Below are 41,211 nucleotides of genomic sequence, written 5' to 3'. Positions count from 1 at the left end.
ACGTCCGGTGTTTATCCTGACGGATCTGTCGGAATCGATGCGTTTTGGCACAAAACTACTGCTGAAATCGGTGCAGGCTGCCCATTTAGCAGCCTTGTTAGCATGGCATGTGCGTGAAACCGGCGACAAACTCGGTGGGCTGGTCTTTAGTGAACAGCAATTGCTGGAGCTTAAACCCGCAGCCCGCAGTCAAGCGGTGTTACGTTATTTAAATGCGCTGATTAAAATTCAACACAACCAGGGCATGCAGGCAGAGTCCAACATTAACCACGCTTTAGGTTTAATGCGTCGGTTAGCCCGCCCTGGTGCGCTTATTTTTGTGATCTCAGATTTCAGCGCACTTGACGCACAAGGCTTGCGCCACCTGCAAGCGATGCGCCAGCATAATGAAATACGTTGCGTGCAGATCACAGACCCGCTGGATTTACACTTGCCGCGGTCTGCCTCCGGTTTGGCTGCGGTGACCGACGGTGTGGCGTTAAAGACGCTGGATTTGGGGTCTGCCGTATTAAAAGACAGTTATCAAAAGCAACAACTCCAATGGCAGCAGGCCTTGCAACAGAACTTAAAAAAACTCAACTGCCGCTATTTAGAACTCAGTGCAGCTTTGCCTTTAATTGAACAATTAAACAGGAGTTGGCCTGATGGCGAACACTGACCCCCAACTGGCTTTAGCGGATATTCAAGAGCCGGTTTTGAATACCTTCTGGCCACCGGCACCAGGCTGGTGGTTGCTTACGGTAGTGCTGATTTTAGTACTCGCCTATGGTTTTCGTTTTTTCTGGATAGGCTGGCAAAAAGCTTTGCCTTTACGTCAGGCTAAAGCGGAATTGCGCCTGATCAAAGCGCCAGGGCAAAGCGCTGAACTGAATGAGCTGCTAAAACGGCTGCTGCGTTGCTACAGCCCGCGACATCAGGCGTTATCTGCGCCAGTCAAACAATGGCAGGACTTTTTGCAGCAGCAATTACCGCAGCAGCCATTACCCGACTTACAAAGTCTGTTATATAAACCAGACCCCGCTGAAGCCGATTTCAGCCTCTATCTGCAGTTTGTCACAACATGGCTGAACAAAGTCTCCGTTAAACAGTTGGAGCAGCTCTGATGTTTGAATTCAGCTACCCCTGGTTGTTTGTTTTGCTGCCTCTGCCCTTGCTGCTGCGTCGCAACACTCAGCAGCAAGGCAGCCCACTTAAACACAAAGCGTTAATTCTGGCCGGAGGTCAGAGTCCAGGTTTCGTCAGCAAAGCGCCCCGCTCTGCTAAAACCTTGCTGGCGTTGTTGTGCTGGTGTTTTTTAGTGCTGTCAGCCACTCAACCTAAATGGCTGGGGGAAACAGTGACTTTGCCACAACAAGGCCGTGATTTAATGCTGGCGCTGGATCTGTCTGGCTCGATGGCGATCAGTGATATGCAACATCAGGGGCAAAGCATAGACAGGCTGCAGGCGGTAAAACTGGTTGTCACTGACTTTATTCAGCAACGCAAAGGCGATCGGATCGGGCTTATCTTATTTGGTGACGCCGCCTATCAGCAAACGCCGCTCACTTATGATCTGACCACCATTCAAACCATGCTGGATGAGGCGGTACGGGGCCTGGTTGGTGAGCGTACGGCGATAGGCGAAGCGATAGGCCTGGCGGTGAAACGTTTAAATACCTATGAAACATCCAACAAGGTACTGATTTTATTAAGCGATGGCGCCAATACCGCAGGTGTGATCCAGCCTATGGAAGCCTTGCAACTGGCCAAAGCGGCCGGAGTAAAAATTTACACTGTCGGCGTAGGTGCAGAGCAAATGGTGCAACAAAGCATTTTTGGTCGTCAGTTGATCAACCCATCTGCGGACTTGGACGAAACCCTGCTGACCCGCATTGCCGAAGAGACAGGCGGGAAATATTTTCGCGCCCGTGATTTGGCTGAGCTGGCACAAATTTACAAGTTGCTGGATCAGTTAGAGCCGATAGAACGTGATCAAATCAGTTATCGCCCTCAACAAAGCTTATTGCATTGGCCTCTGTTAGCCGCATTGTTCTGTTCTGCAGTGCTGGTTCTGTCTCAGCTCAGATGGTCAGGGAGGTTAAAAAATGTGGGCTGATTTTCACTGGTTAAGGCCAGACTACTTCTGGTTACTGCTGCCGACTCTGCTGGTTTGGCTGTTGTTTACCAAATTCCGCCGCCCTCAAAGTGCATGGCAACACTGGATCGCACCTCATTTACAAAACGAGCTGTTAACTCTGCCTGCGAAACAGCAACAAAAACCTGTATATTGGCTGTTGTTGCTGGTCTGGCTGCTCAGTGTGATAGCGCTGGCGGGACCGAGTTGGCAACGTTTGCCAACTCCGGTATTTCAGTTAAAAAAGGCCACTGTGATTCTGATGGATATGTCGATGTCGATGCGTGCGACCGATTTATCGCCGGATCGTTTCACCCAGGCTCGTTTTAAAGCATTGGATTACATCAATGGTCTTCACGAGGGTGAGCTGGCCCTAGTCAGTTTTGCCGGTGATGCCTTTGTCATTTCACCTTTAACTCAGGATCACAATAATGTCCGGCTGCTGCTGCCCGAACTTAGCCCCGATATTATGCCAGTGCAGGGTTCTAACCTGGAGGCCGCTTTACTGCTGGCCGATCAGTTGTTAAAGCAAGGGGGGTATCTGCAAGGTGATGTGGTGCTGTTTACCGACGGCTTTGCTGCCACTGATTATCCCCGCTTACGTGAGTTGATGGACACCTTTCCCCACCGCTTGTCAATACTGGCCTTTGGCAGCTCACAAGGTGCGCCTGTGCGTTTGAGTAATGGTGAGCTATTAAAAGATCATCAGGGGGCCATAGTGCTGCCCCGGGTCCCTCTGACACAACTGCAACAATTGGCAGAACTACGCTCCGGGGTGTTTGCTGTCGCCAGTTCAGAGGACAGCGATATCGAAGCCCTGCTGGCATTAACACCTCTGGATAAAAAAGCCGACAGTGACGAGCAGCAAACTCTTTTTGGTGATCAATGGCAGGACAATGCAGTTTATCTGGTCTGGTTATTGCTCCCTCTTGCCTTGTGGCTGCATAAACGTGGTGCGCTGACTCTGTGTGCACTGGTGCTTTTTATGCCAAAAGCTGAAGCCTTTGAATGGAGCGAGCTGTGGCAAACTCAACAACAAAAAGCCCAACAGGCCTATCAGCAAGGCGATTACTCCGGTGCATGGCAAAATTTCGCAGACCCTTTATGGAAAGGCAATGCAGCGTATCGGGCAAAGGATTATGCTGCTGCGGAGCAATCCTACCGCCAGTTGGATACTGCAGATGCCCTGTATAACCTTGGCAATAGCCTGGCGCAACAGCAAAAGTATCAGCAGGCGATCGAGGCCTACCAGCAGGCGCTGGCAAAAAGTCCTCAATTTGATAAAGCGCAACAAAACCTGGAGACAGTGAAAAAAGCGCTGGAACAGCAAAAGCAGCAGCAACAACAAGGTGATGGCAAACCGCAGGATCAGCCACAAAATGAGCAATCCGGCGAGCAGTCTGGTGAGGAAGCTGAAGGCTCTGGCTCACAACAACAACCCACACAATCCGGGCAACAGTCCTCTGCAGAGGACTCCAGCGAACAGAGTGAGGAGGATGCGGCTTCACAAAAGGATCAGCAGCCAGGCCAGACTCAACAGCAAAAACAGCAGCAAGAGTCCGTTGAGCCAACATCAGCAGAAGATGAGACAAAAGACACTGCAGAGGCTCAGCAGCAAAAAGCCATTTCCCAAGCCTGGCCGAATGCCAACGCCGAGCAAAGCCAGCAATTGGAAAATTTATTACGCAAAGTACAAGATGATCCTTCGTTGTTATTACGCCGCAAAATGGCGATTGAATATCAGAAACGTCGTTATGATCAACCACCAGCCGGAGTTGTCGAAGAATGGTAAAGCAGTGGTTATGCCTGTTATTAGTCGCAGCCAGTCCAGTATGGGCTTTGACTGAACTAAAAGTATCGCTGGATAAAAACCCGCTTTTGTTGGGTGAAACCGCTGTACTGGAATTGGTCGCCGATGATCAGGTGGCGACTCAGCCCGATTTCTCTGTATTGGAAAATGATTTTATTGTGCAGGGCCCTTCGCTGGGGCAACAAATGCAAATTATCAACGGTAAGGCCAGCCGCACCACCAGTTGGCGTCTGCTGCTCAGAGCCAAACAAAGTGGCACTTTTATTATTCCGTCCTTTGAGATTGAAGGCGTCAGTTCCTCGTCAATCGAAGTGGAAGTGGTTGAAGGCACGACACAACCACAGAGCGCAGAGGATAGTCAGCTATTTTTACAAAGCAGCCTGGACAGTACACAACTTTATGTGCAGCAACTGGCTTATCTTGAAGTGAAAATCTTCTTTCAGGGCGATTTACAACGCGGCTCGCTCAGCGAGCCTAAAGTCGAAGGCCTGAGCATAGAGCAACTGGGCAAAGATAAAGAAGGCTCTGAGTTAGTTAACGGTGAACGCTACCGCACTTTTACCCGTCGATACCGGCTAATCCCTGAGCGCAGCGGTACCTTTGTGCTGCCGGGGTCTACACTCAGCGGCGAGATGCTCGACAGAGACTCTGGCCGCTATGATTATTTTGCCCAAACCAAAGCGGTCAGTGCCCGCGCTAATGATTTAACGATAGAAGTTGCCGCTAAGCCGGATAATTTCCCAGGTGACTGGCTGATTGCAGATTTAGTCAGCCTGAACGAAGAGTGGAGTCCGGCTACAGATCAATTAACTCAAGGCGAACCTGTCACCCGCACTATTACCATCACAGCCTTGGATGTGGCTGAACACCAGTTGCCGGATTTAATCCTTGATGTACCTGATGGCGTAAAGCTGTATAAAGAGCAACCTCAGGCCAAACAAGCTGAGCGCAACGGCACCCTGGTGTCACAGAAAGTCTTCAGTATGGCGGTGGTTGCCAATAAAGCGGGTGAACTGATCCTGCCAGAAGTGAAATTGCCCTGGTGGAATAAAAAAACTAAATCTATCCAGTATGCAACCTTGCCGGAAAAACGTGTAAGCGTAAAAGTCAATCCCGAACTGGCGCAGCAGGCTACAACACCAGTAGTGGTGCCAGCAACACAGGTCTCAGGCACAGCCGCAGCGGACACGGATCCATGGCAATGGAACCACACCAGCTCAGTACTCAGTCTGCTTTGGCTAAGTTCGGTTGCCTTACTGCTTTGGTTCAGGCCAACAAAAACAGCGCCACCCAAGGTGACAATTCAACCTTCTGGTGTTGCCAAAGCCAATCCAAAAAAATTACAGAATGCCTGCCATAGCAATGATGCCCCGGCAGCACGACAATGGCTGATGCAGTGGGCAGAACAACAGTTTGGCCGCAGCCCTGCCTCACTTTCGGAGTTAGCCAACTGGTGTAACGATCAAGCCTTTACAGAGCAATTACAACTGCTTAATCAACAGTTGTATCAGAAAGAGCAGCAAAACTGGCAAGGCAAAACCTTGTGGAGTTGTTGGTCGAAGTTATCAATGGAGAAAGCTGCTGCCCCATCTGCGTTACCTGAGCTTTATCCAAATCAGTAAATTGCGGTGATTGGCAGCAGCGCCCTGGTGGTCTGCCTTAAAATACTGGCTGTTGTGGCATGCTATTGGTAGCATGCAGCAGTTTTATAACTATAAAAAAGTACCATTTTTGGAGAATCACAGTGGCCACGGGAACCATTTTAGCGTTATCTATTTATTTTCTTTCTATGCTGGCTATAGGTTTATATGCCTATCGTCAGTCCAGCAGTAATTTATCTGAGTATATGCTTGGCGGTCGCAAATTAGGCCCGGCAGTGACAGCTTTATCTGCTGGTGCTTCGGACATGAGCGGCTGGCTGCTGATGGGAGTGCCGGGAGCTATGTATGTCGCAGGGATCTCGCAAATTTGGATTGGCGTGGGTTTAGTCATTGGTGCTTACCTTAATTATCTGTTGCTTGCTCCACGTTTTCGGGTCTACACCGAGTTAGCCAAAGACTCCATTACTCTGCCTGATTATCTGGAGAATCGTTTCGCCGATCCAACGCGACTGTTACGTCTGGTCTCCGCATTAGTGATCGTTATCTTTTTCACCTTATACACCTCATCTGGCATGGTCGCTGGCGGTAAATTATTTGACGAAGTCTTTGGTCTGAACTACGAATTGGGTCTGTTTTTGACCGCTGGTGTGGTGATTGCATATACCCTGTTGGGCGGCTTTTTAGCAGTCAGTATGACGGATTTTGTTCAAGGCATGATTATGTTTATTGCGCTGGTGATGGTGCCTGTGGTCGCTTTCGGCGCTTTAGACCAGCCGACTCAGATGTTCACCACCATAGAACAACTAAACCCTAAACATTTGGATTTATTCACAGGAACCAGCGTGCTGGGCATTATTTCATTACTGGCCTGGGGTCTGGGTTACTTTGGTCAGCCTCATATTATCGTCCGTTTTATGGCGATACGCTCAGTTGAGGACTTTAAAGCCGCCCGTCGTATTGGTATGTCCTGGATGATCATCTCAATTGTAGGTGCCATGGCCATAGGTTTTGTCGGTATTGCCTATGTGCAGCAAACCCAAATGCCACTGAAAGACCCGGAGACCATCTTTATTTTGCTGTCTCAGGTGTTGTTCCATCCCTTTGTTGGGGGATTATTGCTGGCCGCCATACTGGCGGCCATTATGAGCACTGTCTCGTCTCAATTACTGGTTACCTCCAGCGCTCTGACGCAGGACTTCTATAAAACCTTCCTGCACAAAGCCGCCACCGATCAACAACAAGTGTTGATTGGCCGCGTGTCTGTATTGGCAGTAGCTCTTATTGCCATTGTGCTCGCTCTTGATAGCAATAGCTCTATCCTTGGCCTGGTTGCCAATGCCTGGGCTGGTTTTGGTGCGGCTTTTGGCCCTGTGGTGCTGCTGAGCTTGTACTGGAAACGTATGAATCACTGGGGCGCGCTGGCCGGTATTACCGCTGGTGCTTTGACTGTATTGTTTTGGGCGTACAGCCCCTATCAGATCGATGGCAAACAGTTGAATGACTTCCTCTATGCCATGATCCCCGGTGTATTTGTCTCTGCGCTTCTGACCTGGCTGGTCAGTCTGGCTACCTCAACTCCGACAGAGGAAGTAAGCCATTTGTTTCAGCAAGTATCAGATAAGTTACAACAAAACTAACACCTCTGGTTCCGGGTGACCTGATCTGCAGGTCGCCCAAAGACCAGAGCGGTGAGACTTTGAAAAAATCTGTAAGACCGTAGTCATTTCCCGCAGATCTTTGCTACATTGAAGCATGACTTCTGTTTAGCTGTTCAGGGACTTATGTACTTTTATACTGCACGCCAACCTATTCTGGATAAAGATAAAAACCTGTTTGCCTATGAGCTTTTGTTCAGGGATGGTGTGGAAAACGTATTCCCTGAAGTCGATAGCAACGAAGCGACCTCCCGCATGATTGAAGGCAGTCAGCTCAACCTTGGCCTCGACGAATTTTTAGGCGACAAACCCGGTTTTATCAACTTTACACTCGACTCCTTATTGAAGAAATACCCTTCCATGTTGCCGTGCGAGCAAGTAGTAATTGAAATACTGGAGACGGTGCAACCCGGAAAACGCTTATTGGCCGAATGTGAATCGCTCAAAGCCCAGGGTTATATTCTGGCGCTGGATGACTATATTCATCAGCCGGTCTGGCGGCACTTTTATCCGCTGATCGATATTATTAAAATTGATTTTCGCGCCACCAGTCTCGATACCATACTGCAAATCAAAGCGGCCATCCGGGATTATCCTCATATCAAATTGCTGGCGGAAAAAGTCGAAAGTAACGAAGAGTTTCTGCAGGCGGTGGAGTTAGGTTTTGATTATTTTCAGGGCTATTTTTTCTCACGTCCTGAGATGATGCAAAGTCGGGCCCTGTCACCCGCCCAAATGACGCTAGCCGAGTTGTTGTATGAAACAGCCAAACCAGAGATGGATCTCAATACCATTACTTCAGTGTTTGAACGTGACGTCCACCTGTCCTATAAATTGCTGCGTTATACCAACTCGGCGGTTTTTAAACGACGCACCGACATCGCCACGATTAAGCAAGCCATAGTGGTGTTAGGCCAGGCGGAGCTGAAACGTTTTCTGTCTGTGCTTTTTACCGCTCAAATCAGCAGTGATAAACCGGCAGAGCTGATGCGCCTGGCGATGACCAGAGCACGTTTTGCTGAGGATATCGCTAAACTGGCTGGTTTCTCTGAGGTATCTAAAGCCTTTTTGACTGGCATGATGTCGTTGATGGATGCAATTTTGGATGAACCTATGAGTTCAGTCATGAGTAAGCTACCTTTGTCCAAAGACATTAAAGATGCCCTGATTGAAGGTATAGGACCTATAGCTCAGTTCCTGCAACTGATTAAGTTTTATGAACAGGCCGCCTGGGATGACGCCAATGCACTGATCCAAGCGCTGAAACTTGACAGCAAGTCTGTGCCAGATGCTTATCATACGGCAGTACAGTGGGCAAACGAACAAATGAAAGCGCTCGGCGACAATTGACGAGCGCATGATTTTGCTTAAAAACTGACGTGTTCAGCCACTTTAGCGGCCAGTTTATCGCCGATCCCTTTGACTTCGGTTAACTGCTTTTGATCTTTGATTGGCCCATTGGCGCTGATGTAATCTTTAATCGCCTGAGCTTTCTTTTCACCTATGCCAGGCACGGCAACCAGCTGTTCTATCGACGCCTGGTTAATATTGAGCTTGGCTTTGTCTGCTACTTTCGCTGTGGCAGGAACAGACAAAGGGGCTTTCGCTAATTCTTGTGCGACGGTCAGATTAACTGCACAGGCCAGACTGGCCATGACTGCTGCAACGAGTGCGATTTTCATCACAGTTCTCTCCTTTTAACAGTTTCTCACCTTCTCACTGTGTTACTGAAGGTTGGTGTCAGTAACTACAATCCGGTAAGGGAAGCTGAAGAAACCACGTTGAGTTGCAACCTCGTTAATAAAGATAGTAAAAAACAATATTTTTGCATCTTTATTTTTACAAAAATAAAACAAAAAGCCTCCTATAACCACTGCCAGCGACCAGTTCGCCCGCGCAGCTCAGCACACCAGCCGCCCCCCCGGCGACCAGGGCAACAGGTATTCAGCAACAATTCAGCCCCTGGTCCCTATGCTTTGCACGATTTGTCCACTGTTAAGGATTGCCGCGACAGACAGAGTGTTTTAGCATAACCCCACTTTGTCTTTGCCCATTTTAAAAGGAAGCCCCATGCGTTTATTAGTTGTTGAAGACGAGAGCTTATTAGCGGAGCAAATCCGTGAACATTTGGTACAGCAGCAATTTAGTGTAGACGTGGCTCATGATGGCGCTGACGGTTGGTTTAAACTCAGTGAATACCCTTACGATTTGGCCATTATTGATATAGGTCTGCCTAAAATGGATGGTCTGAGCCTTATTCGTAAAGCGCGTCAAAATGATATAAAAACCCCTGTTATTGTCCTGACAGCTCGTGGCAGTTGGCAGGAGAAAGTACAGGGATTGGATGCTGGGGCAGACGACTACCTGACGAAACCTTTTCATACAGAGGAGTTATTGGCTCGTATCAATGCCCTGATACGCCGGGCTGCAGGCCAGCCTGATCCAATGCTGCATGCAGGCCCGGTCCGACTAAACAGCAGGACGCAACAGGTCTGGCTGGGCGACGATGAAGTCAGCCTGACGGCTTATGAATACAAGGTGCTGGAGTACTTTATGCATAATCCAAATAAAGTGATCTCGAAAACCGAACTGACCGAACACATTTATGATCAGGATTTCGATCTGGACAGCAACGTCATTGAAGTCTTTGTGTTACGTCTGCGGAAAAAGCTCGATCCGGACGGAGAGTTAAAACCTATCGAAACCTTGCGTGGCCGCGGTTACCGTTTCACTATGGCAGTCAGCTAGATGCAGTTGTCGCTCAAGGTTCGTCAGGGGATTATTAGCCTGTTTTTATTGTTCTTTCTGCTACCCAGTTCGTTTTTTGCAATAGAACAGGCTTTTTATACTCAACTGTTGACCAGCACTGAGCAAAAACTCGAAGTGCATATGTACTCCATCCTGGCGGAAGTGCAACCCGCCGAGGGTAAGGTGGAGTTGAGTAATAATTTGCTGCCGCCGGACTTTTATCGCCCTGATTCAGGCCTGGCTGCCTTTATTACCAGCGAAAACGAACTGTTGTGGCAATCTGATTCGTCGATCAATCAACAATTTGACCCGCCTACCCATCAAATTTTGCCAGCCTCGCACGAGTTTGTGCTGATGGAGCAGTATCAGCAAAAATATTGGGTATTGTCTTTTTCTGTACTATTTGATCTGGGTGACAACACCCTGCCCTTAACCATTCACGTAGTACAGAATGATCACTTACTGCAGGAACCGTTAAAAGCCTTCCGAAAAACCTTGAGCCAGTGGTTTATTGGCATAGCGCTGGTGTTGGTTGGGTTAACCTTGCTGGCCTATTACTGGATCACTAAACCTTTGACCTCGTTGGATAAAGAAATCCACCAACTTGAAAGTGGCCAACAAGAACAGTTGCTGCGTGACTATCCTGCAGAACTCCATAAAATTAAAGAAGACTTAAACCTGTTGCTGGCGAATCAAAACCGACAAAAACAACGATACCGTCATCATTTAAGTGATTTAGCACACGCCTTAAAAACGCCGATCGCCGTGCTGCGCACGTCCAAGTTATCTGAACAACCTGAATTGCGCGAGCAACTGGACCGTATAACCGGCATGATTGAACATCAGCTCAAACGAGCCTCCAGTTCAGGCCAGGATTTGTGGCATAAACAAATTAAGGTCAAACCGCTGATTGAGAAACTAGAACAGGCCTTGAGCAAAATTTATCGGGATAAAGGCTGCCTGATTGACATTCATTGCACGGATCAGGTGGTCTTTCGCGGCGACGAGACTGATTTAATGGAAATTCTTGGTAATCTGCTGGATAACGCCTGTAAAGCCTGCAATCACAGAGTGAAGGTCAGTGCTTTTGGTAAACCATTACAACTTGATATTGAGGACGATGGTCCGGGTATTCCGGCAGATAAAAGAGACGAATTGTTTCAACGTGGCACCCGACTGGATACCTATAAAGAAGGGCATGGTGTAGGCCTGTCTATCGTTTCTGAACTGGTCAGCTCATACTCAGGTGAACTACAGGTCTCGCAAAGTCCACTCGGAGGCGCCCGTTTTGTCATACGTTTCCCGGAGTCAGGACTAAAATGATCAAACCTTTGGCACTGGTCGCCCTGTTCAGCCTTTTCCCGCTGAGCGCTCAGCCAAGCTGCGACCGACAACAGCAGAATAAAATCGACTACATGCAATGCCTGGATCAACAACTGCAGCAAGCCAGAAGAGAGTTAACCAGTTGGGAAAACAATCATCTGTTCAGACTGGAAGAACAGGCCAGCCGAACCGGTCGCCAGGACGGTTTGAAACTCTTTAACAAAGCCCGTCAGAGTTTTGAGCTTTACACTGAACAGGACTGTCGTTGGCAGTTTATTGGTCAGTTGCCAGATAACCACATCGCAAGTGCGTCCTACAAAAAATGTCAGTTGTATCACCTGCAACAACGTATCGAATTATTAAAACAGGTGAATCCAAGTTCTGACTAAACCACTTAAAGCCGCAGAGCCGTATTAATGGACTTATACTGACTCTGTTCAGTCACTTATCGATACGGAGAGGCACAATGAAGATCCTGATAACGGGCGCAACCGGGCTGATCGGCCGCGCCCTGATAGCACAGTGGCAAGACCAGCATCAATTGCATATTCTCAGTCGCAACGCTGCCAAAGCCAGACAGATTCTGGCGATAGACGCCAGCTATTATCAATCAGTGGATGACATCGACGTCAATCAGCTTGATGCAGTGGTCAATCTGGCCGGAGAACCTATAGCCGATAAACGCTGGACAGAATCACAAAAACAAAAAATCTGCCAAAGTCGCTGGCAACTGACCGAGGCTCTGGCCCAGAAAATTCAGCACTGCACCACCCCGCCGAAAGTACTGATCAACGGCTCTGCCATAGGCTTCTATGGCCGCCAGGGTAGTCAGGTCGTGACAGAGGAACACAGCTCTTTTTACCCTGAATTCAGTCATGATATTTGTGCCCGCTGGGAGAATCTGGCGCAGCGAGCAGCCAGTGCACACACCAGAGTCTGTTTGCTGCGAACGGGCATAGTGCTCAGCAGCAAAGGCGGTGCACTGAGCAAAATGCTACCGTTGTTTAAATTAGGTTTGGGTGGCCCGATCGGGGATGGTCAACACATGATGTCCTGGATCCACCTGGACGATATGGTGCGCCTGATCGACTTCTTGCTGCACAGAGATGACTTGAGTGGCCCCTTTAATGCCACAGCTCCGCGTCCCGTCAGCAATAAGCAATTCAGTCAATTATTAGCGGAACGTTTTGGTAAAAAAGCCCCATTGACCGTGCCAGCCTTTATGCTGCGCTTAGCGTTTGGCGAAATGTCTGACCTTCTGCTGTTTGGTCAGAATGTCCAGCCTAAACGACTGTTGGATAGTGGCTTTCAGTTCCACTATCCACAACTGAAAGAGGCCCTTAACGCCCTTCAATTCTGAAGGGCGCGACGCAACAAGGTGCTGCCAGACATCTTTAACAACACCCTGACCTGCCATGCACCTAACGCAGTAACCAGCGTGACTCCCAATACAGGCCCTAACCACCACAGACTCCAGTGAGGATTGTATGGCAAGTCAAAAAATTGCTGTTGTACCACAGCCAGCAGCACTTCAGCCAGTACAGTGGCAAAAAGCCCTGCCAGAGCGCCCAACGCAGCAAACTCATACAAAAGTGCAGATTTCAAGAACACAGATTTAGCACCTAAAGTGCGTAAAATCGCCAACTCCTGTTCGCGTTGTTCCAAGGTGGCCTGCACTTGCGCGACTAACACCAGTACTGCAGATGCAAAGACTAAAACCAGGATAAAGGTTAGAGCCACGGATACCTGACCGATGATGTCGTTGACCTGTTTTAAGATGGTATCGACTGAAATCAGACTGACAGTCGGGAATTGCCGCACTATCTGGTTCAGCAATTCTTGTTCTGCCATATCCAGATAAAACGCTGTGATATAAGTAGCGGGAAAACCCTGCATCAGATCCGGTGACAGCACCATGTAAAAGTTAGGCTGCAAACTGTTCCAGTCCACTTTACGAATGCTGCTTATTTTGGCATCGAATACCTGACCACCGACAGAAAACTGCAAGGTATCACCGAGCTTTAACTGTAAGCGCTCTGCCATCTGCGACTCAACCGACACTTCAGCTTTGGATTGCGCGGTAAACCATGTCCCACTTTCCACCTTATTGTTATCCGGCAGTTGTGTTAGCCAAGTCAGGTTCAGCTCCCGACCAACGCCCTGACGTTGTTCAGGCCTCTCCTTTGTCGCTTCATCGGCAAAGTTCTCGCCATTGACCGCCAGCACCCGGCCGTTGATCATAGGGTAAAAGTCTGTCAGGGTCAGCTTGTGCTGTGCAGCCAACTGCTGTAACGAGGTTTTATCCTGCTCTGTTAAATTCACCAGAAACTGATTCGGGGCACCTTCAGGCACTTGTTGTTGCCATTGGTCCAGTAACTCAGAGCGCAAAAAGTACAGCAGCAAGGTTAAAAACAATGCCAGACTAAAGGTGATCAGTTGGAACGCATTCGGCCATAACCTGCGACGTAAATTTGCCAGAGCCAGTCGTAACGCACTGCTTTGGCCTGCTGCCATAGGTTTAGCTACTCTGACAAGCACAGCAGCAAATCCCATCAACAAGGCTGCAAACACCAGACAGAGCGCAAATAACCAGCTACTGATCCAGATATCACCACTGAAAAGCCACATCAATAACCAGATCGCGACAGAGCCACTGATTAAATGCAGCGGATCAAAGTTCAATTGATCAGGTTTCTCGCGTAATACATTCAACGCAGGTACAGCGGCTAAACGCCATAAAGGCCGGGCCGAAAATAACACAGCACAGATAGCGGCGGTTAAGACACCCAAACCTAAAGGGCGGAGACTGAATTCAGCCAGATACTCCGGCATCCAGAATGCAACGCCCCACTGACTGAGTTGAACCAGCAACTGCCCCGCCAGCAAACCAAAACCGACACTCAACAACACAACAAACAGCAAATGGCTGCCATACACCTTACGGCTCATGGTGGTTGTAGCGCCTAATGCTTTCATCACCGCCACAGAGCGGGCATGTCGTTGGCTGTAACGATTCGCGGCAACAGCAGCAGCACAGGCCGCCAACACTATGCCCAACAGACCTGACAACAATAAAAAGCGCTCGGATCTATCCAAAGCTCCGCCTATGGCCGACTCCCGATCCATTTTCTGCCATCTGTCCTGTGGTCCCAGTAACTCTTTTGTCTGAGTCTCTAATTGATCAAGGCCTTGTTGACTGCCAGCAAACATTAAACGATAGCTGATCCGGCTACCTGGCTGGATAATCCCGGTGGCGGCCACATCGTCCAGATGCATCAACACCCGCGGCGAGCTACCAAACACCGAAAGTGGCGCGTCAGGTTCAGCCACTATCACTCCCGCTGCCGTAAACACTTTCTCGCCCAGCTCCAGACTGTCCCCGACCTGAATGTTCAGTAAACTATAAAGACGACTCTCCAGATAAAGCTGGTTAGGTTGCAAGGATGCAGCCGCTGTCGCATCGGTCACAGAGGAACTTAATTTCAGCTCGCCTCTGAGTGGGTAAGTGGCTGATACTGCTTTGACAGACACCAGTTGCATCAGATCTTTAGCAAATAACATGGAGTTAAATTGCACCTGGCGGGATGATTTCAGTTCGAGTGCAGTGGCTTGTTGTTGCACTTGCTCGTTAAAACCCACACTGGAGCGCAGGATCTTATCCGCGGCTACGAAATTAGCGCTGCGCTGATACAAGGCTGAACGCACAGATTCAGTGATACCGGATAAACTGACCACAGTCAGCACAGCTAAAAATAACGAAAAGGCGATGACCCATAATTCTCCGCGGCTTAATTCACGCCAGAATAGCCGCCAGGCGATTTTACCCCACATGACGCTTATCCTCTGTAACCTGAGATAAATCTGCTGTCAGTTGGCCCGCATGCATCAAAAATCTGAACTGGCAACGTTGTGCTAATTCATGATTGTGGGTGACCAGCACTAAGGTCGTCCCCTGCTGCTGATTCAGTTCAAACAATAGATCTTCAATCTTCTCACCTGTCGCACTGTCGAGGTTGGCGGAGGGTTCATCGGCAAATAACACTGCCGGCTTTGTAATAAAAGCTCTGGCAATGGCGACCCTTTGTTGTTCGCCACCACTCATCTGGTTGGGAAAGAAGTCAGCTCTGTGGCTTAAGCCAACCTGAGCCAGTAATTCCAGCCCCCGGGCGCGGGCATCGGGCATACCAGCCAACTCTGCAGGTAAGGTAACGTTTTCTAATGCCGTCAGGCTAGGTAACAACAAAAACGACTGGAACACAAAACCAACTGAGCTGGCTCTTAATTGAGCTCGTTCGTCTTCGGATAATTGATGTAGCGGCTGTCCAGCCAGATACACTTCACCTGAACTTGCCTGATCCAAACCTGCCAAAATACCTAATAAAGTAGACTTACCTGAGCCCGAAGCTCCAACTATGGCAACTGTCGCGCCTTGATTGATCCTAAGGTCGATATTTTGCAGTATGGTAAGCTCAGATCCGGTAAGCTGAACTCTCTTTACAACATCTTTTGCAACAATATGAGGTACTGGTGTTTTCATGATTAGATTCATCTACGTTATGCTTTTGGTCTTGTGTCTCACTGCAGCTACAGTGCAAGCCAAAACGCTATTAATTCTGGGCGATAGTCTGAGCGCCGGTTATGGGTTAAGCCAACAGCAAAGCTGGGTACATCTGCTCCAGCAAAAGCTGAAGGAACAAAACAGTGGCTGGACACTGGTCAACGCCAGCATCAGCGGCGAAACCTCAGGTGGAGGTTTAGCCCGTTTACCTGCATTGCTGGAGCAACACAAGCCTGACTATGTGCTGATTGAACTGGGTGCCAATGATGGCCTGCGTGGTTTCCCTGTGACCCAGCTTGAAACCAATCTCACAGCCATGGTGACGCAAATCAAACAGCACCAAAGCAAGGCTGTGCTAATGCAGATACGTATTCCACCCAACTATGGTCCACGTTACACCAAATTATTCACTGATTTGTATCCTAAAATTGCCGAACAGCAACAGATCCTGCTATGGCCCTTCTTCATGGAGACCATAGCGTTAAAACAACAGTGGATGCAAGCAGATGGACTACACCCGAACCTGGAAGCTCAACCTGTTATCGCAGATTTAATGCTACCTTTGGTATCGAGTCTAGAATAAAGATGTAACCAAGTTTAAGAAATGTCAGCAAGCGGCTTTTAAGCCGCTTTTTTTGCAGCATTGAACTGTAAAGATGCACCAGTGCGGTAATAGCAAGTCAGCAGAAAACAACAAATACACAAAAGATTAAAACCAGTAGGTAAGAACGAATGCGAATAAGCAGAGATTGGTGGAGCTAAGCGGGATCGAACCGCTGACCTCTTGCATGCCATGCAAGCGCTCTCCCAGCTGAGCTATAGCCCCACTTGCAGATATAAGGCTGAAGTGGCGTCCCTTAGGGGATTCGAACCCCTGTTACCGCCGTGAAAGGGCGGTGTCCTAGGCCTCTAGACGAAAGGGACACTGGAAAGGTCTTCATATGATGCTGGCGTCCCTTAGGGGATTCGAACCCCTGTTACCGCCGTGAAAGGGCGGTGTCCTAGGCCTCTAGACGAAAGGGACAGGCGCATAAACATCACAAATTGCACTGACAGATTGGCGTCCCTTAGGGGATTCGAACCCCTGTTACCGCCGTGAAAGGGCGGTGTCCTAGGCCTCTAGACGAAAGGGACACTACGGTCAGTTTGTCAAATTTTGTTGGCGTCCCTTAGGGGATTCGAACCCCTGTTACCGCCGTGAAAGGGCGGTGTCCTAGGCCTCTAGACGAAAGGGACACTGGAACAAAATTTTTGGTGGAGCTAAGCGGGATCGAACCGCTGACCTCTTGCATGCCATGCAAGCGCTCTCCCAGCTGAGCTATAGCCCCACACCAATTGCAGAGGCTGCTAAGCAATCCCCTACAAGACGAGGCGAATTCTAGGGGCCGGGGCTACAGGTGTCAACAGTTTTTTAGAAAGCCTTTACTGTTCGCGTATTTTTTAAACTAAGTGACGATTCAAGCAGCAAATTACCTGAATGATCTGCCCTGCTCTGCCCAGAAATCGATGAAATTCAAGACGCTGCCACACCACTGCACTAAGGTAAAAACGCTACAAAAAACTGCGCTAGCTGATTTACAGCAACGAAGCCAATGCCCAAAACTCGGCAACGGACTGAGTGTCTGTCATTTGCTGATTCATTGTGGCGGTAAAATACAATACCAACGAGACAGGCTTTTCGGCTGGTTCAGTCCGTTCGACCGAGTCAGCTAATAGTGCATAAGCAATAGATAGATTTGAATAAATAAAAAGATCCAAAGAAAAAACCCTGCCGAAGCAGGGTTTTTTTAAGATTAAAGAGTCACGTTGTTTTTACTAGCGCGTTCTTTAATATAGCTTTCCCAGCTTGCCGCCTGACGGGCATACTTAGGATCAGCTTTGGCTTTCTGAACAGCCTGATAAGCATCCTTGAACTTGTTCTGGTAGAAATAGGCTTCCACTAATGCCAGGTAGACTGGGCCTTTAGCTTGCACACCAGCTTCAAGAGCTTTATTCAGCGCAACAACCGCAGCAGAATATTTTTCAGCGAGGATCAGTGAGGAACCCTGACGACGATACGCATCGCCATCATTATCCAACTGAGCTGATTCGCCGTAATACTGCGCAGCTTTATCCATCTCACGCGCTGCCTGGAACGAACTGGCCATACTGTTTAGCATAGTTTTATCTTTTTTGATTAAACCAGACTTAATATGTTTTTCCAGTGTCGTACCGGCTTTGTATGGAATGTTGGCGTTTGAATACAACTGAGCCAGCAGCTTGTACTCATTCGCTGAATCCAACATACCTTGCATAGCTGCTACTTCTAAAGTAACCAGAGCTTTGTCGTACTGCTCTTCGATACTGTAGAACTGCGCCAGATAAGTCCACCAACGTTTTTCCGAAGGGAAAATCTTTACTGTCGTCTCTAACACTTCGATGGCTTTCTTGTTATTTTTCATTTCAAAATAAGCTGAAAACTTCAAGGTGTAAGGACCAGCGTTTGGCTTGGCTTTATCTTGCAGGGCAATAGCCATATCTGCAGGCTCAATCACCTTCTGATATTGCTTCATTTCCATGTAAGCACTGGCAATACGCAGATAAACGTTCGCTTCTTTTTCACCAGTAAAATCTAACCACTGGTTGTACGTTTTGATCGCTTCATTGTATTGCTTGTCGCTTAACAGCAAGTCAGCAAGCAGACGTAAAGCTGCAGCCTGATCAGTAAAGCTCAGTACATCAGGCTTGATGGCCTGACGTAAATAGTTGATCGCTTTCTTCTCGTCTTTCGCGGCCCACATGTTGCCTAAAAAACGATTTAAGTAAGCCATATCAAACTCATTGCTTGACTCAACGTCAGACAATACGGCGATAGCTTCGTTTAACTTTTCTGCACCATAAAGCTCGTAGGCTTTGCCGATGGCTTTACCAACTTTTTCACCGACGGCACTTGATTTGCGGTTTTTACGCTCTTCAATTTTCTTCGGATCCGGAGCTGCTACAGCATACGAACTCAGAGTTGCAGCACCAAAACTAGCTAATACGATTAACGCAGAAGTAAGTGTAGTCATTTTCTTCATGATGTTAACCTCCAGCCTGGTCTAGAGAGAAGTCCAGTTGAACCATAATGCCTGGCTGCTGAACTGCTTTACCATCGACCACTTTTGGCGAATATTTCCAACGTTTCAGTGCACGAATTGCTTCACGGTCAAATACACGCTTAGGTTCTGCTTCCACAACTGTCACGTCACCGACGCTGCCATCTTCCAGAATAGTGAAACGCATTTTTACCCAACCCTGTAAGCCATCACGAGCGGCCTGTACCGGGTATTTTGGTTCAATACGTACTATTGGAGTAGCATCGCCATCACGCATCATCGCTGAAGACGGGTCACCTAATCCTGTACTGGCACCACCTACGTCAACTGACGGCAGGTTGAATCCTATAGAACCACCAGTATCGGTAGACTCAGGTTCTGCAACCGGAGCCTTTGGCGGCTCTGGCGGTGGTGGTGGTGGTGGTGGCGGCACCCGAACACGGGTCTGAGCTTTTGACTCAGGCGGTGTCGAGTTAATTTCAATAACGATTTGTTCCTTTTTAGCATTGGTGAACGTATCATCCCCACCTATAAGGAATGCCATCAACACATACAGGAAAAACGTTATTACCGCACCAACAACCAGTGATAGTAATAACCTTACCATATTACTTGTTCTCCGCAGCGATCGAAATCTTATCGATACCAGCCAGCTTGATTTGGTCCATTACCTGAACCACGATACCATGCTTAGCTTCTTTATCTGCTTGGATGATCACTGTATCTGTTGGCGATTCGGCTAACAGTTTCTCAACTGTTGCACCAACACGCTCTACGTCTACAGCACGTTTATCCATCCAAATTTCACCGTTTGCACGGATCGCAATAAAGATAGTGGCTGATGGCTTAGATTGAGCTTTCGCCGCTTTAGGACGGTTTACGTCAATACCAGCTTCTTTAACGAACGACGTCGTTACGATAAAGAAGATCAGCATGATAAATACAACGTCCAACATTGGCGTTAAATCGATTGCTGCCTCTTCGGCTTCACGTCTAATTCTACGTGCCATAAAATACTCTCTATCAATGATGAGGCATGCTGTCAGCTAATTCATGAACCGCTGACTTCACCTTACCTTCCAATTTGGACGTTACAAATACACCTGATAAACAGGCAACCATACCAGCCATAGTTGGGATTGTTGCCATTGAAATACCAGCTGCCATCAGTCTTGGGTTACCAGTACCTTGTACCGCCATAATCTCGAACACGGCGATCATACCGGTCACAGTACCTAACAAACCAACCATCGGACAAATTGCAACCAAGGTTTTGATTACATTGATCCGCTCATTCAGTTTGGTAGATGCATCAGACACCCACGCATCACGAATTTTATGCGCATACCAAGAGGTTGTATCAACCCGGGCGTTCCAGTCTGCAATAATTTTGTTACGCAGAACTGGATATTCCCGACTGATAAACCAGAAGCGCTCTATGATCAATACCCACATGATGAAGAGCACTAGGGCGACGATATACAGAACATCACCGCCGGTTGCGATAAAATCCCTGACAGATTCCCAAAGCTCTATCAGGCTATGCATTACGCTTTCTCCTTCTCCGCATGAGCAGCGATGATACCAGCGCTTTGCTCATCCAGGACATGCAGGATTGAGTTAGACTTCGTTTGTAACATAGAGTGGATAAACAGTAATGGCAGAGCACATAACAAACCTTGAACAGTTGTTACTAACGCCATTGAAATCTGGCCAGCCATGATTTTCGGGTCACCAGTACCGTGTAAAGTAATAACCTGGAACGCACCGATCATACCAACAACTGTACCTAACAGACCTAATAAAGGACCTACTGCAGCGATCAGCTTCAGAATACCGATACCTTTTTCGATGGCTGGAGTTTCGCGCATAATGGCTTCGTCCAGTTTCAGCTCTAAGTTTTCAACGTCAACATTTTTGTTGTCGTGGTACACTTTCAGGATACGACCCAGAGCATTCTTATCCGAAGGATTAGACAGGTTTTTCAGCTGAGCGTTCACACCTGAGGCAGCAGCCGTCAGAGCTAAGAAGCGCAGTAAACCGATCAGTAAACCTATACCTAACAGAACTGTGATTACGTAACCAACAGTACCACCTTGGTGGAATTGCTCTTCCAGAGTAGCTTCCTGAGTTTTCAGACGCAGTAAGTTACCACCAGTCGGGTCGATGTATACTGGCATCAGAGTACCTGGAGCAGCATCTTTGAACGCTATCGCATCGGCAACAATGTAAGACTCAGGTTGTTTTACCAGAGGCTGCATTTCCTGAGTATCTGCGTTGAACACCAGGTAACCGATGTCTGAAATCAGGTTAAATGCACCGATACGAGTGACAGAAGCAGTTGCACCGTTACCATCTAAGCCAACAACGTTGCCTTCGAACTTAGCTACTTTGGCTGACTCTGTCATTTCAGTTTGCAGAGCGATCCACAGTTCTTCCAGTTCTTTGATTTCTGGGATTTCTTTAGCTTCTGACAGTTTTTTCAGCAGTTCTTCACGGCCTTTGTACTGAGCACTGATGTTTGAGGTAGCGATAGAACCGATAGTTTCAGTTGCAGCACCACGAACGATACCAAACATTTCACCCAAAGTACCCTGGGCAGCAATTAATTCAGCTTCTTTTGCAGCCAGTTTGCCTTCGTTATCAGCAAATTGTTGAGTTAATGACTTGCCACGAGCTTCTTCAGCCGCAAATTCAGCTTTCGCTCTGTTTAACAGGGCTTGTTTGTCAGCGCGGTCAGATAAGAACTCTTGCTCACGTTGCTGGTTGATTTTGCCTTCAGCGGTGCGTGATTTCTTAACTTGCTCTAATAATTGATCCAGCTTGGCTGTATCTGCTGCTGCAGTTAAGCACACGCCTGCAGACATAGTTACCACAGCTGCAATTACTAAACCTTTAAAAACTTTCTTCATTTATGCTTACTCCGCTGCTAACACTGGAAGTTTTAACAATTCTGGGGCAGCTTGTTTACCCGCAACACGAATCGCTAACTTGGTAGATTCCAGGTACTCTTGACCCAGAGCTTCCCACTGACCTGTAGTTCTGTTGAACATCCAGGCTTGTTTTTCATCCAGAGATTGAGCCAGTAACGCAACGCGGCCTACGTAAACGTAGTTCACGGTAATTTCGCTACCATCAACAGCCAGTTTGTCCGTGTAAGTCACCAGAGCTGTACCTAAGTCTTTTTCAACCTGGTAGGCTTCGATCACTAAACGGTACATTTCAGAGGTGTTTACCGCTGAGTTACCTAACACTGAACGCAGACGCTCGATACGAGCTAAACGGTTGTTCAGGTCAATTGGCATGTCGGCTTTGATGAAGGCTTCTAAGGTATCTACCATACGATACATCAGAGGAACAATACCTTGCTTCGTACCTTCGATAGTACCGATTTGCTTGTCAAGAGAAGACAGAGACGCGTTTTGATCGGCAACTAATTTAGCAACGTGGTCGTTGTAAACTTTTAAGTTTTCAGTTTGTTCAACTAATTGACGGTACTCGGCCAGTAATTCCTGGCTTTGGTCAAAAATGTTGTTAATTTTTTCCTGAGATTGGACTGAAGCGCGGATATTTTGCTGACCCGCTTTCTGCAGTTCTACCAGTGGATCTGCTGCTACTGAGGTGCTGGCCAATGCGAATGCTCCAAACAGAGCAGAAGCAACCAGACTCTTACGAATGTTATTGTTAGACATAGTTCCCAACCAATAATTGCTGATTAACGTAACCTGTTTTTGAAAGGTTATTTTTTGTAACAAAAGATAACCCGGTTAAAGGGTAAACCGCCCGCATCATTGCAGCAAACTCGCGTATTGTCAATATAACAACGACAGTCAGCGATGACAGTTTTGTTGCAATTTAACGATGAGTTATACCCTTTTTATCTTAAGCAAAACCGGGAGCTTTCCCGCATTAATAATCCATTAATTTTTTTGCTTATTTAATGTTCGGTGTTAATTTTCCCGACTCATACAACTTGACCATTTGCTCAAGCGAAATGGCCTTTATTTTTGATGCATTACCTGCTGTACCAAACGCCAGATAACGATCTTTACAAATTTCAGTCATAGCTTTGACTGACTCCTGCAAATACTTACGCGGATCAAATTCTGCAGGGTTTTTCGCCATATAACGACGAATAGCGCCTGTGGAAGCTAAACGCAGATCCGTGTCTATATTGATCTTGCGCACGCCATACTTGATCCCTTCCTGAATTTGCTCAACGGGCACGCCATAAGTTTCAGGGATAGCACCACCGTATTCGTTAATTACAGCTAACCACTCCTGAGGAACAGAGGACGAACCATGCATCACCAGGTGAGTGTCCGGGATGCGGGCGTGAATATCTTTGATCCGATCAATGGCCAGAATGTCCCCTGTTGGTGGACGACTGAACTTGTAAGCACCGTGGGACGTACCGCAGGCAATAGCCAGCGCATCGACGCCTGTTGCTTTCACAAACTGGGCAGCCTCTTCCGGGTCAGTTAACATTTGGTCATGGCTCAGAATACAATCAGCACCTATGCCATCTTCCTCGCCTGCAGCCCCGGTTTCCAGTGAGCCTAAACAACCTAATTCGCCTTCCACCGAAACACCACAGGCATGCGCCATTTCTACAACACGGCGCGTTACATTCACATTGTATTCATAATCTGTCGGCGTTTTGCCATCAGTTCCTAACGAGCCATCCATCATCACTGAAGAAAAACCCAGCTGAATGGCTTGCTGACACACTGCAGCAGAGGTGCCGTGGTCCTGATGCATCACCACAGGAATATGCGGAAACTCTTCAATGGCGGCCAGGATCAGATGACGCAGAAACGGTGCTCCGGCATATTTACGTGCACCAGCGGACGCCTGCACTATCACCGGACTGTCTGTTGCATCAGCGGCCAGCATAATGGCACGCATTTGTTCTAAGTTATTGACGTTAAACGCTGGTACTGCATAACCAAACTCAGCAGCGTGGTCCAGCATTTGGCGCATTGAAATCAGAGCCATGAGATCCTCTCTCTTTGTGTAGGGTAAGGGTTGTGTTTAAAACCGCGGACTCTGCTGTCACCTGAGGTGATCTTTAGTTATACAGCGCCTGCGGTCGTTTTCTTTTCAGATTTTTGTAGTTATTTGTAATAAGCAGCGTCAGGCTGTCGCCTTCGCACGTTGTTCCAAAATTTCCACTGCGGGTAAAGTTTTGCCTTCCAGAAATTCGAGGAATGCACCGCCTCCGGTAGAAATATAGGAAATTTTGTCAGCTAAATCATATTTATCAATAGCGGCCAAGGTATCGCCACCTCCGGCGATCGAAAATGCCTTGCTGTCGGCTATGGCTAAGGCCAAGGCTTTGGTTCCTTGTTCAAAGGAGGCAAACTCAAATACACCGACAGGACCGTTCCAGACGATGGTGCCGGCATTTTTCAGAATATCGACCAGAGCGGCACTGCTGTCAGGACCTATATCAAACACCATATCATCGTCACTGATGTCCGACACAGATTTGGTTGTTGCCGGTGTGTCTTCAGCAAAGGCTTTACCTGTGACTACATCTGTAGGTACCGGAATAGAACCACCATTGGCTTTGGCTTGAGCCATCAAACGCTTGGCTTCAGGGATCAGGTCAGTTTCCACCAGAGATTTTCCTACCGGATAACCTTGTGCAGCAATAAATGTATTGGCAATACCACCACCGACAATCAACTGATCGACAATACCGGATAAAGATTCAAGCACAGTCAGCTTAGTCGACACTTTAGAGCCACCTACGATGGCCACTAATGGGCGTTTGGGGTTTTTCAGCGCTGCGGCTAATGCGTCTAACTCAGCAGCCAACAAAGGACCAGCGCAGGCGATTGGGGCAAATTTTGCCACACCGTGCGTGGTTGCCTGAGCGCGGTGGGCTGTGCCAAAAGCGTCCATCACAAACACATCACATAACGCAGCCAACTTTTTTGACAACGCTTCGTCGTTTTTACCTTCGCCTTTGTTAAAGCGCACGTTTTCAAACACCACGACTTCACCGGCATTGACGTCAACGCCATCCAGATAGTCTTTGACCAAACGCACAGGCACAGACAAAGCGTCGTTTAAATAATCTACCACAGGTGCCATCGAAAACTCTTCGGCGTACACACCTTCATCAGGGCGGCCTAAATGGGAACACACCATCACCTTGCCACCTTTTTTAAGCGCCAGTTCGATGGTAGGAATAGCGGCTTTTAACCGGGCATCTGAGGTCACTTTGCCGTTTTTTACCGGTACGTTTAAATCTTCACGGATCAGCACCCGCTTCCCTGTTAAATCGACATCCGCCATTTTAATAACTGACATACCAGACTCCTGTGATTTGATTAACTTTTACTATTTAATTTTAATGAGTTCAGACAAAACGCATCATAGCGCGAGCCGTATCAAGCATTCGGTTAGCAAAGCCCCATTCGTTGTCACACCAGACTAAACATTTCACCAAACGTTTATGGCTAACCCGGGTTTGTGAACCGTCGACAATACAGGAGTGCGCATCATGATTAAAATCGACAGACACTAACGGCTCTTCGGTGTAATCCAGAATACCGGCCAACTCCCCTGCTCTGGCACGCTCTAGTACCTGATTAACCTGAGTGAGATCCACGTCCTGATGCAAGGTGACACTCAAATCCATCGCCGTGACGTTCACCGTCGGCACCCGCACTGCTATCGCTTCAAAACGTCCGGCTAAATGCGGCATGATGCGTTCAATACCGCGGGCTAACTTGGTATCAACCGGAATAATAGACTGGCTGGCCGCCCGGGTACGACGTAAATCATCGTGATAGGCGTCGATCACCTGCTGATCATTCATAGAGGCATGTATAGTGGTGATGGTGCCACTTTCGACGCCAAAATGCTGGTCCAGCACCTGGATCACCGGCACTATACAGTTGGTGGTGCAAGAACCAGCAGAGACTACGGTCATTTGCTCTGTTAATAAATGTTGGTTAATGCCATAAATGACGGTGGCATCAATATCTGCATCGGCGGGGTGAGAAAACAACACCTTTTTGGCTCCGGCATCTAAATGCAACTGCGCATCTGAGCGGCTATGAAACACCCCTGTGCATTCGAGAACCACGTCAACCTGCAACTCATCCCAGGGCAACTGAGCCGGATCGGCCTGACAAAACAATGCTATGGCATCGCCATTGACCAGCAGCCCCTGCTCATTCAGTTCAACCGGAAAAGCAAAACGGCCATGCGAGGTATCGTATTTTAATAAGTGCGCTATCCCTTTGGCGTCTGCCAGTTCATTAATAGCGACCACCTGAACCTGCTCCGTTAAACCACACTCATATACAGCACGCAGGATATTCCGACCTATACGGCCAAAGCCGTTAATTGCCACTTTAATGGTCATTGCTACTCAATCTTCACGCATTTACTGATTAAAAAGAGGGGCCCCAAGGCCCCTTTTCACTTTACGCTAATAACTCATTGGCCGCTGCAACCACGGCAGCAGTGGTAATACCAAAGTGTTCAAACAGTTGCTCAGCCGGAGCTGATTCGCCAAAACTGTCCATCCCAATGATTTTACCGCTCAGGCCGACGTACTTATACCAGGTATCTTTAATACCGGCTTCCACGGCGACCCGTTTGGTCACGGCAGCAGGCAATACAGATTCACGGTAGTCCGCACTTTGCGCTTCGAATACATCAGTGGAAGGCACAGATACAACACGAACCTTCCGGCCCGCCGCTGTTAACTGATGGTACGCCTGTACCGCCAGCTCCACTTCAGAACCAGTCGCAATCAGAATCAGTTCTGGCGTGCTGGCAGAATCCAGCAACACATAACCGCCTTTACGGATATCAGCCAATTGCTGCGCTGTGCGAGGCTGTTGCACCAGATTCTGGCGGGTGAAGATTAAAGTACTTGGGCCTTCGGTGCGTTCAATCGCTGCCTGCCACGCCACCGCAGATTCGACTGCATCGCAGGGACGCCAGTTCATCAGATTCGGCGTTACACGCAATGACGCTAACTGCTCAACCGGCTGGTGAGTCGGGCCGTCTTCGCCTAAACCAATAGAATCGTGGGTGTAAACAAAAATCACCCGTTGTTTCATCAGGGCAGCCATACGCACTGCGTTACGGGCATATTCCATAAACATCAGGAAGGTTGCACCGTAGGGGATAAAACCACCGTGCAAAGCTATACCATTCATGATGGCAGACATACCAAACTCACGCACACCATAATACAGGTAGTTGCCGCTGGCATCTTCTGCTGTGACCCCTTTAGATCCAGACCAAATGGTCAGGTTTGAACCCGCCAAATCGGCTGAGCCACCCAATAACTCAGGCAATAAAGGACCAAAAGCATTTAAGCTGTTTTGAGAGGCTTTGCGGGTAGCAATAGACTGCGGGTTATCCTGCAGATGCTGAATATAAGCTGCAGATTTCTCTGCCCAGTCGGCCGGTAAATCGCCCGCCATACGGCGGTTAAATTCAGCCGCCAGTTCAGGATAAGCTTGGGCATAAGCGGCAAATTTTTCGTTCCAGCTTTGCTGCGCTGCAGCACCTTTGGCTTTGCCATCCCACTGTTGATAAATGTCTTGTGGGATGACAAAAGGAGCATGCTCCCAGCCTAAATATTCACGGGCTGCGGCAATTTCAGCATCGCCTAAAGGTGCGCCGTGGCAGTCGTGTGAACCGGATTTATTCGGTGAGCCGTAACCAATAATGGTTTTGCAGCAGATTAAAGTCGGCTTGTCACTGACAGCACGTGCTTGCTCAATAGCCGCAGCAATAGCCGCAGAATCATGGCCATCCACGCCTGCAATCACATGCCAGCCGTAGGCTTCAAACCGTGCAGGCGTATTGTCAGTGAACCAGCCTTCGACATGACCATCGATAGAAATACCATTGTCATCCCAGAATGCGATCAGCTTGCCTAAACCTAAAGTGCCGGCCAAAGAACAAGCTTCGTGGGATACCCCTTCCATCAAACAGCCATCGCCTAAAAAGGTATAAGTGTAATGGTCAACCACAGCATGGCCTGGCTTATTGAACTGAGCCGCCAGAGCTTTCTCGGCTATGGCCATACCGACCGCATTAGTAATACCCTGACCTAAAGGACCCGTAGTGGTTTCCACACCGGGCGCATAACCATATTCAGGGTGACCAGGCGTGCGGGAATGTAATTGACGAAATTGTTTTAAATCTTCAATACCTAAATCGTAGCCGGAGAGATGCAACAGAGAATACAACAGCATAGAACCATGGCCGTTGGACAACACAAAGCGGTCACGGTTGGCCCAGCTTGGGTCTTGTGGGTTATGAACCAAATAATCACGCCACAATACTTCAGCAATGTCTGCCATGCCCATAGGGGCGCCCGGGTGACCTGATTTCGCTTTTTGCACTGCATCCATACTCAATGCACGAATGGCATTAGCGAGTTGTTTACGAGATGGCATCTTCTCTCCTGCTTGATTAACTTTATATGACTTTGATCCAAGGGGTGGGGTTACCCGTATTCTCGCGCTGCTCTTTTTGTCTTGACCCAATTGGCGGCTAAGCGGGTAAGCGCTGTTTTTACATGGATACGGCAAAGCTGGGCTTATTTTCACAGAGCATCGACCAAATCGCAAATTTTAATCCATGCCAAAGCAAAGTTTTCCGGGCTTTGGCCGATACATCGACAAGCTTTAGCATTAAAGACGTCCGGGCGGCAGAAAGTTCTGGCAATGGCCAGTGGCTTTCACTAAAATAGCCGCCCCAAATTACAGCGCCCAGGCGCGATAACAACCAACATGTGGAATACGTAAATGGCACAACACATTTTTACCTCTGAATCTGTTTCTGAAGGGCATCCGGATAAAATCGCTGATCAGATTTCTGACGCGGTACTGGATGCGATTTTAGAACAAGATCCAAAAGCCCGTGTTGCCTGCGAAACCTTCGTAAAAACAGGCATGGTGTTAGTAGGTGGCGAAATCACCACTTCAGCCTGGGTCGATATCGAAGAGTTAACCCGCAGCACTATTCGTGATATAGGTTATGTCCATTCAGACATGGGCTTTGATGCCAACTCCTGTGCTGTGTTAAGCGCCATTGGTAAACAGTCGCCAGATATTAATCAGGGTGTGGACAAAAAAGATCCAAGTGAACAAGGCGCAGGCGATCAGGGCTTAATGTTTGGTTATGCCAGCAATGAGACTGATGTGTTAATGCCAGCCCCTATTACTTATTCTCACCGCTTAGTACAACAGCAGGCTAAAGTGCGTAAAGACGGCACCTTAAGCTGGTTACGTCCTGATGCGAAATCGCAGCTCAGTTTTGTCTACGAAAATGGCAAACCAGTGGGCATTGATGCCGTGGTGTTATCCACTCAGCACTGTGACACCATCTCTACTGCTGATTTGCGTGAAGCCGTCATGGAGCACATCATCAAGCCTGTGTTACCAACCGAGTGGTTGAGTAATAAGACCAAGTTTTTCATCAACCCAACAGGCCGTTTTGTGATCGGTGGTCCTATGGGTGACTGCGGTTTAACAGGCCGTAAAATTATCGTCGACAGCTACGGCGGTATGGCACGTCACGGCGGTGGTGCTTTCTCTGGTAAAGATCCATCCAAAGTAGACCGCTCTGCTGCTTATGCTGCCCGTTATGTGGCTAAGAATATTGTCGCTGCTGGTTTAGCTGAACGTTGTGAAATTCAGGTGTCTTACGCTATAGGTGTGGCTGAACCTACGTCAATCAGTGTAGAAACCTTTGGCACCAGCACATTAAGCGAAGATCAACTGATAGCCTTAATCCGCCGTCACTTTGACTTACGCCCTTATGGCCTGATCCAGATGTTGCAGTTAGAGCGTCCTATTTACCGCGCTACAGCGGCCTACGGTCACTTTGGTCGCAATGAATTCCCGTGGGAGCAAACCGACAAAGCCGAGATTCTGCGCTCTGAGGCAAAAATCTAAGTTTTTGTTTTTATACACAGAAAAATAACAAAAGGAGAGCCAGGCTCTCCTTTTGTTATTTACCATCTCAACAAAGCACGCTAAGGTAAAACCAGAAAAAAACAGTCACAGCAGATGACTAAAACATCAACACGGAGTATCCATGACATCCAGTGCCGTAAAAACTTCCTGGCTCAATCGCAGCCTTAATGCTATAGAACGTATCGGTAATAAACTGCCCGACCCTGCAATTTTATTTGCTTTGTTAATGTTTTTTGTCTGGGGCCTGTCCTGGGCTTTGTCTGGTGTGACCTTCACTGATATAGACCCGCGCACAGGCCAGCCTTTTCAGGTAAAAAACCTGTTAGAAGGTGCGGCTTTTGCAGATTTCATGGCAAAAATGGTCAGCACTTTTGTCAATTTCCCACCTTTGGGGGTGGTACTGGTCGCTATGTTGGGTTTAGGAGTTGCTGAATACACTGGTTTTATTAACGCAGGACTTCGCAGCATTTTAGCCGTCACCTCAAAAAAACTCCTGACCCCGGTTTTAATTGCAGTAGGTATCTTAAGCCATGTAGCCGTGGATGCTGGTTACGTGCTGGTGATCCCATTAGGCGCTGTGATTTTTTATGCCGCTGGTCGTCACCCTTTAGCTGGTATTGCCGCCGCTTTTGCTGGTGTATCAGGCGGTTTTGCGGCCACTTTATTTGTGCCGTCCAGTTTAGACCCTCTGCTGGCAGGTTTAACCCAGGCTTCAGCCCGCTTATCGGCCGACCCCGCTGCCGCCAGTTTGGTGATTAATCCGTTAAATAACTACTACTTCACTACAGCCTCAGTGCTGCTGATTGTGATCGTAGGTTGGGTACTGACAGATAAATTTGTTGAACCGCGCCTGCAACAAACCAAAGTCGATGGTGATCCGGACCAGTTGCCCTCTATGGATCCATTGACAGATGATGAACGCAAAGGTTTGCGGTATGCCTTGCTCTCCATGCTGGCAGCTATTGCGGCATTGGTTGTGGTCGTGTGGCCGGAGAACTCTGCATGGCGAGCCAGCACAGGCGAGCTGACTGCGGCGTCTGCACCTCTGATGCAGTCTATTGTTGGGCTTATTTTCGTATTTTTCCTGCTGCCCGGCATTGTCTACGGTTATGTTTCAGGCAAAGTAAAAACTCATAAAGATGTAGTGCAAGGCATGACCAAAGCCATGAGCGGTATGGGCTACTATATCGTTATGGCATTTTTCTGCGCTCAGTTTATTTTCGCCTTTGGTCAGTCGAACTTAGGCGCTTTGCTGGCAATTAAAGGGGCAAACTATTTACAGGAAATGGCCTTTCCTATGGCCGTTAACCTGATAGGGTTGGTGTTGCTGACCGCCACAGTGAACCTACTGATAGGTTCAGCCTCTGCAAAATGGGCGCTGATTGGTGCTGTGTTAGTGCCGATGCTGATGCAATTAGGGGTGTCACCTGATTTAACTCAAGCTGCTTATCGGGTTGGCGATTCGTCCACTAATATCATCACACCTCTGATGCCTTATTTCCCGCTTATTGTGGTGTTTTGCCAGAAGTATGTGAAATCCACAGGCATAGGTACGCTGGTCGCGCTGATGTTACCCTATTCCATCGCCTTGTTAGTCTGCTGGACCAGCTTCCTGATTTTATACTGGATGCTGGGGCTACCTTTAGGCATAGGCTCCAGTTACGTCTACCCTGCCCCTTAACCCTGTGTTTTTAGTGGCTTGTGATGCAGTTGTTGCATCACAAGCCATACACAGCCCAGCGTTTGCCTGCTACCATATGCAGCCTGTCAGTTGCTTAAGAAGCGATTTTTATGCGTATTCCCAGAATTTACCAGCCAGGTAGCATCCCGCTGCAACAAGAATTTGCCCTGGCTGAGGACGGTGCCAATCACATAGGTCGTGTGTTACGTATGCACAACGGTGACGAGCTCTGTTTATTTAACGGCGATGGTCAGAACTATCAGGCCGTTATTACTGCGGTTGAAAAAAAACAACTGCGGGTAAAAGCCATCAGCGTGGCCGATAATCCGGTAGAGTCACCGCTCAGACTGCATTTAGGCCAGGGCATTTCCCGTGGTGATCGGATGGATTTTGTCATTCAAAAAGCAGTGGAACTGGGCGTCACTGAAATTACCCCGCTGTTTACCGAACGTTGTGGTGTCAAACTGGATGCGGAACGCCTGGCCAAACGCACAGAGCAGTGGCAAAAAATTGCAATAGCCGCTTGTGAGCAGTCAGGACGCAGTGTAGTGCCGGTGATCCATACCGCGTTACCCCTGACCAAATGGTTGGCACAGGAGACAAAAGATTTAAAGCTGACCTTGGATCCCTGGACCTCCGACTCCATTAAGACCATCACAGGCAGTCAGGCAATTCGCCTTGTCATAGGTCCTGAGGGCGGTTTTACCGACCATGAAGTCGCCCAAACCAAAGACGCCGGCTTTCTGGCGGTTCGGTTAGGACCCAGAGTACTACGCACAGAAACAGCAGCCTTAACCGCGATCAGCGCATTACAGTTACAATTTGGTGATCTGGCCTGAGCCGATCACACAGGAGTGAAGATGATTAAATTAGGCATAGTGATGGACCCTATCGCGGACATCAACATCAAAAAAGACTCCAGTTTTGCCATGTTATTGCAGGCACAATCCCGAGGTTATCAGCTTCATTACATGGAAATGAATGACCTGTATTTAATCGAAGGCCAGGCCCGTGCCCGTAGCCGTTTACTGTCCGTTCAGCAAAATAGTGAGCACTGGTATGATTTTGGTGGTACTCAGGATATCGCCTTGTCCGATCTGGATGTGATCTTAATGCGCAAAGATCCACCTTTTGACACCGAATTTATTTACGCCACTTATATTTTGGAACGAGCCGAAGACGAAGGCACGCTGATCGTCAACAAACCACAAAGTTTGCGTGATGCCAACGAAAAGCTCTACACCAGTTGGTTTGCACAGCACACCCCAAAAACTCTGGTCACCCGCGATGCAGCCCGCTTAAAAGCCTTTTATCAGCAAGAGCAGGATGTGATTTTAAAGCCGCTCGATGGTATGGGGGGGGCCTCTATTTTCCGCCTAAAGCCGGACGATGCCAATGTCAGCGTCATTATCGAAACCCTGACCGAACACGGCAGCCGTTATGCCATGGCGCAGCGCTTTATTCCGGAAATTAAAGACGGCGACAAACGTGTGCTGGTGGTCAATGGTGAACCTGTGCCTTATTGCCTGGCACGCATTCCTGCCAGCGGTGAAACGCGCGGTAATTTAGCCGCCGGTGGTCGTGGTGAAGCACGCCCATTGACGGAAAGTGATTGGGCCATTGCCCGTGCTGTCGGCCCGACACTCAAAGCCAAAGGCCTGATTTTTGTTGGTCTGGATATTATTGGTGACCGGTTAACTGAAATAAATGTCACCAGCCCCACCTGTATTCGTGAGATTGAAGCAGCGTTTCCGGTCAGTATCACAGGCATGTTATTTGACCAGATTGAACTACTGTTAAAGCAGAAGCAGCAACAGTCCTAAGGCGGTACTATGGACAATTTTCAGAATCATTTATTGATTGCGATGCCGGGTTTGGATGATCCGATGTTTAAACGCAGTGTCACCTACATTTGCGAGCACAATGCCGAAGGAGCGATGGGTATTGTGATTAATCATCCCATGCCGGTCAGAGTCACAGAACTGTTGAGCCAATTGCAGATCGAACATGATACCGAAAGCGCTGCAGCCAAAGCTCATGTCTGTGCCGGTGGTCCGGTGCAAAGTGACAGAGGTTTTGTGTTACATACCCCCAAAGAGGGCTATACCAGCAGCATGCGTTTAAATAACGATTTGATGGTGACCACCTCCAGGGATATCTTAGAAAAATTAACCACGGAAGATGCACCCGAGAAGTTTATTCTGGCGTTAGGTTATGCCGGCTGGAGCGCTGGTCAACTGGAAAAAGAAATGGCAGAAAATAGCTGGTTGATGATCCCAGCCGACAACAACATCATTTTTGAAATGAGTCATGCCGAAAAATGGCAAGGTGCGGCCCAGGCGATGGGCATTGAAGTCTGGCAATTAAGCCCGCAAGCAGGTCACGCCTGATGAGTAGTAGCGTTACCGTATTAGCCTTTGATTATGGCTTAAAAAGCATTGGGGTGGCTGTAGGCCAAAGCATGACAGGCACAGCCACTATGCTCAAAGCGTTAAAAGCGCAGGATGGCACACCAAACTGGGCTCAGATCGAAGCCTTAATCAAAGAATGGCAACCTAAGCTTCTGGTGGTGGGTTTACCCTTGAACATGGATGGTACAGAACAACCTTTTACTGCCCGGGTGCATAAGTTTGTCAATCGCCTGCATGGCCGCTATGGCTTGCAGGTAAAAACTCAGGATGAACGTCTAACCACAGTGGACGCCCGCTCGCAACTGTTTGCCGAAGGTGGCTTTAAAAAACTCAGTAAAGAGCTGGTTGATAGTTTGTCCGCTAAACTGATTTTAGAGAGCTGGTTTGAAAACGGTGGTGCTTATGGCGATTAAAACTGGTTTCTATCGCCACTACAAAGGGCCATTTTATCAGGTACTGGCCTTGGTACGACACAGTGAAACCGACGAAGAGCTGGTGCTGTACCGCGCTTTATACGGTGACTTTGGCTTATGGGTGCGACCGCTGGAAATGTTTATCAGCAACGTGGAAGTCGCTGGCGAACTGGTGCCCCGCTTTAGTTTTGTTTCACAGCAAGCGCCTGCGGAGCTTGGTACCTTACCAACAGCCATAACTTTATGAGCGTCAGGCGCAGAGCTTAAGTCTCGGCGCCTGTTATCCCCATTTTATGAATCATTATCCGTTAAACCAGCCACTGTAACCCCTGCCAGCAAGCCAGCTCCAGTGCTCCCCTCCTGTAATTTCATCATTAAACGTAAATCATTGGGCGAATCGGCAAAATGCAATGCATCTGAATGGCTGATTTGGCCTGCTTTGTATAAATCGTACAGCGCCTGATCAAAGGTTTGCATACCCAGTTCTCTGGATTTACTCATCACAGCTTTGATTTCGCCTATCTCGCCGCGTTTAATTAAATCAGCAATCAGCGGCGAATTCAGCAGCACTTCAATTGCAGCCACCCGCTTTTTGCCATCCGCCGTAGGCACCAGTTGTTGCGCCACTATAGCGCGTAAATTCAACGATAAATCAAACAGCAGCTTGCCGTGTTTTTCCTTAGGTACCAGATGCATAATACGATCTATCGCCTGATTGGCATTGTTGGCGTGTAAAGTCGCGATACATAAGTGGCCGGTTTCAGCAAAAGACAAGGCGTATTCCATGGTGTCCTGACTACGAATCTCACCTATTAAAATGACGTCCGGCGCCTGACGTAACGAGCTCTTCAGCGCCGCTTCAAAGGATTCGGTATCTATCCCTACTTCACGCTGCGTCACCAGGCTTTTTTGGTGTTCGTGTACAAATTCAATGGGATCTTCGATGGTTAAAATATGGCCCCGGGCGTTTTGGTTCCGATAACCCAGCAAAGCCGCCAAGGAGGTCGATTTACCAGCGCCTGTGCCGCCGACAAACAGCACCAGTCCGCGTTTAGACATAATGATGTCTTTCAAAACAGCGGGCAGGCCCAGGTCATCGGCTTTTGGAATGGTGGTGACAATACGGCGCACTACCATACCGGCCTGATCGCGCTGCCAAAAGGCGGAGACCCGAAACCGTCCGGCGTCGTTGGCGATGGCAAAGTTGCACTCTTTATCTTGCTGAAACTGGGCTTGTTGTTTTGGCGTCATGGCCGATAACACCAAAGCCAGCGCTTGCTCTGCACTTAGCTGCTGTTCGGCAATAGGCTGCAGTTCACCGTTAATTTTCGCCGAAGCAGCCAAACCTGCGGTGATAAATAAATCCGAAGCGCCAGCCGCCACCATTTTATGCAGATAGTCGATTAAGCCCATTGCTGTTACCCCATTCGGCCCATGCCGCCCATAGTACCCATGCTGTTAAAGGAATTTTTATCCTGCGCTTTGGCCAGAGCATCTTTTTGATTGATCACACCACGATTGACCAGATTAATCAGGCATTGATCCATAGTTTGCATACCATGGGCTGCACCGGTTTGGATCACAGAATACATCTGAGCTATTTTGTCCTCGCGGATCAGGTTTCGAATAGCCGGAACCCCCAGCATAATTTCATGAGCTGCAACCCGGCCACCACCGTTTTTCTTCAGTAAGGTTTGTGAAATAACAGCTCTTAAGGACTCAGACAACATAGAACGCACCATGGCTTTTTCTTCACCAGGGAAAACGTCAATGATCCTGTCTATGGTTTTGGGCGCTGAAGTGGTGTGCAAAGTACCAAACACCAAATGACCGGTTTCAGCCGCAGTCATCGCCAGACGAATGGTTTCCAAATCGCGCAGCTCGCCGACCAAAATCACATCGGGATCTTCGCGTAACGCCGAGCGCAACGCATTACTGAAACTATGGGTATCACGGTGTACTTCACGCTGGTTAATTAAACTAAGTTTATTCTGGTGCACAAACTCAATCGGATCTTCAATGGTTAGAATGTGATGGTTTTTGGTGGTGTTGATGTAGTCAATCATCGCCGCCAGAGTGGTCGATTTCCCTGAACCTGTAGGCCCTGTCACCAGCACTAAACCGCGGGGATTGTCTGAGATACTGCGAAACACCTCTGGTGCCTGCAAATCGTCCAGACTTAACACCTCACTTGGAATAGTACGAAACACCGCAGCAGCGCCGCGGTTTTGTACAAAGGCATTGACACGAAACCGCGCCAGCCCCGGCACTTCAAAAGAAAAATCGGATTCGAGTTTTTCTTCGTACTCTTTACGCTGACGGTCGTTCATAATGTCGTACACCAAAGCGTGTACTGCTTTATGATCCAAAGCCGGAATATTCAGGCGCCGTACATCCCCATCCACCCGGATCAGTGGCGGCACTCCAGCAGATAAATGTAAGTCAGAGGCTTTATGTTGCACACTAAAGGCGAGTAATTCGGTAATATCCATGGTGGAAAACACTCCAAAGCAAGGGCTAAAAACAGAGTTGATATGACAAACAACATAGCAGAAGCGTTGAAATCAGCCTACAACGCCATCACAGAATTTCAGACAAAACAGCAATTAAGCCAACAAAGCCGCCTGATTGCGGTCAGTAAAACCAAACCAGCCTCTTCTGTGGCTGCGGCCTATCAGGCAGGTCAGCGCGCTTTTGGTGAAAACTATGTACAGGAACTGGTGAGTAAAGCGACAGAGTTGCAGCAGCTTGCGGATATAGAGTGGCATTTTATTGGCCCTATTCAGTCGAATAAAACCAAAGACATAGCCCAATACGCAGACTGGGTCCACAGTATCGAGCGGTTAAAAATTGCCGAACGGTTAGCGGCGCAGCGCCCTGCTGATAAAGCCCCACTGCGGGTCCTGTTACAAATTAATATCAGCGCGGAAGAGTCCAAATCAGGCATAAAACCCGACGAGTTATTGCCATTGGCCGCTGCGGTAGCTAAGTTACCCCAGCTTCAACTGAAAGGTTTGATGGCCATTCCACAGCCCGGTAACAGCGCAGAAGCCTTCGAGCAAATGCAAAAGCTGTCACTGCAATTGCAACAGCACTATCCTGATGCCAAAGAACTTTCAATGGGCATGTCAGATGACTGGCAACAGGCTCTGCGCTTTGGTTCTACTATGATAAGATTAGGCACGGCCATTTTCGGAGCCCGGGAAACACATTCTGATGATAGATAACACGGTCGCATTTATCGGCGCTGGCAATATGGCGCAGTGCATCATCGGCGCTATGATTCGGCAGGGCTATCCTGCTGAAAATATTATTGCCGCCAATCGTAATGCGGAAAAATTAAAGGTCTTAGAAAGCCAATACCAGATAGCAACCACCACAGATAATATCGAGGCAGTGACTAAAGCTGATGTGATAGTGCTGGCGGTCAAACCTCAGATGATGGCAGAGGTCTGCCAGCAGATCATAGAACAGGCGCCTGAATCTCAGGAAAAACTGTTTATTTCCGTCGCTGCCGGTATTTCAATTGAACGTTTTGAGCAGTTGCTGGGCCAGGTGCGGATTATCCGCGCTATGCCCAATACTCCGGCTTTGGTTGGGTTGGGTGTGACTGGTTTATTCCCAAGCCGCTGCTCTGTGTATGAGCAATCTTTTGCTGAAAAGCTATTTGCAGGCACAGGCAAAACCGTCTGGCTGCAGAGAGAACAAGACATTAATGCCATTATTGCCGTGACAGGCAGCGCACCAGCCTATTTTTTCTATTTTATGCAGGCGATGCAGCAGGTAGCACTGGAGCTGGGCTTTGATGAAGCACAGGCCAAAGCTATGGTGGCGCAAACTGCCTTAGGCGCGGCCACTATGGCCGGTCAGTCCGAACTTAGTTTTGAAGCATTGCGTGCTCAGGTCACCTCCAAAGGAGGCACCACCCATGAAGCCATTGAAACTTTTAAACACCACAAGCTTGAAAGCATGGTCAAAGACGCCATGTATGCAGCGATACGCCGTGCTGAAGACATGGCAAACACTCTTTGAGGACTCACAATGACCGAAGCATTCTTTTTTCTGATAAGTAGCCTGATCAAACTTTATCTGATGGTGGTGATACTGCGTATTTGGCTGCAAAGCGCCAGAGCCGATTTTTACAATCCATTTAGCCAGTTTATTGTCAAAGCCACCAATCCGGTGATCATCCCGCTGCGTCGTTTTCTGCCAAGTATGGGGCCCATTGACAGCGCTAGCTGGATTTTTGCCTTTGCTATTTGTGTGTTGCATGTTGCCATAGTGCAACTGCTGCAGTTAGGTCAGGTGATTTATGTCTATCTGCCGTTGAGTGCTTTGGTTTTGCTGATCACCGAAGCGTTGCAACTGGCCTTCTGGATTTTAGTGATCCGCGCTTTACTGAGCTGGTTCAGTCAGGGCCGTAATCCAGTGGAGCTGGTGATGCATCAGTTGACCGAACCTTTATTACGTCCGGTACGCCGCGTTATCCCAGCTATGGGCGGGCTGGATTTATCTTTATTGGTCGTCCTGTTAGGCATTCAGTTTATCCAGATCCTATTGAGCAATATGTTACGTGGTTTCTAAATGTTAATCCGACTGGCCAACGGCGATATTTTGCTGCACTTGCATGTACAGCCGGGTGCCAGCCGGGATCAGTTTTTAGGCTTGCATGGCGATGCGATCAAAGTGGCGATTAAAGCCCCACCTGTAGATGGCAAAGCTAATGCCCATTTACACCAATTTCTGGCGCAAAGTTTTGACGTGGCCAAACGTCAGGTGCTGCTGGAAAAAGGCGAACTGAGCAGGCAGAAAAAGTGGCGCATTGTCGCGCCCTGCACTGTCCCAGACGCCTTACAACCTTATCTGGAGTTCTGATGAAAACTTATTTGCTTGCTGCCAGCCTGGTTGTTGGCCTGTTTTTCAGTCCGCTTCACGCCGAACAAAAAAAAGTACTGGGGCCCTGGGATGTGCATTACATCGCGTTTGACAGCACTATGATTGACGCCAAAGTCGCCCAAAGTTACCAGTTACAGCGCAGCAAATATCAGGCGGTGCTGAACATTTCGGTGCTCAATAGCAGCGATCAAAAAGCGCAACAAGTGCGGATTTCTGGCACCGCCACTGATTTAACGCAGAAGCAGATTGAACTGAGCTTTCGTGAAGTCAGAGAAGGCGATGCGATTTATTATCTGGCGCAGGTGCCGGTGCATGACCAAAAACATCTGAACTTTAAACTGGATATCTGGCAAGGCACAGAGAATCAGAAGTTGGAGTTTTCTCAGGTCTTCTACATAGATTAATCCTCTTGTTACGGCTCAGTATCCCTGAGCCTTTTTCGTTTCAAAGGTTTCCTTATGCAAAAACTTGTATTAGCCACTGGCAATAAAGGCAAATTAGCCGAGTTATCTGCCCTACTCGCCCCTTTTGACTGGCAAGTGTTACCGCAGTCCGATTTTCAGGTGCCGGATGCGATTGAAGATGGTTTAAGTTTTATTGAAAACGCCCTGATCAAAGCCCGCCACGCCAGCCGTTTAACTGGTTTACCTGCGATTGCCGACGATTCAGGTTTAGCTGTCGATGCCTTAGGCGGCGCGCCAGGGATTTATTCCGCCCGTTATGCTGGTGAACATGGCAACGATTTAAAAAATCTGCAGCAATTGCTGGTCGATTTAAAAGATGTACCACCAGGCGAACGTGCCGCTCAGTTTCACTGTGTGCTGGCCTTTGTCCGCCATGCCGACGATCCGGTGCCTGTGATTGCTCATGGTATCTGGCATGGTCAGATTGCTTTTGAAGCCGCAGGCTCCGGTGGTTTTGGTTATGACCCGATATTTCTGCCTGACGATAGCCAAGGCACAGCGGCTGAATTAACTGCAGAGCAGAAAAAGCAGTTAAGCCACAGAGGCAAAGCCTTGCGTTTATTGGTGGCCTTATTAAAAGGTGAACAATTAAAAGGCGAACAAGGCGAATGAACCCGGCATTGACCACAGAGCTGCAACTGCCGCCGCTCGCGCTTTATATCCATATTCCCTGGTGTATTCAAAAATGCCCTTATTGCGACTTTAACTCCCACGCAGTAAAACAAGGCATCCCTGAGCAGGAATACATCAGCCACTTATTGGCCGATTTACATCAGGATTTAGCCTATGTGCAGGGTCGTGAGATTAGCTCGATTTTTATGGGGGGTGGCACGCCCAGTACCTTTAGCGGCGAAGGCATTCAGGCCATTCTGGATGGCGTGCGCACAGAGCTTCAGCTTAGCCCGGATTGCGAAATCACCATGGAAGCCAACCCAGGCACTGTCGAAGCCGCCCGTTTTGCAGCTTATGTCGGCGCAGGAGTCACCCGTTTTTCTATAGGTGTACAAAGTTTTCAGGCGGAACAGCTCAAAGCCTTAGGCCGTATTCATAACTGTGAGGAAGCGATAAAAGCCGCCCAACTGGCCGCAACTTTGCCGCTTCAAAGCTTTAATCTGGATTTAATGCATGGCCTGCCGGATCAGGATGTCACAGGAGCTTTGGCCGATTTGCAGCAGGCGATAGAGTTAAAGCCACCGCATTTATCGTGGTATCAACTGACGATAGAACCTAATACAGCTTTTGCTTCCCGCCCACCCGTGCTGCCAGAAGACGAAGCCTTGTGGGATATTCAAGAGCAAGGCCATCGGCTATTACAGCAACATGATTATACGCAGTACGAAATTTCGGCCTACAGCCAGCCAGGTCAGCAGTGCCGGCACAACCTGAACTACTGGCGTTACGGTGACTACTTAGGTATTGGTTGTGGTGCTCATGGCAAAATTACTATGCCAGAGACTGGCCAAATTATCCGGCCGGTCAAAATCAAGCACCCCA

The 41,211-nt window shown here is 48.4% G+C and carries 42 protein-coding genes and 6 tRNA genes (1 of these 48 only partly in view); 26 read left to right on the top strand and 22 right to left on the bottom strand.

Annotated elements, in window-relative coordinates:
• The 7 genes from SD53_RS14125 to SD53_RS14095 all read left to right on the top strand — a co-directional run.
• On the top strand, positions 1 to 658 hold a 658-nt coding region (locus SD53_RS14125; RefSeq protein ID WP_046520842.1), incomplete at its 5' end, for a DUF58 domain-containing protein.
• On the top strand, positions 645 to 1,103 hold the full coding sequence (locus SD53_RS14120; RefSeq protein WP_052749270.1) for a DUF4381 domain-containing protein: 459 nt from the start codon (positions 645 to 647) through the stop codon (positions 1,101 to 1,103). The genes SD53_RS14125 and SD53_RS14120, both read left to right, overlap by 14 nt.
• Positions 1,103 to 2,095, top strand: a complete 993-nt coding sequence (locus SD53_RS14115; RefSeq protein WP_046520805.1) for a vWA domain-containing protein — start codon at positions 1,103 to 1,105, stop codon at positions 2,093 to 2,095. Before SD53_RS14120 ends, SD53_RS14115 begins: the two co-directional genes overlap by 1 nt.
• A complete protein-coding gene (locus SD53_RS14110) occupies positions 2,085 to 3,905 on the top strand; it encodes a VWA domain-containing protein (RefSeq protein WP_046520804.1) in 1,821 nt (606 codons plus the stop codon). The genes SD53_RS14115 and SD53_RS14110 overlap by 11 nt, the downstream gene beginning before the upstream one ends.
• Positions 3,899 to 5,545: a BatD family protein gene (locus tag SD53_RS14105; RefSeq protein WP_046520803.1), complete on the top strand. Its 1,647-nt coding sequence runs from the start codon at positions 3,899 to 3,901 to the stop codon at positions 5,543 to 5,545. Before SD53_RS14110 ends, SD53_RS14105 begins: the two co-directional genes overlap by 7 nt.
• A gap of 167 nt (positions 5,546 to 5,712) precedes the next feature.
• Positions 5,713 to 7,161 (top strand): sodium/proline symporter PutP, encoded by a 1,449-nt coding sequence (gene putP, locus SD53_RS14100; protein WP_436197678.1) that lies wholly within the window; start codon positions 5,713 to 5,715, stop codon positions 7,159 to 7,161.
• A gap of 144 nt (positions 7,162 to 7,305) precedes the next feature.
• Complete coding sequence (locus SD53_RS14095; protein ID WP_046520801.1) at positions 7,306 to 8,529, top strand: EAL and HDOD domain-containing protein; 1,224 nt, start codon at positions 7,306 to 7,308, stop codon at positions 8,527 to 8,529.
• Between the two features lie 17 nt (positions 8,530 to 8,546).
• Here the strand turns inward: SD53_RS14095 and SD53_RS14090 are convergent, their stop codons facing one another.
• Positions 8,547 to 8,861: a ComEA family DNA-binding protein gene (locus SD53_RS14090; RefSeq protein ID WP_046520800.1), complete on the bottom strand. Its 315-nt coding sequence runs from the start codon at positions 8,859 to 8,861 to the stop codon at positions 8,547 to 8,549.
• A gap of 388 nt (positions 8,862 to 9,249) precedes the next feature.
• Between SD53_RS14090 and SD53_RS14085 the strand changes: the two genes are divergently transcribed.
• The 4 genes from SD53_RS14085 (at position 9,250) to SD53_RS14070 (ending at position 12,610) form a co-directional block, all read left to right on the top strand.
• Positions 9,250 to 9,927 carry a response regulator transcription factor gene (locus SD53_RS14085; RefSeq protein ID WP_046520799.1) on the top strand — a complete coding sequence of 226 codons (678 nt, stop codon included), beginning with the start codon at positions 9,250 to 9,252 and terminating at the stop codon, positions 9,925 to 9,927.
• Positions 9,928 to 11,250 carry an ATP-binding protein gene (locus tag SD53_RS14080; RefSeq protein WP_046520798.1) on the top strand — a complete coding sequence of 441 codons (1,323 nt, stop codon included), beginning with the start codon at positions 9,928 to 9,930 and terminating at the stop codon, positions 11,248 to 11,250. It abuts the gene before it with no gap.
• Positions 11,247 to 11,639 (top strand): lysozyme inhibitor LprI family protein, encoded by a 393-nt coding sequence (locus SD53_RS14075; protein WP_046520797.1) that lies wholly within the window; start codon positions 11,247 to 11,249, stop codon positions 11,637 to 11,639. Before SD53_RS14080 ends, SD53_RS14075 begins: the two co-directional genes overlap by 4 nt.
• 77 nt (positions 11,640 to 11,716) lie before the next feature.
• Positions 11,717 to 12,610 carry a TIGR01777 family oxidoreductase gene (locus tag SD53_RS14070; RefSeq protein WP_046520796.1) on the top strand — a complete coding sequence of 298 codons (894 nt, stop codon included), beginning with the start codon at positions 11,717 to 11,719 and terminating at the stop codon, positions 12,608 to 12,610.
• On the opposite strand, the gene SD53_RS14065 is transcribed toward SD53_RS14070, so the two are convergent.
• The gene (locus SD53_RS14065) at positions 12,601 to 15,081 is read right to left on the bottom strand and encodes an ABC transporter permease (protein WP_046520795.1); all 2,481 of its coding nucleotides are present in this window, start codon (positions 15,079 to 15,081) and stop codon (positions 12,601 to 12,603) included. The two genes, SD53_RS14070 and SD53_RS14065, sit on opposite strands and share 10 nt — an antisense overlap.
• A complete protein-coding gene (locus SD53_RS14060; protein ID WP_046520794.1) occupies positions 15,071 to 15,787 on the bottom strand; it encodes an ABC transporter ATP-binding protein in 717 nt (238 codons plus the stop codon). The genes SD53_RS14065 and SD53_RS14060 overlap by 11 nt, the downstream gene beginning before the upstream one ends.
• Between SD53_RS14060 and SD53_RS14055 the strand changes: the two genes are divergently transcribed.
• On the top strand, positions 15,786 to 16,391 hold the full coding sequence (locus SD53_RS14055; protein ID WP_046520793.1) for an arylesterase: 606 nt from the start codon (positions 15,786 to 15,788) through the stop codon (positions 16,389 to 16,391). The genes SD53_RS14060 and SD53_RS14055 overlap by 2 nt on opposite strands.
• A 167-nt stretch (positions 16,392 to 16,558) precedes the next feature.
• Here SD53_RS14055 and SD53_RS14050 read toward each other — a convergent pair.
• The 17 genes from SD53_RS14050 to tkt all read right to left on the bottom strand — a co-directional run bounded on the left by SD53_RS14050 (position 16,559) and on the right by tkt (position 28,328).
• Positions 16,559 to 16,634: transfer RNA gene (locus SD53_RS14050), tRNA-Ala, on the bottom strand.
• Between the two features lie 22 nt (positions 16,635 to 16,656).
• Positions 16,657 to 16,732 (bottom strand) — tRNA-Glu (locus tag SD53_RS14045).
• A 24-nt stretch (positions 16,733 to 16,756) separates the two neighbouring features.
• A tRNA-Glu gene (locus tag SD53_RS14040) sits at positions 16,757 to 16,832 on the bottom strand.
• A gap of 34 nt (positions 16,833 to 16,866) precedes the next feature.
• A tRNA-Glu gene (locus tag SD53_RS14035) sits at positions 16,867 to 16,942 on the bottom strand.
• Between the two features lie 26 nt (positions 16,943 to 16,968).
• Positions 16,969 to 17,044 (bottom strand) — tRNA-Glu (locus tag SD53_RS14030).
• Between the two features lie 16 nt (positions 17,045 to 17,060).
• Positions 17,061 to 17,136: transfer RNA gene (locus SD53_RS14025), tRNA-Ala, on the bottom strand.
• Between the two features lie 247 nt (positions 17,137 to 17,383).
• Positions 17,384 to 17,566, bottom strand: coding sequence for a hypothetical protein (locus SD53_RS14020; RefSeq protein ID WP_046520792.1), 183 nt, complete (start codon positions 17,564 to 17,566; stop codon positions 17,384 to 17,386).
• A gap of 35 nt (positions 17,567 to 17,601) precedes the next feature.
• Positions 17,602 to 18,867 (bottom strand): tetratricopeptide repeat protein, encoded by a 1,266-nt coding sequence (locus SD53_RS14015; RefSeq protein ID WP_046520791.1) that lies wholly within the window; start codon positions 18,865 to 18,867, stop codon positions 17,602 to 17,604.
• A 4-nt stretch (positions 18,868 to 18,871) separates the two neighbouring features.
• Positions 18,872 to 19,492, bottom strand: coding sequence for an energy transducer TonB (locus SD53_RS14010; RefSeq protein WP_046520790.1), 621 nt, complete (start codon positions 19,490 to 19,492; stop codon positions 18,872 to 18,874).
• Between the two features lies 1 nt (position 19,493).
• Complete coding sequence (locus SD53_RS14005; RefSeq protein WP_046520789.1) at positions 19,494 to 19,895, bottom strand: ExbD/TolR family protein; 402 nt, start codon at positions 19,893 to 19,895, stop codon at positions 19,494 to 19,496.
• A 13-nt stretch (positions 19,896 to 19,908) separates the two neighbouring features.
• Positions 19,909 to 20,433 carry a MotA/TolQ/ExbB proton channel family protein gene (locus SD53_RS14000; RefSeq protein ID WP_046520788.1) on the bottom strand — a complete coding sequence of 175 codons (525 nt, stop codon included), beginning with the start codon at positions 20,431 to 20,433 and terminating at the stop codon, positions 19,909 to 19,911.
• Entirely contained in the window at positions 20,433 to 21,797 is a 1,365-nt protein-coding gene (locus SD53_RS13995; RefSeq protein ID WP_046520787.1) for a MotA/TolQ/ExbB proton channel family protein, read from the bottom strand. Before SD53_RS13995 ends, SD53_RS14000 begins: the two co-directional genes overlap by 1 nt.
• 6 nt (positions 21,798 to 21,803) lie before the next feature.
• The gene (locus SD53_RS13990; protein WP_046520841.1) at positions 21,804 to 22,577 is read right to left on the bottom strand and encodes a DUF3450 domain-containing protein; all 774 of its coding nucleotides are present in this window, start codon (positions 22,575 to 22,577) and stop codon (positions 21,804 to 21,806) included.
• Positions 22,578 to 22,818: 241 nt separating this feature from the next.
• Positions 22,819 to 23,883, bottom strand: coding sequence for a class II fructose-bisphosphate aldolase (gene fba, locus SD53_RS13985; protein ID WP_046520786.1), 1,065 nt, complete (start codon positions 23,881 to 23,883; stop codon positions 22,819 to 22,821).
• Between the two features lie 138 nt (positions 23,884 to 24,021).
• Entirely contained in the window at positions 24,022 to 25,206 is a 1,185-nt protein-coding gene (locus SD53_RS13980; protein ID WP_046520785.1) for a phosphoglycerate kinase, read from the bottom strand.
• A 49-nt stretch (positions 25,207 to 25,255) separates the two neighbouring features.
• Positions 25,256 to 26,269, bottom strand: a complete 1,014-nt coding sequence (gene epd, locus SD53_RS13975) for an erythrose-4-phosphate dehydrogenase (protein WP_046520784.1) — start codon at positions 26,267 to 26,269, stop codon at positions 25,256 to 25,258.
• A gap of 61 nt (positions 26,270 to 26,330) precedes the next feature.
• Complete coding sequence (tkt, locus tag SD53_RS13970) at positions 26,331 to 28,328, bottom strand: transketolase (RefSeq protein WP_046520783.1); 1,998 nt, start codon at positions 28,326 to 28,328, stop codon at positions 26,331 to 26,333.
• A 351-nt stretch (positions 28,329 to 28,679) separates the two neighbouring features.
• On the opposite strand from tkt, the gene metK reads away from it, so the two are divergent.
• The 7 genes from metK to SD53_RS13935 all read left to right on the top strand — a co-directional run bounded on the left by metK (position 28,680) and on the right by SD53_RS13935 (position 34,604).
• A complete protein-coding gene (gene metK, locus SD53_RS13965; protein ID WP_046520782.1) occupies positions 28,680 to 29,831 on the top strand; it encodes a methionine adenosyltransferase in 1,152 nt (383 codons plus the stop codon).
• A gap of 142 nt (positions 29,832 to 29,973) precedes the next feature.
• Positions 29,974 to 31,533, top strand: coding sequence for an AbgT family transporter (locus SD53_RS13960; protein ID WP_046520781.1), 1,560 nt, complete (start codon positions 29,974 to 29,976; stop codon positions 31,531 to 31,533).
• 110 nt (positions 31,534 to 31,643) lie between these two features.
• Entirely contained in the window at positions 31,644 to 32,372 is a 729-nt protein-coding gene (gene rsmE, locus SD53_RS13955) for a 16S rRNA (uracil(1498)-N(3))-methyltransferase (protein WP_082101877.1), read from the top strand.
• A gap of 21 nt (positions 32,373 to 32,393) precedes the next feature.
• A complete protein-coding gene (gene gshB, locus SD53_RS13950) occupies positions 32,394 to 33,356 on the top strand; it encodes a glutathione synthase (protein ID WP_046520780.1) in 963 nt (320 codons plus the stop codon).
• Positions 33,357 to 33,365: 9 nt separating this feature from the next.
• Positions 33,366 to 33,923 (top strand): YqgE/AlgH family protein, encoded by a 558-nt coding sequence (locus SD53_RS13945; protein WP_046520779.1) that lies wholly within the window; start codon positions 33,366 to 33,368, stop codon positions 33,921 to 33,923.
• Positions 33,923 to 34,357: a Holliday junction resolvase RuvX gene (gene ruvX / locus SD53_RS13940; RefSeq protein WP_046520778.1), complete on the top strand. Its 435-nt coding sequence runs from the start codon at positions 33,923 to 33,925 to the stop codon at positions 34,355 to 34,357. Before SD53_RS13945 ends, ruvX begins: the two co-directional genes overlap by 1 nt.
• Entirely contained in the window at positions 34,347 to 34,604 is a 258-nt protein-coding gene (locus tag SD53_RS13935) for a DUF1653 domain-containing protein (RefSeq protein ID WP_046520777.1), read from the top strand. Before ruvX ends, SD53_RS13935 begins: the two co-directional genes overlap by 11 nt.
• Positions 34,605 to 34,648: 44 nt before the next feature.
• On the opposite strand, the gene SD53_RS13930 is transcribed toward SD53_RS13935, so the two are convergent.
• The gene (locus tag SD53_RS13930) at positions 34,649 to 35,770 is read right to left on the bottom strand and encodes a PilT/PilU family type 4a pilus ATPase (protein ID WP_046520776.1); all 1,122 of its coding nucleotides are present in this window, start codon (positions 35,768 to 35,770) and stop codon (positions 34,649 to 34,651) included.
• A 5-nt stretch (positions 35,771 to 35,775) separates the two neighbouring features.
• Positions 35,776 to 36,849, bottom strand: coding sequence for a type IV pilus twitching motility protein PilT (locus SD53_RS13925; protein ID WP_046520775.1), 1,074 nt, complete (start codon positions 36,847 to 36,849; stop codon positions 35,776 to 35,778).
• 42 nt (positions 36,850 to 36,891) lie between these two features.
• On the opposite strand from SD53_RS13925, the gene SD53_RS13920 reads away from it, so the two are divergent.
• The 7 genes in view from SD53_RS13920 to hemW are tightly spaced (at most 54 nt apart) and all read left to right on the top strand, a layout consistent with a single transcriptional unit that may run on beyond the window.
• Positions 36,892 to 37,584, top strand: coding sequence for a YggS family pyridoxal phosphate-dependent enzyme (locus SD53_RS13920; RefSeq protein ID WP_082101876.1), 693 nt, complete (start codon positions 36,892 to 36,894; stop codon positions 37,582 to 37,584).
• Complete coding sequence (proC, locus tag SD53_RS13915) at positions 37,574 to 38,389, top strand: pyrroline-5-carboxylate reductase (RefSeq protein WP_046520774.1); 816 nt, start codon at positions 37,574 to 37,576, stop codon at positions 38,387 to 38,389. Before SD53_RS13920 ends, proC begins: the two co-directional genes overlap by 11 nt.
• A 9-nt stretch (positions 38,390 to 38,398) precedes the next feature.
• Positions 38,399 to 38,941, top strand: coding sequence for a YggT family protein (locus tag SD53_RS13910; RefSeq protein WP_046520773.1), 543 nt, complete (start codon positions 38,399 to 38,401; stop codon positions 38,939 to 38,941).
• Positions 38,942 to 39,232, top strand: coding sequence for a DUF167 family protein (locus SD53_RS13905; RefSeq protein ID WP_046520772.1), 291 nt, complete (start codon positions 38,942 to 38,944; stop codon positions 39,230 to 39,232).
• Positions 39,232 to 39,657, top strand: coding sequence for a DUF4426 domain-containing protein (locus SD53_RS13900; RefSeq protein WP_046520771.1), 426 nt, complete (start codon positions 39,232 to 39,234; stop codon positions 39,655 to 39,657). The genes SD53_RS13905 and SD53_RS13900 overlap by 1 nt, the downstream gene beginning before the upstream one ends.
• Before the next feature lie 54 nt (positions 39,658 to 39,711).
• The gene (gene rdgB / locus SD53_RS13895; RefSeq protein ID WP_046520770.1) at positions 39,712 to 40,329 is read left to right on the top strand and encodes an RdgB/HAM1 family non-canonical purine NTP pyrophosphatase; all 618 of its coding nucleotides are present in this window, start codon (positions 39,712 to 39,714) and stop codon (positions 40,327 to 40,329) included.
• Positions 40,326 to 41,211, top strand: partial view of a radical SAM family heme chaperone HemW gene (hemW, locus tag SD53_RS13890; RefSeq protein ID WP_046520769.1) — the 5' portion only. The gene runs 275 nt beyond the window's last position; only the first 886 of its 1,161 coding nucleotides appear in the window; its start codon is at positions 40,326 to 40,328; the stop codon falls past the right edge of the window. The genes rdgB and hemW overlap by 4 nt, the downstream gene beginning before the upstream one ends.

Source organism: Rheinheimera mesophila, assembly GCF_000986865.1.
Classification (GTDB): domain Bacteria; phylum Pseudomonadota; class Gammaproteobacteria; order Enterobacterales; family Alteromonadaceae; genus Pararheinheimera; species Pararheinheimera mesophila.
The sequence above is the reverse complement of the archived record's forward strand: the minus strand, read 5'-3'. Positions and strand labels throughout refer to the sequence as shown.

Excerpts from the sequence above, each read along its gene's own strand:
- SD53_RS14110 (WP_046520804.1), top strand. The coding sequence starts at position 2,085 with ATGTGGGCTGATTTTCACTGGTTAAGGCCAGACTACTTCTGGTTACTG.
- SD53_RS14010 (WP_046520790.1), bottom strand. The coding sequence starts at position 19,492 with ATGGTAAGGTTATTACTATCACTGGTTGTTGGTGCGGTAATAACGTTT.
- fba (WP_046520786.1), bottom strand. The coding sequence starts at position 23,883 with ATGGCTCTGATTTCAATGCGCCAAATGCTGGACCACGCTGCTGAGTTT.
- SD53_RS13960 (WP_046520781.1), top strand. The coding sequence starts at position 29,974 with ATGACATCCAGTGCCGTAAAAACTTCCTGGCTCAATCGCAGCCTTAAT.
- SD53_RS14115 (WP_046520805.1), top strand. The coding sequence starts at position 1,103 with ATGTTTGAATTCAGCTACCCCTGGTTGTTTGTTTTGCTGCCTCTGCCC.
- SD53_RS14065 (WP_046520795.1), bottom strand. The coding sequence starts at position 15,081 with ATGTGGGGTAAAATCGCCTGGCGGCTATTCTGGCGTGAATTAAGCCGC.
- SD53_RS14015 (WP_046520791.1), bottom strand. The coding sequence starts at position 18,867 with ATGAAGAAAATGACTACACTTACTTCTGCGTTAATCGTATTAGCTAGT.
- SD53_RS13900 (WP_046520771.1), top strand. The coding sequence starts at position 39,232 with ATGAAAACTTATTTGCTTGCTGCCAGCCTGGTTGTTGGCCTGTTTTTC.
- SD53_RS14095 (WP_046520801.1), top strand. The coding sequence starts at position 7,306 with ATGTACTTTTATACTGCACGCCAACCTATTCTGGATAAAGATAAAAAC.
- gshB (WP_046520780.1), top strand. The coding sequence starts at position 32,394 with ATGATTAAATTAGGCATAGTGATGGACCCTATCGCGGACATCAACATC.
- putP (WP_436197678.1), top strand. The coding sequence starts at position 5,713 with ATGCTGGCTATAGGTTTATATGCCTATCGTCAGTCCAGCAGTAATTTA.
- SD53_RS14005 (WP_046520789.1), bottom strand. The coding sequence starts at position 19,895 with ATGGCACGTAGAATTAGACGTGAAGCCGAAGAGGCAGCAATCGATTTA.
- SD53_RS14105 (WP_046520803.1), top strand. The coding sequence starts at position 3,899 with ATGGTAAAGCAGTGGTTATGCCTGTTATTAGTCGCAGCCAGTCCAGTA.
- SD53_RS13995 (WP_046520787.1), bottom strand. The coding sequence starts at position 21,797 with ATGAAGAAAGTTTTTAAAGGTTTAGTAATTGCAGCTGTGGTAACTATG.
- SD53_RS14055 (WP_046520793.1), top strand. The coding sequence starts at position 15,786 with ATGATTAGATTCATCTACGTTATGCTTTTGGTCTTGTGTCTCACTGCA.
- SD53_RS13930 (WP_046520776.1), bottom strand. The coding sequence starts at position 35,770 with ATGGGCTTAATCGACTATCTGCATAAAATGGTGGCGGCTGGCGCTTCG.
- SD53_RS13905 (WP_046520772.1), top strand. The coding sequence starts at position 38,942 with ATGTTAATCCGACTGGCCAACGGCGATATTTTGCTGCACTTGCATGTA.
- epd (WP_046520784.1), bottom strand. The coding sequence starts at position 26,269 with ATGACCATTAAAGTGGCAATTAACGGCTTTGGCCGTATAGGTCGGAAT.
- SD53_RS13920 (WP_082101876.1), top strand. The coding sequence starts at position 36,892 with ATGACAAACAACATAGCAGAAGCGTTGAAATCAGCCTACAACGCCATC.
- SD53_RS13990 (WP_046520841.1), bottom strand. The coding sequence starts at position 22,577 with ATGTCTAACAATAACATTCGTAAGAGTCTGGTTGCTTCTGCTCTGTTT.
- rsmE (WP_082101877.1), top strand. The coding sequence starts at position 31,644 with ATGCGTATTCCCAGAATTTACCAGCCAGGTAGCATCCCGCTGCAACAA.
- tkt (WP_046520783.1), bottom strand. The coding sequence starts at position 28,328 with ATGCCATCTCGTAAACAACTCGCTAATGCCATTCGTGCATTGAGTATG.
- SD53_RS14090 (WP_046520800.1), bottom strand. The coding sequence starts at position 8,861 with ATGAAAATCGCACTCGTTGCAGCAGTCATGGCCAGTCTGGCCTGTGCA.
- metK (WP_046520782.1), top strand. The coding sequence starts at position 28,680 with ATGGCACAACACATTTTTACCTCTGAATCTGTTTCTGAAGGGCATCCG.
- SD53_RS14000 (WP_046520788.1), bottom strand. The coding sequence starts at position 20,433 with ATGCATAGCCTGATAGAGCTTTGGGAATCTGTCAGGGATTTTATCGCA.
- ruvX (WP_046520778.1), top strand. The coding sequence starts at position 33,923 with ATGAGTAGTAGCGTTACCGTATTAGCCTTTGATTATGGCTTAAAAAGC.
- proC (WP_046520774.1), top strand. The coding sequence starts at position 37,574 with ATGATAGATAACACGGTCGCATTTATCGGCGCTGGCAATATGGCGCAG.
- SD53_RS13935 (WP_046520777.1), top strand. The coding sequence starts at position 34,347 with ATGGCGATTAAAACTGGTTTCTATCGCCACTACAAAGGGCCATTTTAT.
- SD53_RS14060 (WP_046520794.1), bottom strand. The coding sequence starts at position 15,787 with ATGAAAACACCAGTACCTCATATTGTTGCAAAAGATGTTGTAAAGAGA.
- rdgB (WP_046520770.1), top strand. The coding sequence starts at position 39,712 with ATGCAAAAACTTGTATTAGCCACTGGCAATAAAGGCAAATTAGCCGAG.
- SD53_RS14070 (WP_046520796.1), top strand. The coding sequence starts at position 11,717 with ATGAAGATCCTGATAACGGGCGCAACCGGGCTGATCGGCCGCGCCCTG.
- SD53_RS14085 (WP_046520799.1), top strand. The coding sequence starts at position 9,250 with ATGCGTTTATTAGTTGTTGAAGACGAGAGCTTATTAGCGGAGCAAATC.
- SD53_RS13910 (WP_046520773.1), top strand. The coding sequence starts at position 38,399 with ATGACCGAAGCATTCTTTTTTCTGATAAGTAGCCTGATCAAACTTTAT.
- SD53_RS14120 (WP_052749270.1), top strand. The coding sequence starts at position 645 with ATGGCGAACACTGACCCCCAACTGGCTTTAGCGGATATTCAAGAGCCG.
- SD53_RS13945 (WP_046520779.1), top strand. The coding sequence starts at position 33,366 with ATGGACAATTTTCAGAATCATTTATTGATTGCGATGCCGGGTTTGGAT.
- SD53_RS13980 (WP_046520785.1), bottom strand. The coding sequence starts at position 25,206 with ATGTCAGTTATTAAAATGGCGGATGTCGATTTAACAGGGAAGCGGGTG.
- SD53_RS14075 (WP_046520797.1), top strand. The coding sequence starts at position 11,247 with ATGATCAAACCTTTGGCACTGGTCGCCCTGTTCAGCCTTTTCCCGCTG.
- SD53_RS13925 (WP_046520775.1), bottom strand. The coding sequence starts at position 36,849 with ATGGATATTACCGAATTACTCGCCTTTAGTGTGCAACATAAAGCCTCT.
- SD53_RS14080 (WP_046520798.1), top strand. The coding sequence starts at position 9,928 with ATGCAGTTGTCGCTCAAGGTTCGTCAGGGGATTATTAGCCTGTTTTTA.